The organism is Serratia sp. JSRIV006 (assembly GCF_019968685.1).
In the GTDB taxonomy this organism is placed as follows: domain Bacteria; phylum Pseudomonadota; class Gammaproteobacteria; order Enterobacterales; family Enterobacteriaceae; genus Chania; species Chania fonticola_B.
The window spans coordinates 4,021,168-4,078,432 of sequence record NZ_CP074137.1 but is presented as its reverse complement, the minus strand read 5'-3'; the positions used below and the strand labels follow the sequence as shown (position 1 = coordinate 4,078,432).

51 protein-coding genes, 6 tRNA genes and 2 pseudogenes (1 of these 59 cut by a window edge) are annotated in these 57,265 nt (G+C 55.6%); 32 read left to right on the top strand and 27 right to left on the bottom strand.

All coding sequences use genetic code 11. The annotated features are described in order from the left end of the window. Window positions 1-68: 68 nt before the first annotated feature. From KGP16_RS18935 to amiA, 3 genes are all read right to left on the bottom strand, one after another. Window positions 69-530 (bottom strand): YaiI/YqxD family protein, encoded by a 462-nt coding sequence (locus KGP16_RS18935; RefSeq protein WP_021807075.1) that lies wholly within the window; start codon window positions 528-530, stop codon window positions 69-71. Further along, the gene (gene hemF / locus KGP16_RS18930) at window positions 530-1,450 is read right to left on the bottom strand and encodes an oxygen-dependent coproporphyrinogen oxidase (protein ID WP_223500193.1); all 921 of its coding nucleotides are present in this window, start codon (window positions 1,448-1,450) and stop codon (window positions 530-532) included. Before hemF ends, KGP16_RS18935 begins: the two co-directional genes overlap by 1 nt. Before the next feature lie 68 nt (window positions 1,451-1,518). Next, on the bottom strand, window positions 1,519-2,400 hold the full coding sequence (gene amiA, locus KGP16_RS18925) for an N-acetylmuramoyl-L-alanine amidase AmiA (protein ID WP_021807073.1): 882 nt from the start codon (window positions 2,398-2,400) through the stop codon (window positions 1,519-1,521). A gap of 183 nt (window positions 2,401-2,583) precedes the next feature. Between amiA and KGP16_RS18920 the strand changes: the two genes are divergently transcribed. Next, a complete protein-coding gene (locus KGP16_RS18920; RefSeq protein WP_021807072.1) occupies window positions 2,584-3,009 on the top strand; it encodes a GNAT family acetyltransferase in 426 nt (141 codons plus the stop codon). 38 nt (window positions 3,010-3,047) lie between these two features. Here the strand turns inward: KGP16_RS18920 and KGP16_RS18915 are convergent, their stop codons facing one another. Beyond that, a complete protein-coding gene (locus KGP16_RS18915) occupies window positions 3,048-3,446 on the bottom strand; it encodes a YgiW/YdeI family stress tolerance OB fold protein (RefSeq protein WP_021178705.1) in 399 nt (132 codons plus the stop codon). Window positions 3,447-3,604: 158 nt separating this feature from the next. On the opposite strand from KGP16_RS18915, the gene KGP16_RS18910 reads away from it, so the two are divergent. From KGP16_RS18910 to KGP16_RS18865, 11 genes and pseudogenes are all read left to right on the top strand, one after another. After that, a complete protein-coding gene (locus KGP16_RS18910; RefSeq protein ID WP_021807071.1) occupies window positions 3,605-4,069 on the top strand; it encodes a DUF2919 domain-containing protein in 465 nt (154 codons plus the stop codon). Window positions 4,070-4,189: 120 nt separating this feature from the next. Further along, the gene (locus KGP16_RS18905; protein ID WP_223500192.1) at window positions 4,190-4,774 is read left to right on the top strand and encodes an RpoE-regulated lipoprotein; all 585 of its coding nucleotides are present in this window, start codon (window positions 4,190-4,192) and stop codon (window positions 4,772-4,774) included. Window positions 4,775-4,934: 160 nt separating this feature from the next. Then, window positions 4,935-5,834, top strand: a complete 900-nt coding sequence (locus tag KGP16_RS18900; RefSeq protein ID WP_021807069.1) for a Dyp-type peroxidase — start codon at window positions 4,935-4,937, stop codon at window positions 5,832-5,834. Between the two features lie 201 nt (window positions 5,835-6,035). Further along, complete coding sequence (locus KGP16_RS18895) at window positions 6,036-7,058, top strand: sulfate ABC transporter substrate-binding protein (protein ID WP_021807068.1); 1,023 nt, start codon at window positions 6,036-6,038, stop codon at window positions 7,056-7,058. After that, window positions 7,058-7,891 carry a sulfate/thiosulfate ABC transporter permease CysT gene (gene cysT, locus KGP16_RS18890; protein ID WP_223500191.1) on the top strand — a complete coding sequence of 278 codons (834 nt, stop codon included), beginning with the start codon at window positions 7,058-7,060 and terminating at the stop codon, window positions 7,889-7,891. The genes KGP16_RS18895 and cysT overlap by 1 nt, the downstream gene beginning before the upstream one ends. Beyond that, window positions 7,891-8,766, top strand: coding sequence for a sulfate/thiosulfate ABC transporter permease CysW (gene cysW, locus KGP16_RS18885; protein ID WP_021807067.1), 876 nt, complete (start codon window positions 7,891-7,893; stop codon window positions 8,764-8,766). Before cysT ends, cysW begins: the two co-directional genes overlap by 1 nt. Beyond that, on the top strand, window positions 8,756-9,844 hold the full coding sequence (gene cysA, locus KGP16_RS18880) for a sulfate/thiosulfate ABC transporter ATP-binding protein CysA (protein ID WP_021178698.1): 1,089 nt from the start codon (window positions 8,756-8,758) through the stop codon (window positions 9,842-9,844). The genes cysW and cysA overlap by 11 nt, the downstream gene beginning before the upstream one ends. A 68-nt stretch (window positions 9,845-9,912) precedes the next feature. Beyond that, window positions 9,913-10,794, top strand: coding sequence for a cysteine synthase CysM (cysM, locus tag KGP16_RS18875; protein ID WP_039995377.1), 882 nt, complete (start codon window positions 9,913-9,915; stop codon window positions 10,792-10,794). Between the two features lie 209 nt (window positions 10,795-11,003). Continuing rightward, the gene (locus KGP16_RS18870; protein WP_021807065.1) at window positions 11,004-11,684 is read left to right on the top strand and encodes a response regulator transcription factor; all 681 of its coding nucleotides are present in this window, start codon (window positions 11,004-11,006) and stop codon (window positions 11,682-11,684) included. Between the two features lie 5 nt (window positions 11,685-11,689). Further along, window positions 11,690-11,918 (top strand): annotated as a pseudogene (locus KGP16_RS27705) (sensor histidine kinase); the annotation flags it as partial. Between the two features lie 92 nt (window positions 11,919-12,010). Next, window positions 12,011-13,012: pseudogene (locus tag KGP16_RS18865) on the top strand (ATP-binding protein); the annotation flags it as partial. A gap of 118 nt (window positions 13,013-13,130) precedes the next feature. Here KGP16_RS18865 and KGP16_RS18860 read toward each other — a convergent pair. From KGP16_RS18860 to KGP16_RS18840, 5 genes are all read right to left on the bottom strand, one after another. Further along, complete coding sequence (locus KGP16_RS18860; RefSeq protein ID WP_059201450.1) at window positions 13,131-13,532, bottom strand: type II toxin-antitoxin system VapC family toxin; 402 nt, start codon at window positions 13,530-13,532, stop codon at window positions 13,131-13,133. Beyond that, window positions 13,532-13,777, bottom strand: a complete 246-nt coding sequence (locus KGP16_RS18855; RefSeq protein ID WP_021807062.1) for a type II toxin-antitoxin system Phd/YefM family antitoxin — start codon at window positions 13,775-13,777, stop codon at window positions 13,532-13,534. The genes KGP16_RS18860 and KGP16_RS18855 overlap by 1 nt, the downstream gene beginning before the upstream one ends. 155 nt (window positions 13,778-13,932) lie before the next feature. Continuing rightward, window positions 13,933-15,177 carry a sigma-54 dependent transcriptional regulator gene (locus tag KGP16_RS18850; RefSeq protein WP_223500190.1) on the bottom strand — a complete coding sequence of 415 codons (1,245 nt, stop codon included), beginning with the start codon at window positions 15,175-15,177 and terminating at the stop codon, window positions 13,933-13,935. Further along, the gene (locus KGP16_RS18845; protein ID WP_223500189.1) at window positions 15,171-17,174 is read right to left on the bottom strand and encodes an ATP-binding protein; all 2,004 of its coding nucleotides are present in this window, start codon (window positions 17,172-17,174) and stop codon (window positions 15,171-15,173) included. Before KGP16_RS18845 ends, KGP16_RS18850 begins: the two co-directional genes overlap by 7 nt. Next, window positions 17,171-18,406 (bottom strand): ABC transporter substrate-binding protein, encoded by a 1,236-nt coding sequence (locus tag KGP16_RS18840; RefSeq protein ID WP_280922719.1) that lies wholly within the window; start codon window positions 18,404-18,406, stop codon window positions 17,171-17,173. The genes KGP16_RS18845 and KGP16_RS18840 overlap by 4 nt, the downstream gene beginning before the upstream one ends. A 458-nt stretch (window positions 18,407-18,864) precedes the next feature. Between KGP16_RS18840 and pgtP the strand changes: the two genes are divergently transcribed. Then, the gene (gene pgtP / locus KGP16_RS18835) at window positions 18,865-20,247 is read left to right on the top strand and encodes a phosphoglycerate transporter PgtP (protein WP_021807058.1); all 1,383 of its coding nucleotides are present in this window, start codon (window positions 18,865-18,867) and stop codon (window positions 20,245-20,247) included. 65 nt (window positions 20,248-20,312) lie between these two features. Here the strand turns inward: pgtP and crr are convergent, their stop codons facing one another. The 5 genes from crr to cysZ form a co-directional block, all read right to left on the bottom strand. Beyond that, on the bottom strand, window positions 20,313-20,822 hold the full coding sequence (gene crr / locus KGP16_RS18830) for a PTS glucose transporter subunit IIA (protein WP_021807057.1): 510 nt from the start codon (window positions 20,820-20,822) through the stop codon (window positions 20,313-20,315). Window positions 20,823-20,871: 49 nt separating this feature from the next. Next, window positions 20,872-22,599, bottom strand: coding sequence for a phosphoenolpyruvate-protein phosphotransferase PtsI (gene ptsI, locus KGP16_RS18825; protein ID WP_021807056.1), 1,728 nt, complete (start codon window positions 22,597-22,599; stop codon window positions 20,872-20,874). Window positions 22,600-22,645: 46 nt separating this feature from the next. Next, window positions 22,646-22,903: a phosphocarrier protein Hpr gene (gene ptsH, locus KGP16_RS18820; RefSeq protein ID WP_021178688.1), complete on the bottom strand. Its 258-nt coding sequence runs from the start codon at window positions 22,901-22,903 to the stop codon at window positions 22,646-22,648. A 402-nt stretch (window positions 22,904-23,305) separates the two neighbouring features. Then, complete coding sequence (gene cysK / locus KGP16_RS18815; RefSeq protein ID WP_021178687.1) at window positions 23,306-24,274, bottom strand: cysteine synthase A; 969 nt, start codon at window positions 24,272-24,274, stop codon at window positions 23,306-23,308. A 156-nt stretch (window positions 24,275-24,430) separates the two neighbouring features. Then, a complete protein-coding gene (gene cysZ, locus KGP16_RS18810) occupies window positions 24,431-25,192 on the bottom strand; it encodes a sulfate transporter CysZ (protein ID WP_021178686.1) in 762 nt (253 codons plus the stop codon). Window positions 25,193-25,414: 222 nt separating this feature from the next. Here cysZ and zipA point away from each other — a divergent pair, with 222 nt between their 5' ends. The 3 genes from zipA to KGP16_RS18795 all read left to right on the top strand — a co-directional run bounded on the left by zipA (window position 25,415) and on the right by KGP16_RS18795 (window position 28,685). Then, window positions 25,415-26,371: a cell division protein ZipA gene (gene zipA, locus KGP16_RS18805; protein ID WP_021807055.1), complete on the top strand. Its 957-nt coding sequence runs from the start codon at window positions 25,415-25,417 to the stop codon at window positions 26,369-26,371. A 77-nt stretch (window positions 26,372-26,448) separates the two neighbouring features. After that, window positions 26,449-28,470, top strand: a complete 2,022-nt coding sequence (gene ligA / locus KGP16_RS18800) for an NAD-dependent DNA ligase LigA (RefSeq protein ID WP_021807054.1) — start codon at window positions 26,449-26,451, stop codon at window positions 28,468-28,470. Next, window positions 28,470-28,685: a DUF3820 family protein gene (locus KGP16_RS18795; RefSeq protein ID WP_021178683.1), complete on the top strand. Its 216-nt coding sequence runs from the start codon at window positions 28,470-28,472 to the stop codon at window positions 28,683-28,685. Before ligA ends, KGP16_RS18795 begins: the two co-directional genes overlap by 1 nt. Before the next feature lie 35 nt (window positions 28,686-28,720). Here KGP16_RS18795 and KGP16_RS18790 read toward each other — a convergent pair whose 3' ends face one another. From KGP16_RS18790 to KGP16_RS18780, 3 genes are all read right to left on the bottom strand, one after another. Next, window positions 28,721-29,170 (bottom strand): FlxA-like family protein, encoded by a 450-nt coding sequence (locus KGP16_RS18790; protein WP_223500188.1) that lies wholly within the window; start codon window positions 29,168-29,170, stop codon window positions 28,721-28,723. A gap of 51 nt (window positions 29,171-29,221) precedes the next feature. Further along, complete coding sequence (locus KGP16_RS18785; protein WP_223501549.1) at window positions 29,222-29,770, bottom strand: nucleotidyltransferase family protein; 549 nt, start codon at window positions 29,768-29,770, stop codon at window positions 29,222-29,224. 127 nt (window positions 29,771-29,897) lie between these two features. After that, window positions 29,898-32,195: a TonB-dependent siderophore receptor gene (locus KGP16_RS18780; RefSeq protein WP_037376376.1), complete on the bottom strand. Its 2,298-nt coding sequence runs from the start codon at window positions 32,193-32,195 to the stop codon at window positions 29,898-29,900. 307 nt (window positions 32,196-32,502) lie between these two features. Between KGP16_RS18780 and fes the strand changes: the two genes are divergently transcribed. From fes to KGP16_RS18755, 5 genes are all read left to right on the top strand, one after another. Beyond that, entirely contained in the window at window positions 32,503-33,855 is a 1,353-nt protein-coding gene (fes, locus tag KGP16_RS18775; RefSeq protein ID WP_094982038.1) for an enterochelin esterase, read from the top strand. Between the two features lie 10 nt (window positions 33,856-33,865). Continuing rightward, entirely contained in the window at window positions 33,866-34,072 is a 207-nt protein-coding gene (locus KGP16_RS18770) for an MbtH family NRPS accessory protein (protein ID WP_021807049.1), read from the top strand. 38 nt (window positions 34,073-34,110) lie between these two features. Beyond that, a complete protein-coding gene (locus KGP16_RS18765) occupies window positions 34,111-38,058 on the top strand; it encodes an enterobactin synthase subunit F (protein WP_223500187.1) in 3,948 nt (1,315 codons plus the stop codon). A 251-nt stretch (window positions 38,059-38,309) separates the two neighbouring features. Further along, on the top strand, window positions 38,310-38,741 hold the full coding sequence (locus KGP16_RS18760) for a hypothetical protein (protein ID WP_218519067.1): 432 nt from the start codon (window positions 38,310-38,312) through the stop codon (window positions 38,739-38,741). After that, window positions 38,738-40,159: an FKBP-type peptidyl-prolyl cis-trans isomerase N-terminal domain-containing protein gene (locus KGP16_RS18755; RefSeq protein WP_021807046.1), complete on the top strand. Its 1,422-nt coding sequence runs from the start codon at window positions 38,738-38,740 to the stop codon at window positions 40,157-40,159. The genes KGP16_RS18760 and KGP16_RS18755 overlap by 4 nt, the downstream gene beginning before the upstream one ends. A gap of 143 nt (window positions 40,160-40,302) precedes the next feature. Here the strand turns inward: KGP16_RS18755 and KGP16_RS18750 are convergent, their stop codons facing one another. From KGP16_RS18750 to fepD, 3 genes are read right to left on the bottom strand one after another with little or no spacing between them, the layout of a single operon-like run. Further along, window positions 40,303-41,103 carry an ATP-binding cassette domain-containing protein gene (locus KGP16_RS18750; RefSeq protein WP_021807045.1) on the bottom strand — a complete coding sequence of 267 codons (801 nt, stop codon included), beginning with the start codon at window positions 41,101-41,103 and terminating at the stop codon, window positions 40,303-40,305. Beyond that, a complete protein-coding gene (gene fepG, locus KGP16_RS18745) occupies window positions 41,100-42,125 on the bottom strand; it encodes an iron-enterobactin ABC transporter permease (RefSeq protein ID WP_223500186.1) in 1,026 nt (341 codons plus the stop codon). The genes KGP16_RS18750 and fepG overlap by 4 nt, the downstream gene beginning before the upstream one ends. A gap of 1 nt (window position 42,126) precedes the next feature. After that, window positions 42,127-43,200, bottom strand: coding sequence for a Fe(3+)-siderophore ABC transporter permease (gene fepD, locus KGP16_RS18740; protein WP_037376375.1), 1,074 nt, complete (start codon window positions 43,198-43,200; stop codon window positions 42,127-42,129). 160 nt (window positions 43,201-43,360) lie between these two features. Between fepD and entS the strand changes: the two genes are divergently transcribed. Continuing rightward, the gene (gene entS, locus KGP16_RS18735; protein WP_094982034.1) at window positions 43,361-44,629 is read left to right on the top strand and encodes an enterobactin transporter EntS; all 1,269 of its coding nucleotides are present in this window, start codon (window positions 43,361-43,363) and stop codon (window positions 44,627-44,629) included. Here entS and fepB read toward each other — a convergent pair. Next, a complete protein-coding gene (fepB, locus tag KGP16_RS18730) occupies window positions 44,616-45,575 on the bottom strand; it encodes a Fe2+-enterobactin ABC transporter substrate-binding protein (protein WP_223500184.1) in 960 nt (319 codons plus the stop codon). The genes entS and fepB overlap by 14 nt on opposite strands. 194 nt (window positions 45,576-45,769) lie before the next feature. Here fepB and KGP16_RS18725 point away from each other — a divergent pair, with 194 nt between their 5' ends. From KGP16_RS18725 to dhbA, 4 genes are read left to right on the top strand one after another with little or no spacing between them, the layout of a single operon-like run. Next, a complete protein-coding gene (locus tag KGP16_RS18725; protein ID WP_179247703.1) occupies window positions 45,770-46,978 on the top strand; it encodes an isochorismate synthase in 1,209 nt (402 codons plus the stop codon). A 10-nt stretch (window positions 46,979-46,988) separates the two neighbouring features. Next, window positions 46,989-48,617, top strand: a complete 1,629-nt coding sequence (locus KGP16_RS18720) for a (2,3-dihydroxybenzoyl)adenylate synthase (RefSeq protein ID WP_223500182.1) — start codon at window positions 46,989-46,991, stop codon at window positions 48,615-48,617. Window positions 48,618-48,620: 3 nt separating this feature from the next. Next, window positions 48,621-49,475, top strand: coding sequence for an isochorismatase (locus KGP16_RS18715; RefSeq protein ID WP_021807039.1), 855 nt, complete (start codon window positions 48,621-48,623; stop codon window positions 49,473-49,475). Next, the gene (gene dhbA, locus KGP16_RS18710; RefSeq protein ID WP_021807038.1) at window positions 49,475-50,233 is read left to right on the top strand and encodes a 2,3-dihydro-2,3-dihydroxybenzoate dehydrogenase; all 759 of its coding nucleotides are present in this window, start codon (window positions 49,475-49,477) and stop codon (window positions 50,231-50,233) included. Before KGP16_RS18715 ends, dhbA begins: the two co-directional genes overlap by 1 nt. A gap of 436 nt (window positions 50,234-50,669) precedes the next feature. Here dhbA and KGP16_RS18705 read toward each other — a convergent pair. From KGP16_RS18705 to KGP16_RS18690, 4 genes are all read right to left on the bottom strand, one after another. Further along, window positions 50,670-50,745 (bottom strand) — tRNA-Lys (locus KGP16_RS18705). Window positions 50,746-50,778: 33 nt separating this feature from the next. After that, window positions 50,779-50,854 (bottom strand) — tRNA-Val (locus tag KGP16_RS18700). A gap of 38 nt (window positions 50,855-50,892) precedes the next feature. Further along, window positions 50,893-50,968: transfer RNA gene (locus KGP16_RS18695), tRNA-Val, on the bottom strand. 33 nt (window positions 50,969-51,001) lie between these two features. Continuing rightward, window positions 51,002-51,077: transfer RNA gene (locus KGP16_RS18690), tRNA-Val, on the bottom strand. Between the two features lie 283 nt (window positions 51,078-51,360). Here KGP16_RS18690 and gltX point away from each other — a divergent pair. From gltX to KGP16_RS18665, 5 genes are all read left to right on the top strand, one after another. After that, window positions 51,361-52,776, top strand: a complete 1,416-nt coding sequence (gene gltX / locus KGP16_RS18685) for a glutamate--tRNA ligase (RefSeq protein WP_059201432.1) — start codon at window positions 51,361-51,363, stop codon at window positions 52,774-52,776. 220 nt (window positions 52,777-52,996) lie between these two features. Then, a tRNA-Ala gene (locus tag KGP16_RS18680) sits at window positions 52,997-53,072 on the top strand. A 62-nt stretch (window positions 53,073-53,134) separates the two neighbouring features. Further along, window positions 53,135-53,210: transfer RNA gene (locus KGP16_RS18675), tRNA-Ala, on the top strand. Between the two features lie 133 nt (window positions 53,211-53,343). Beyond that, window positions 53,344-53,571: a type II toxin-antitoxin system Phd/YefM family antitoxin gene (locus tag KGP16_RS18670; RefSeq protein ID WP_021178663.1), complete on the top strand. Its 228-nt coding sequence runs from the start codon at window positions 53,344-53,346 to the stop codon at window positions 53,569-53,571. Window positions 53,572-53,615: 44 nt separating this feature from the next. After that, on the top strand, window positions 53,616-53,921 hold the full coding sequence (locus KGP16_RS18665; protein ID WP_223500180.1) for a type II toxin-antitoxin system RelE/ParE family toxin: 306 nt from the start codon (window positions 53,616-53,618) through the stop codon (window positions 53,919-53,921). Between the two features lie 138 nt (window positions 53,922-54,059). Here KGP16_RS18665 and KGP16_RS18660 read toward each other — a convergent pair whose 3' ends face one another. Further along, on the bottom strand, window positions 54,060-55,247 hold the full coding sequence (locus tag KGP16_RS18660) for a NupC/NupG family nucleoside CNT transporter (protein WP_021178662.1): 1,188 nt from the start codon (window positions 55,245-55,247) through the stop codon (window positions 54,060-54,062). 378 nt (window positions 55,248-55,625) lie between these two features. Between KGP16_RS18660 and KGP16_RS18655 the strand changes: the two genes are divergently transcribed. After that, window positions 55,626-56,864 (top strand): Nramp family divalent metal transporter, encoded by a 1,239-nt coding sequence (locus KGP16_RS18655; protein ID WP_021807035.1) that lies wholly within the window; start codon window positions 55,626-55,628, stop codon window positions 56,862-56,864. A gap of 243 nt (window positions 56,865-57,107) precedes the next feature. On the opposite strand, the gene KGP16_RS18650 is transcribed toward KGP16_RS18655, so the two are convergent. Further along, window positions 57,108-57,265: the end of a DUF2502 domain-containing protein gene (locus KGP16_RS18650; protein WP_021807034.1), read on the bottom strand. 238 nt of this gene lie beyond the right edge of the window; the window shows 158 of its 396 coding nt (coding positions 239-396); its start codon lies beyond the right edge, outside the window — the gene reads right to left on this strand; the stop codon is at window positions 57,108-57,110.

Sequence of the window (57,265 nt, the reverse complement as noted above, 5' to 3'; positions counted from 1 at the left end):
CACGAGCGGCAGGTTGAATGGCATGGTAGTACCGTTCCTACTTAACCTGTCCGCCCGCCCGCTTGTGGTTAATTACCTTCAGCCCGTTTCGCTTGCTGCAGCCACTTGTCCAGCTCATTGGCAAACTGCTGTCTATCGCGCTGGTTGAGGGTGTTCGGCCCCCCGGTCTGGATCCCGCTGGAGCGCAGGGTATCCATAAAATCACGCATGTTCAGGCGTTCACGTATGGTGTCTGGCGTATAACGCTCACCGCGAGGATTCAGGGCGATAGCGCCTTTTTCTATCACTTCGGCGGCCAGCGGGATATCCGCGGTGATCACCAGATCGCCTTTTTCACAGCGGCGCACAATTTCGTTATCCGCCACGTCAAATCCTGCAGCAACCTGCAAGGTGCGGATAAATTTCGAAGGGGGCGTGCGCAAAGGCTGATTAGCCACCAGGGTGACAGGCATTGCCGCACGGTCTGCGGCACGGAACAGCACTTCTTTGATCACGTTTGGACAGGCGTCGGCATCGACCCAAATCTGCATTATTGTTGCTCCTGTAGCCAGTCGCGCACCGGCAGAAAGTCACGGTATAGCGCGGCTTCCGGGCTGTCGGTTGCGGGCTGGAAGTTATATTCCCAACGCACCAAAGGCGGCATCGACATCAGGATCGATTCGGTGCGGCCACCGGTTTGCAGGCCGAACAGCGTACCGCGATCCCACACCAGATTAAACTCGACATAGCGGCCACGGCGATAGAGCTGAAACTGGCGTTGGTGGTCGCCCCAAGGCAGTGCTTTACGTCTTTCCACAATCGGCAGATAGGCCTCCAGGAAGCCTTCACCTACCGCCTGGGTAAACGCGAAGCAGCTTTCGAAATCCGGGGCATTCAGATCGTCAAAGAATAAGCCGCCGATACCGCGGGCTTCGTTACGGTGTTTGATAAAGAAATAGTCATCGCACCACTTTTTGTATTTTGGGTACACATCGTCGCCGAAGGGGGCGCAGAGTTGTTGCGCGGTGCGGTGCCAGTGAACAGCGTCCTCGGTAAAACCATAGAAGGGCGTTAGGTCAAAGCCGCCGCCAAACCACCAAACCGGCTCTTCGCAGGGTTTTTCCGCGATAAAGAAGCGCACGTTGGCATGGCTGGTCGGTATATAGGGGCTGAGCGGATGGATCACCAGCGAAACGCCCATCGCCTGAAAGCTGCGCCCGGCCAGCTCGGGGCGATGCGCAGTAGCAGAGGCGGGCAGTGTGGCACCGGAAACGTGGGAAAAGTTTACTCCGGCCTGTTCGAATACCGCACCGTTAGTCAGCACCCGGCTACGGCCACCGCCGCCTTCTTCACGCGTCCAGCGATCTTCCTTAAAACCGGCGCCGCCATCGGCCTGGGCCAACTGCTCACAAATCTGGTCTTGCAACGCCAGCAGGAAGGATTTTACTGCGGCAATGGTGGGTAAACTCATACGGGATATTCGCAATGGGTAACTGAACAGGGCGGCAAGTATACCTTCTCGCCCCGTATTTTGCAGGTCTAGCGCGGCTTGCGTTGGTGAACGTCGTAATATTGGAAGAAATTGATCACGCCGTCGGCGATGGCGCGGGCAATTTTTTCGCGAAAGGCGGTGGTACCTAACAGGCGCTCCTCACCGGGATTGGTGATAAACGAGGTTTCTACCAGCACCGAAGGAATAGAAGGGGACTTTAATACGGCAAACGCCGCCTGTTCGGTGCTTTCGCTATGCAGGCGGTGAACCGGGCGGATCTGGCCCAGCACGTGGCGGCCCAGGGTCAGGCTGTTGTTGATGGTGTCGGTTTGCACCAGATCGAACAACACCTGCTGTAGATAGTTGTCCTGATTTTTGTATTTGCCCCCCGCAACGTCATCGGCGGCGTTTTCCTTATTGGAGAGATAGCGCGCCATCGCGCTGCTGGCTCCGCGATTGGAAAGGGCAAACACCGAAGCACCGGCGGCATCCGGGCTGGTAAATCCATCGGCATGGATCGAGATAAACAGATCGGCCTGGTGCTGGTGGGCGATCTCCACGCGCTGGAACAGCGGGATAAACTCATCCTCCTCACGTGTCAGGCGGGCTTCAACGTGCTCGTGCTCATGCAAAAAACGCCGCACATGGTTGGCAATTTCCAGCACCACGTGTTTTTCCTGTGAGCCTTCATGCCCTACTGCACCGGAGTCAATACCGCCGTGGCCGGGATCGATCATCACTACTCTTTTGCTCCCAGTGGCTTTGGGTAGCGGTTTGCTGTGCGGTTTTGGTTGCAGCATATTGGCCTGGGTGGCTGAGGTTTTGCCCCCGAGCAGGGCCAGAGCCAGGCCGGAGAGCAGCAGTTGGCGGCGGGTTGATGAAGCGGTGAGGGGGCTGAAATTGAGGTAGGTTTTGCTCTGTTTCTTCATCACGCGCGGCTCCAACTCGATCAATCTATTTCGCGACGTTATAGCGTATTGAACCTCATTAATCGACTTGATAACTATTGCCATTTATTACCTGGCAAAACGCTGCAGCTTGAAAGACTGTGGGTATCAGTTAATAATTACGCAATAATCAGAAAAAAGTGCAATTAACAGTAGCGAGCAACGATGGAAATTCGCGTATTTCGGCAAGACGACTTTGAAGAAGTCATCACCCTGTGGGAGCGTTGCGACCTGTTACGGCCATGGAACGATCCCGAGATGGATATTGAACGCAAACTGAACCACGATCCGGATCTGTTTTTAGTGGCGGAAGTGGGCGGTGAGGTGGTTGGCTCGGTGATGGGCGGTTACGACGGCCACCGTGGTTCGGCGTATTACCTGGGCGTTCACCCAGACTATCGCGGGCGCGGCATTGCCAATGCGTTGATTAGTCGGCTGGAGAAAAAGCTGATTGCGCGCGGCTGCCCGAAAATTCAGCTGATGGTGCGTGAAGACAACGACACCGTGATCGAAATGTATGAAAAGCTCGGCTACGAAATTCAGGCGATCACCAGTCTGGGGAAACGCCTGATCGAAGATCAAGAATATTGATCGTCAGGGCGGTGGTTGCCACCGCCCCAAGCCCTGGTTTAAGGCAGTTTTTTGATGTTTTTCACATCGACTTCCACGTTGTTCCAGTCCTTATCCACTTTCCCTTCCAACTGTACCTTGTCTTTTGGGGTGATGGTCTGGCCGTTCCAGCGCTTTCTGTCGATCTCTACCGTCAGCGTACCGGTGGCGTCGCGGAAGGTGTAGGTGTCATCACCCACGCGCTGTTCGATATTGCCCTGCAACATCACCCAGGTATCATCGCTCAACGATTTGACCTTATCTACCGTGGTCAGCGTGGCGCTAGGGCCGGAGAAACCACCTTGCGGGCTGGTTTGCGTTTGAGCCGGTGTCGCGTTGGGGTCGATGAACCCGCCCTGTTGAGCTAGAACCGGTGCGCTGCATAATGCGATGAGTGTAAGTAAAGCGATCTTTTTCATCTGGATTTTCCTTATCAGTGGTCTGAATGATTTCCCGTTAGCGGGACATGACCTGATTAAACCATAAGGATCTTAAGAGGTTCTTAAGCTGCAGATTGAAAATGGTGGCCAGCGTCGCCATTTGCAAGGGTAATCATAACATCGGCAAGGAAAAGTCTTTGAAGGCGTCAACACACCGGTTTTCACCGGACGATTACGATCAGCACGGTATGTTACGGTTGCCGCTGTGGTTTTGGGGCGTACTGATCATACAGGCCCGTACCTGGCTACTGTTTGTGATGGCGGGTACCTCACGCGATCAGGGCGCTGGCTTGTTACAACTGTTCTATCCAGATACTCAGCGCTTTTGGTACGGTATTGCGCTTGGGCTGCCTGCGGCGCTGGCCTTTTTGATTGCTGGCCGCCGCCAGCATTGGCCCCGTCTATGGCGTTGTTGGCGTTGGGTACTGGTAGTGTCGCTGGCGGCAGCGCTGCTCGGATCGCTTTATAGCCTATGGCAGCAAGACAGCAATGAACCTCCGCTGGATCTCCTACTGGTGCTGTTGGATGTGCTGGCGATGGGGTATCTGTTAATGAATCGGCGCTTGAAAGCCTGTTTTATCCCGCAGGATGAGGCGGGTTAATTGTTAAAAGTTGCGGCACTTTTCCCAATTTACGTACTCCAAGCTGGCAATTGATGGCGCAGCCCCAGCGGTTATGAGAGGCTGCATATCGCCGATGTCTTTGATGTTAAGGAGCTATGAATGAATATTCGCCCACTGTTGTTAGGGCTACCGCTGTTGTTGACCGGCTGTTCGGCCATGTCAAACTTCTCCTGGTCCAGCCTGTCGCCGTTCAACTGGTTTGGCGGCAGCGTAGAGGTTAGCGCCAAAGGCGTCGGTGATGTGGGTGCGGGTACTCCCATGACGGAGGCGGAGATTGGCAAGGGCCTGAATAACAACTACCGCATGCGTGGTGGGATGGCGACCAACCAAGGGCAGATCGTTTCCTACTTCCAGGCATTGGACGGCGATGACGTTAAGCTGGTGATCACCGGAGAACCTAAAGGCCACGTGCAGCGCGTTGACGTAATGGACGCCAAGATCGCCACCGAATGGGGCAGCAAGCTGGGTACGCCGTTTAGCGAACTGTTCAGCAAGGCCTATGGTGCCTGTAAACCGGCCGACGGCGAGGATATTGGCAAGGTCGAGTGCGTGGCGCAGCAAAGCCGCAATGTCAGCTATATCTTCAGTGGCAAATGGGCTGGCCCACAGGATCTGATCCCACCGGACGATACTCTGCAAAACTGGACGGTGAGTAAGATCGTCTGGCATGCCAAAGCACAATAATTCTTATTGCGGGCGCACCTTGCGGTGTGCCTGCCTCGCTTGGCGTTAAATCCCTATTTTCTTTGCGTTCGGGCAAGGCAATCAGCCTGCTGTGCGTTATGATATTGCGCGTTTATAACAGGGTAACCTGTTACCCGATTCAGGTCTTGAGGAAATCAACATGACACAGGTTCAGAGCGGCATCCTGCTGGAACACTGCCGTTTTGGTATTTTTATGGAAGCTATGGTGCAGGGCGAATTCGTCGATCTGCGCCAGGGTTGCAAACAGTTCTGTCAGGCGCTCGGTGAGTTGCAGCAACAGTTTCCAGATGCCCACTTGGGTGCGGTTATCGCTTTTGGCTCCGACGTTTGGCATGACCTTTCCAATGGCCAGGGAGCCAAAGAACTGAAGCCTTTCGCACCGCTGGGCAAGGGGCTGGCACCGGCCACCCAACGCGATATGCTGATCCATATTCAATCGCTGCGTCATGACGTTAACTTTACCCTGGCGCAGGCCGCACTGGCCGCGTTTGGTAACACCATTCGTATTGAAGAAGAAACGCACGGTTTCCGCTGGGTAGAAGAGCGCGATCTGAGCGGCTTTATCGACGGTACCGAAAATCCACAGGGTGAACAACGCCCGGAAGTCGCGGTGATTGGTGCTGGCGAAGAAGACGAAGGTGGCAGCTACGTGCTGGTTCAGCGTTACGAGCACAACCTGCGCCAGTGGCAGCGTTTCACCACCGAACAGCAGGAACAGATCATTGGCCGTACCAAACAAGACAGTGAAGAACTGCCGCCGGATCAACGGCCAGATACCTCGCACGTCAGCCGTGTCGATCTGAAAGAGGACGGCAAAGGGCTGAAAATTTTGCGCCAGAGCCTGCCTTATGGCACCGCCAGCGGCAAACATGGCCTGTATTTCATCGCCTATTGTGCGCGCCTGCACAACATCGAACAGCAGCTGTTAAGCATGTTCGGCGAGCTGGACGGCAAACACGACGCGATGCTGCGTTTCAGCCGTGCGGTGACCGGCAGCTACTACTTCGCACCTTCGTTGACGCGTCTGTTGTCACTTTGAGGCGTCTCCTGGGGCCAGTTCCTCTGGCTCCGGGCTTTCCTTCCCTCTGCGGTGAACCGCTCCCCTCCTGCCTTATAGCGTTTGATGCTTGAAAATCACTAAACGGTATATAAAAGCGTTACAGGTCTGCATCAAGTTATAAATACACTGGTCAATATCAGGGCATCAGCCCGGCGGTAAGACTCAGTGATAAGGTGCAGAATGAAACATTCCCGGGTTAAAAATACGCTGTTGAAAGGTTGGCTGGTGGCGGCATTGTTAGCCAGCGGTACGGCTTCGGCGGCAGAATTGCTCAACAGCTCTTATGACGTCTCCCGCGAACTGTTTGCCGCGCTGAACCCAGGCTTTGAAAAGCAGTGGGATCAGCAGCATCCGAACGACAAACTGACCATCAAACAGTCCCATGCCGGTTCTTCCAAACAGGCGTTGGCGATCTTGCAGGGGCTGCGTGCCGATGTGGTCACCTATAACCAGGTCAGTGACGTGCAAATCCTGCACGATCGCGGCCAACTGATCCCGGCAGATTGGCAGCAACGCCTGCCGAACAACAGCTCCCCGTTCTATTCCACCATGGCGTTCCTGGTGCGCAAGGACAACCCGAAAGGCATCCACACCTGGAGCGATCTGGTGCGTGATGACGTGAAGCTGGTCTTCCCGAACCCGAAAACCTCCGGCAATGGCCGCTACACCTATCTGGCCGCCTGGGGCGCTGCCAGCCAGGCTGATGGCAACGATCAGGCCAAGACCCGTGAGTTCATGACCCGTTTACTGAAAAACGTGGTGGTGTTTGATACCGGTGGCCGTGGCGCAACGACGACCTTTGTCGAGCGTGGCCTGGGTGACGTGCTTATCAGCTTTGAATCCGAGGTGAACAATATCCGCAAGCAGTACGGTGCAGACAAGTATGAAGTGATCGTGCCGCCGGTCGATATTCTGGCGGAGTTCCCGGTGGCCTGGGTGGACAAAAACGTCGAGAAAAACGGCACCGAACAGGTGGCCAAAGAGTACCTGAACTATCTCTATAGCCCGGCGGCCCAGAAGCTGATCACCAGCTTCTATTATCGCGTCAATGATCCGCAGGTGATGGCGGCGGCCAAGAGCCAATTCCCTGAGACCAAGCTGTTCAGCGTAGAAGATCAGTTCGGCGGCTGGCCGCAGGTGATGAGTGCCCACTTTGCAACGGGCGGAGAATTGGACCAACTGTTAGCGGCAGGGCATAAGTAATGTTTTCGATGGCCAGCAAGCGGGTTCTGCCTGGGTTTACTCTCAGTCTGGGAAGCAGCCTGCTTTTTACCTGCCTGATTTTGCTGTTGCCGCTCAGCGCGCTGGTGATGCAGCTGGCGCAGATGAGCCTGGCACAGTATTGGGAAGTGATCACCAATCCGCAGGTCGTGGCCGCTTATAAGGTGACGCTGCTGGCGGCCGGAGTCGCCAGCGTTTTCAACGCGGTGTTTGGCATGCTGATGGCCTGGATCCTCACCCGTTACCAGTTTCCTGGCCGCTCCTTACTGGATGGCCTGATGGATTTGCCGTTTGCATTACCTACGGCGGTGGCCGGCCTGACCCTGGCGGGGCTGTTTTCTACCACCGGTTGGTACGGCCAATGGCTGGCTCATTTTGATATCAAGGTTTCCTTCACCTGGTTGGGGATTGCGGTGGCGATGGCCTTTACCAGCATCCCGTTCGTGGTGCGCACGGTGCAACCGGTGCTGGAAGAGTTGGGGCCGGAATATGAAGAGGCCGCCGAAACGCTCGGGGCTACCCGCTGGCAAAGTTTCTGCCGCGTGGTGTTGCCAGAGGTTGCGCCAGCGCTGCTCGCCGGTACGGCGCTGTCGTTTACCCGTAGCCTGGGGGAGTTTGGGGCGGTGATATTTATCGCAGGCAACATTGCCTGGAAAACCGAAGTGACCTCATTGATGATTTTTGTGCGCTTACAGGAGTTCGATTACCCGGCCGCTAGTGCGATTGCCTCGGTGATCCTGGCAGCATCACTGCTGTTGCTGTTTGCCATTAACACCTTGCAGAGCCGCTTTGGCCGCCGTATTGGAGGGCACTGATGGCTGATGTTACCGCCCTGAACGGCGCAGAGCGCCCACGCGTGAATTGGGGAAAATGGACGCTGATTGCCATCGGCGCGCTGTTCTCCATCCTGCTGTTGGTCGTGCCGATGGTGATGATCTTTATCGAGGCATTCTCCTCCGGCGTAGGTGCAGTGTGGCATAACCTGTCGGACCCGGACATGCTGCACGCCATTTGGCTGACGGTGCTGGTGGCGCTGATCACCGTGCCGGTCAACCTGGTGTTCGGTACTTTGCTGGCCTGGCTGGTTACGCGCTTTACGTTCCCTGGCCGCCAACTGCTGCTCACGCTGTTCGATATGCCGTTTGCGGTGTCGCCGGTGGTGGCGGGGCTGCTGTATCTGCTGTTTTACGGCACCAACGGCCCGATCGGCGGCTGGCTGGATGCCCATGACATTCAACTGATGTTCGCCTGGCCGGGCATGGTGCTGGTGACGATATTCGTGACCTGCCCGTTTGTGGTCCGTGAATTGGTGCCGTTGATGATGAGCCAGGGCAGCCAGGAAGACGAGGCCGCGGTGCTGTTGGGCGCTTCCGGGTGGCAGATGTTCCGCCGCGTCACCTTACCGAACATCCGCTGGGCATTGCTGTATGGCGTGGTACTGACCAACGCCCGCGCGATTGGCGAGTTTGGTGCGGTATCGGTGGTGTCCGGCTCTATCCGTGGCGAAACCTATACCCTGCCACTGCAAGTGGAATTACTGCATCAGGATTACAACACCGCCGGGGCGTTTACCGCCGCGGCACTGTTGACCCTGATGGCGATAGTCACCCTATTTCTGAAAAGCGGACTGCAATGGCGCCTGGCGCGTCAGGATGCGCGTCTCGAGCGGGAGGAAAATCATGAGCATTGAGATTAACGGTATCAACAAGTCTTTTGGCCGTACCAAGGTATTGAACGATATCTCGCTCGATATTCCTTCCGGTGAGATGGTGGCGTTATTAGGCCCATCCGGTTCGGGCAAGACCACCTTGCTGCGGATTATCGCCGGGCTGGAAAGCCAGAGCAGCGGTAAGCTGGGCTTTCACGGCACCGACGTCAGCCGCGTGCATGCGCGCGATCGTCGCGTCGGCTTCGTGTTCCAACACTATGCGCTGTTCCGCCATATGACGGTTTTCGACAATATCGCCTTTGGCCTGAGCGTGCTGCCACGTCGCGAACGTCCGAATGCGGCGGCGATCAAACAGAAAGTGGAGCAGTTGCTGGAGATGGTGCAGTTGGGTCATCTGGCTAATCGCTACCCTTCACAGCTTTCCGGCGGCCAGAAGCAACGTGTCGCCTTGGCGCGCGCGCTGGCGGTGGAGCCTCAGATCCTGCTGCTGGACGAGCCGTTTGGTGCGCTGGACGCGCAAGTGCGTAAAGAACTGCGCCGCTGGCTGCGTCAACTACATGAAGAACTGAAGTTTACCAGCGTGTTCGTCACTCACGATCAGGAAGAAGCGATGGAAGTTGCCGATCGCATCGTGGTGATGAGCCAGGGGAATATCGAGCAGGTAGGTTCACCGACCGAGATCATGCGTGAACCCGCCACCCGCTTCGTGCTGGAGTTTATGGGCGAAGTTAACCGCCTGAACGGTGAAATCCGCGGTTCACAGCTGTTTGTGGGCGCTCACCAATGGCCGCTGTCGTTCCAGCCAATGCACCAAGGCAGCGTCGATCTGTTCCTGCGCCCGTGGGAAATGGAGATTGGCACCGATTGCAGTGCCCGTTGCCCATTACCGGTACAGGTGTTGGAAGTCAGCCCGCGTGGCCACTTCTGGCAGTTGACCGTGCAGCCGATTGGCTGGCATCAGGAGCCTATCAGCGTGATTATGTCGGAAGGCCATGCCGCACCGGCGCGCGGGGACCGTTACTACGTTGGCAGCCTGAATGCCCGTCTCTACGCCGGTGAACAACTGTTACAACCGGTTGCGTTAGCTAAAAGCGCCTGATAATTTCTAACCATTCCCATTTAAGGCAACCCTGGGTTGCCTTTTTACATTATACGCAGGCAATGATTGTGACCACGCTGGAACAATGCATCGGTAATACACCGTTAGTAAAACTACAACGACTGGCCGAAGGGCTGGACAGTGAAATCTGGCTCAAGCTGGAGGGCAACAATCCGGCGGGGTCGGTCAAGGATCGGGCCGCGCTGGGGATGATCCAGCAGGCGGAGCTGCGCGGTGAAATCCAGCCGGGCGATACGCTGATCGAGGCCACCAGTGGCAATACCGGCATCGCGCTGGCGATGATTTGTGCGATGAAGGGCTACACGCTGAAGCTGCTGATGCCGGAAAACATGAGCATGGAACGCCAGGCGGCAATGCGTGCCTATGGTGCAGAACTGATCCTGGTCAGCCGTGAACAGGGGATGGAAGGGGCGCGTGACCTGGCGCTGGAGATGCAGCAGCAGGGTCAGGGCAAGGTGTTGGATCAGTTCAACAATCTGGATAACCCCTACGCGCATTTCACCACCACCGGCCCGGAAATCTGGCAGCAGACCGCTGGCCGTATCACCCATTTCGTTTCCAGCATGGGCACCACCGGCACCATTACCGGCGTTGGTGGCTACCTGAAAAGCCAAAATCCGCAGGTGAATATCATCGGTTTACAGCCTGCTGAAGGCAGCAGCATTCCGGGCATCCGCCGTTGGGCACCGGCCTATTTGCCGGGTATTTTCCGCCCTGAGCTGGTGGATCAGGTGTTGGATATGGCACAAAGCGAAGCCGAACAGACCATGCGCCAACTGGCTCAGCGGGAAGGTATTTTCTGCGGCGTCAGCTCCGGAGGTGCCGTAGCCGGAGCACTGCGCGTTGCTGCGGCCAATCCTGGCAGCGTCATTGTCGCCATTATCTGCGATCGCGGTGACCGTTACCTGTCTACCGGCGTATTTTCCTAGCTGAGTAATAATCGGTAGGGAGGAGCGTGACTCTCTACCTATTCCCTAACCTCTGCCATTTATCCCCTCAAGATCGATTATCCCCTGAGCCTTAAAGCCCCATCTTTCATTTGTGTCGGGAGAATGTCAATGTGTAAGGATTAGGTAAAACCGGCTGCGTACAGCGACAATAGACGCGAAAATGGCGGCAAATCAGCGGAGGAGTGGGCATGAAAATTTTATTGGTCGATGACGATCTGGAACTTGGCACCATGCTGAGCGAATACCTGACGGCTGAAGGATTCAACGCGTCCCTGGTGCTGACCGGCAAGGCTGGAGTAGATGGTGCACTTTCTGGCGAGTATATCGCGATGATCCTCGACATCATGCTGCCGGACATGAGCGGTATCGACGTGCTGCGCGAGGTACGTAAAAAGAGCCGCTTGCCGATCATCATGCTGACGGCCAAAGGGGACAACATCGACCGGGTAATCGGGCTGGAGATGGGCGCCGACGACTATGTCCCCAAACCTTGTTACCCACGCGAACTGGTGGCACGCCTGCGTGCGGTGCTGCGCCGGTTTGAAGAGCAGCCGGAAGCGGTGGATAAGGTTTCTGTCCTGAGCTTTAACGAATTGACGCTCAACCCGTCCACCCGCAGCAGTGCCTGGCAGGGTAAGACGTTCGACCTCACCGCCTCAGAGTTCAACTTGTTGGAGTTACTGCTGCGTTCGCCAGAACGAGTGGTGTCGAAGGATGAACTGTCAGAGAAAGGTCTGGGGCGGCCACGTGAGGCTTACGATCGCAGCGTGGACGTGCATATCAGCAATATCCGCCAGAAGCTGGGCGCGCTAACCGATAACCGACTGAGCATTGAAACCGTGCGCAGTATCGGTTACCGCATCAGGTAATGCCGATGCGCGGAAGACTGTTCTGGAAAATCCTGCTCGGTTTCTGGCTGACGTTTATCATCATGACCCAGGCGCTGTGGGTGACGTTTACCTTTTATGGTAATCGCCATGAGGTCCCGGAAAACAGCATGACCTGGCGTATCGCTAATCTGCAACTGACCTCTGCGGCCTCGGTGTTGCGCAGCAGTGGGATGCCTGCGTTGAACGCAATGGTTGCCAAATGGCCTGAAACCGAACGCCGCTTCTTAAGCGTAACGCCAGCCATTAAGCCATCGGCTGATGAGTCAGGCCAAAACCCACAGACCAACCAGCCAGCGAAAATGATGGTGGAATGGGTAACCGGTGCAGATAACCAGAGCTACCGGTTGAGCTACGATCTGGCAGGACTGCGTGCCGAATATCGGCCACCCAAGCGCTGGCGTCTGCTGAACATCCCGGAGCCAATGGTGTGGGTCGGTGGGCTGGGGGGCTTGCTGTTCAGCGCCATGTTGGCCTGGAACCTGACGCGCCCGATGCGCCAACTGCGCGCCGGTTTTGAGCGGGTAGCGCAGGGCGATCTGGCGGTGCGGCTGTTCCCGGCGATGCGGAGGCGCCATGACGAGCTTTCTGAGGTGGCTCGTGACTTTGACAGCATGGCGGAGCGGCTGGAGGTACTGGTCAGCGCCCGTGAGCAATTGCTGCATGATGTCTCCCATGAGTTGCGTTCGCCATTGGCCCGCTTGCAGCTAGCCATCGGCCTGGGGCGGCAAAATCCGGAGAACGTGGAGAACTCGTTGCAGCGTATCGAGCACGAAGCCGGGCGGTTGGACAAGATGATTGGCGAACTGCTGGCGCTGTCGCGCACCGAGAACAACGGCCTGTCCAATGATGAAGAGTATTTCGATCTCTATGGACTGGTGGAGGCGGTGGTTAACGATGCGCGCTATGAGGCGCAGATCCCTGGCGTAGAAATCGTGTTGCAGGCCAGTTCCGACGAGGAATACACCGTAAAAGGTAATGCCGAACTGATGCGCCGGGCGGTAGAGAATATTGTGCGTAATGCCCTGCGCTTTTCCAGCCACGGCCAACGGGTGACCGTGGTGCTGACGCGTATCGACCAGCTGTTCCAGATCCAGGTCAGCGATCAGGGGCCGGGCGTGGAGGAGTCGAAGCTGTCCAGCATCTTTGATCCTTTCGTCCGGGTAAAGTCGGCGATGTCTGGCAAAGGTTATGGCCTGGGTTTGGCGATCACGCGCAAAGTGGTGCTGGCCCATGGTGGGCAGGTTGAGGCACACAATGGCGAACAGGGTGGCCTGGTGATCACGCTTCGGGTACCGCGCTGGAGCTAAAGGTTACAGACAAAATAAAGACTGCTGACAAACTCTCTCTGGGCTCACAATGGGGCGCTGCATGCCGCGCCCGTATGGGTTAGCTTGGTACTCAGAGCCACAACCCACAGCATGCTGGCTATTTATTCGGGATCACTGTTATGTAATCACTGACAAAGTCTATCAGCTTGTTATCACTTGTGATCAGAGCAAGTTTGTTGTTTTTCGCCTGAGCGACAATGAGCCGATCAAACGGGTCTTTATGTAGCTTTTCAGGTAAATCACTGACAGCTAGCGCATGTTCGCTTTTAATGGGAATTTCAATCAAACCTGCATCAAACAGTCCTTCCCTGAACTGTTTGGGATCGATAGAAAAATCGGGTTTGTTCAAATTGCTTTTAATGACCACTTCCCATATTGACGCTGCACTAAAACAAAGCGTTTTATCGGTATCTTCCAGGACTTCCACAACATCAGCTGTCAGTTTTTCCGGTTCATAAGCCATGAACAGCAATATATTGGTATCTAACAGGAAATCCATTACGAGTATTTTCCTTCGAATAAATCAACAAGTTCGGTGCTGTTCATATCGTCGAAATTGACAGGAACGCTCCCCTTACCTTTGAGGAAACCCAGCTTGCGCTTAGGTTTATCTTCTCTGTATGCGATGACCTTAACCAGAGTATGACCATTTTTTGCGATCAGCACGGGCTCACCTGTACGAGCAACTTCCTGGACAATTCTTGACAGGTTGGTTTTCGCGTCGTAGATGTTTACCTTTTCCATAACATGACCTCTTATTGTACTTGCTCAAAGTATAGTCATTTTATTGGTCTGGTCAATAAGGTTAGACCAGGATTTACGTTCGCTGCAAGCTAGACGGGCGCTGCATGCAGCGCACCTACGTGTTAGGTCAGTTGAGGGATGTTTGCAGCTTGATTTCAACGATAATGCTGCTTGTCCAGATCGTACTTTTTCATCCGCAGGTAGAGCTTTTTACGCGGGATCTGTAAATATTCGGACACCTCGTTAATCCGTCCCTGATGCAGGTTCAACGCCTCGGTAATGATCTGGCGCTCATAGTCTTCGATACGCTGATCCAGCGGAGCGGGATCGGAGCCGTGCAACAGCGGGTTGGCGGTCTCTGCCAGTGGCATCACCCCTACGGCAAACAGCTCTGCGGCATTGGCCAGCTCGCGCACGTTATTTGGCCATACCCTTTTGACCAAACGCTTAATCAGCTCGGCTGGCAGATCCGGCAACGGATGGTTAAGGCGCAGGCAGGCCTGTTCCAGGTAATGGCGGAATAACGGCTCTATATCGTCAGGGCGCAGAGAAAGCGGCAGGCAGGCGATTTGGGTCATGGCAAAGCAGTAATAGAAATCGGGCAGTAGGGTATGCCCGGCGGCCAGTTCCACCAGCGGTGCAGTCCCAATGCCGATCAGCCGGAAGGGCAGAGGGTCTTGTCCCTGGAGCTGGATCAACCGCGCCTGCTGGGTGATAGACAAGTGCTCGAGGTGGCGTAAAATCAGCGTCCCGCCGCTTGCCTGCTCAATCCATTGTTCTAACGGTGCCTCACCCCCCGGTGTCAACTCACCCACGATCAACGGCTGTTCGCTGCGATGGCTCATGCGGTGTAAATAACGGGCTGCCAACGTCCTGCCGACGCCTAACTCCCCTTGCAGATAAACCGCCAAATCGGTTTCGGCTACCTGCTGCAAACGCACTCGTAGCTGCTTTATCCACTCACTACGGCCAATCAGATTGCTCTGCAGCTGTTCCTGTTGCCAACGACGACGGGCAATGTAAGAACGTCTCTGGGCCAGCGCGGTCGCGACCTGTTCGAGTAGCTGGGCCGGGTTGACCGGCTTTTGCAGAAAGTCCCAGGCCCCTTTTTTCACCGCTTCAACCGCCATCGGCACATCGCCATGGCCAGTGATCAACAACACCGGCAAACAGGCATCGTGAGCGAGCAGTAGCGCCATCAGCTCAATCCCGGAACAGCTAGGCATACAGACATCGCTGATCACGATCCCTGGCCACTCCTCACCGAGCATTTCCTGTGCCTTAAGCGGGTTATTACAGGCCTGAACCTGATAGCCTGCCTGGTTGAGCAGCATGGTATAGGCATCGAGGACGTCGGCATCGTCGTCGATTAACAGAATTTGCGCTTGTTGGCTTAACATGGTTGATCCACCGGTTGAAACTGTAAAACGACGCAGGCGTTCTGCGTCAGCGTAGAGGCCAGATGCAGGCTGCCGCCCATTTGCTGCATCAGCGAAAGCGAGATGGACAGGCCAATCCCCAAGCCCACCGATTTGCTGGTGGTGAAGGGTTTGAGTAACGATTCAGCCCGCGCCAGCGGCCAGCCAGGTCCGTTATCCCACAGCATGATCTGCCAACCGGACGCCTGGCGTTGCCAGCTAATCTGCAATAATGGCCGCTCTTGGCAGGCATCCAGCGCGTTACTCATCAGATTGACCAATACCTGCTGAATGCGTACCTCATCACCTAACACGTTTGGTGAGCCTTCCGGTAGCCGCAGTTCCCCCTGCAGCGGTTGGTGGCGCAGAGCCAGCAACTCCCAGGCGGCGATTAGTGACTGGCGCAAATCAACGGGCTGAGAGGGGCTATCCTGTTCCGTTCGCCGGGTGAATTGCCGCAGCATACGGATGATGGCATCCATGCGGCCAATCAGACCGTCGGCTTTGGTCAGGGCCAGCGTGGCCGCCTCTGGCTGTTGTTTCTCCACCGCATGACGAGCGGTAAACAGATACATCGACAGGGCGTTCAGCGGTTGGTTGATCTCATGGGCCAGCGTGGTCATGGTCTGCCCAACCACGGCCAGTTTGGCGGCCTGCACCAGCTCATCCTGTGTGGATCGCAAATGTTGCTCAATGCCCTTGCGCTCGGTGATTTCCTGCTCCAGTCGGGATTTTTGCTGGTTCAACTGGCCTAGGGTGCGCCGCAACAGACGGGCGATGCGGCCCAGTTCATCGCCACCGTAAACCGGGATCGCCGCGTTGGTTTCCCCAAGGCCGATACGCACCACCACCTGGTTTAGCAGGGTAAAGCGCTTGACCAGGCGGGAACGGATAAAATAGTGATTGAGCAAATACACCAATAACATCGCCAGCAGGGTGGCGATCACAATTAGCCTGCCGCTGACGCGGATGATCTGCTCCAGACGGTGGTTAAAGGTTTGCATCTGCCGGTGGCTGTTACTCAGTTGCGATTCCAGCTGTGTGCGAAAGCGGGCAAGCGTCGCCTCCTTGGCCTGAGTAGCCAGCGTAAGTGCTCGTTGTGCCTGATGATAGTCTTTCATCGCCGCAGGCATACTGTTTTCGGCAATGCCGGTCTCCAGCAGTTCGTCGATGGTTTGCCGCAGCGTGATGGTGCTGGGGTGAGCCTGCAACCCCTGCATATTTTCGTTCGCCGTTTTTTTCAGGTAGGCGAGGTAACGTACGTGCTCGGCAACCGAAGTAGGCTCTTCAGCGCCGGATTGCAGCTCATTGAGGCGATCGCGCAGGGCATCGGCGATCTGGTTCTCGATGCGTGCCAGGGCATAAACCTGCTGCTGTTCACTTTGCACCTCGCGCAAACTGGCCTGCAAGCGGGGGAGTGCCTGGCCAGAACCTGTCTCCATCTGATCGAGCAAAGCTCCCTGTTGCCAGCTGAAATCCTGCACCAGCGAATTCAGCTCGGTGGTGAAGTCATCATGTAACCAACTGATGCGTGCGGCGATCTCATTGACCTTTTCCCTGGCGATAAACATGTTGTAGAGCGCATTGTCCAATCGTCCCAACAGTTGGCGGCTTTCTGCCAGCGTCGCCTGAATTTGCTGACGTTCAGGGTTATCCAACTGCATACTGGCCTGCTCGATTTGCTCCAAATGACCGACGATCTGATTTCTTAACTGCAGGCGGGCATTGGTATTGGCGGCCTGCAAAAACTCATTGAGCTGATCGACCAGCGTGTTCAGATTACTTTCGATCACGAACGAGGATTGGATGCGCGGAAAGTAATCATCCAGCGCATAGCGGACCTGCGAGCTTTGCTCATGCCAGGAGTACAGGCTGACCCCGCTGACGGTAAGCGTCAGCAGCGCGCCGGTGAGAAAGGCACCCCGCAGGCAGGCGCTGATGGTCAGGCGTTTGAAGAAGCGCGGCAATAAACGGCTCATTTTAACTCTTCCAGCGCCTTGATGGCCTTTCTCTGCTGTTGCTGAAAGAACAGTTGCCATTCCATGACCTGCTGCTCGCTCTCGCTACGTGCAGCAAACTGTTTAAGGTACTGCGGATCTTCGCTTTGGGCCTGGGTGACGGGAATGGCGGTCAACAGCGCACGGATCTCCGGCAAGGGCCGTTTGAGGCGGCTTTCAGCACCATGCAACGCTTTCCACGCGTCCTTGAGTTGAGACAGGCGGAAGCTGATGGCCGTATCAAACAGCTTTTGGACCAGGCGCTGGCGTTGCAATATTAGGGAGTCATTCAGCGGTGGCCGCTGTAACAGCTTTTGCTGCTGCGCGAAGCGTGGGCTGTCTGCCGGCAGTGGAACCACCGGGTATTTTCCCGTGCTGGTATCGGCCAGGACCCGCTGCCCCTGTGGGCTGAGGAGGAACTGAATAAAGCGCCGGGCCTCGGCGGGGTAATGGCTATTGCTTGTCACGGCAATATAGGTGGGGGAGGCCGCGGCCTGAGGGAAATAATGGAAGGCCAGGTGTGGATCGTCAAGCAGCAGATTGGCATAGTTATCGATAATCGGCCCGACCGAACCCAGGCCGCTTTTGACTTTATCCGCCACGCCAAAGCTGCGCGAAGAGATGGTGATCAGGTTACCGGCCGCCGATAGCATCGTTTGCCAGCCGGATTGCCACCCCCGCTGTTGCAATAGCGATTCCACCATCAGGTGGCTGGTATCCGAGCGGGAAGGGCTGCTCATCAGCAGGGCCCCCTGGTAGCGGGCATCGGTCAGATCGTCCCAATCGTCTGGTAGCGGCAGCCGTTTCTCTGCCAGATTGGTGCGGTTGATCAGCAGGCCAAAACCCGAAATGGCCACCGCCACGGCGGTATTGCGGATAGGTTCAGGCACCAGCCGCTGTGATTGTTCCGGAGCACCCTCATAGTTTGCCAGGCGCTGATGCTGTTGCAGGTGCTGGAGCAGCATGGGGGAGGAGGTCAGCACCAGATCGACGTTGTCACTGCCGGTGCTGTCGAGCAGTTGTTCCAGGGAGGTGCTGGTGCGGTTCAGCGTGCGGATGACTACAGACTGGGGCTGGCCTTGCCAACGGCTAATGAGGTAGGCGGTTGCCTCTGGTGAAAAGGTGGTGGCCATCACCAGTTCATTTCTTTTGGCGCAGGCAGCAGTGGATAACAGCCAGCAGGCCATTGCCGCAAAAACGAGCGTTGCACGCATAATAAAACTCTCCCTAGACCTCATCGATTGTGATCTTATTCATAAAATCGCAATAACGATAAAAATAACCCGCAAAGCATTTGGGACAAAAATATTTTTCGTCAACCAACAGAATTTAGCCGGGGTTATAACGTTGATGAAGTCAGAATATTACCATCGATAGCCCATCAATACTGTTAACGCCTTCAAAAACATCACCACTTGTGGGCTGGCTTTGTGCGCAACCTTAGTGCTGTGGCGCTCTGACGCGGGGAAGTGAGCGAGCTGGTTTTTGGTTAATAACGGTAATGTTAATTGATGGGTCAAAACTGGGCTTATTTGTTCTGGGTTTGAGTCAATTTTGACACATATTACAGGGCTTGTCTTATTAATGAATTAATTACACCATCCGCTGCGAGCGTTATTAATAAATAGCAGGCGCATCGAGCCAGTACAGATAAACCTCACAGGGGAATAACATGTTTTCATTATTAAAACCTAGCGCGGCGGCGAAGCGTGTTCCGCCAGAACAGGTGCAGGCAACCTACCAGCGTTATCGCATGCAAGCGTTACTGAGCGTCTTTTTGGGCTACCTGGCCTATTACATCGTGCGTAACAACTTCACCCTTTCGACGCCCTACCTGAAAGAGCATCTGGATCTGAGTGCGACGCAGATCGGCATGTTGAGCAGTTGCATGCTGATTGCCTACGGCATCAGCAAAGGGGTGATGAGCAGCCTGGCCGATAAGGCCAACCCTAAAGTGTTTATGGCTTGTGGCCTGGTGCTGTGTGCCATCGTCAACGTCGGTTTGGGGTTCAGCACTGCCTTCTGGGTCTTTGCCGCATTGGTGGTGTTTAACGGCCTGTTTCAGGGGATGGGAGTAGGGCCTTCGTTCATTACCATTGCCAACTGGTTCCCACGCCGTGAGCGTGGCCGCGTTGGCGCATTTTGGAATATATCCCACAATATCGGCGGTGGGGTAGTTGCCCCCATCGTCGGCGTGGCTTTTGCGGTATTGGGTAGTGAACACTGGCAGAGCGCCAGCTACATCGTCCCAGCAGGTGTAGCAGTGTTGTTTGCGTTGGTGGTGCTATGGCTGGGTAAAGGTTCCCCGCGCAGCGAAGGTCTGCCTGCCTTGGAACAAATGATGCCGGAAGAAACCGTCAGGGTGAAAACCGGTGTACAGGAACAGGCGCCGGAAAATATGAGCGCCTTCCAGATCTTCTGTACCTATGTTCTGCGTAATAAAAATGCCTGGTATGTCTCGCTGGTGGACGTATTTGTCTACATGGTGCGCTTTGGCATGATCAGCTGGCTGCCTATTTACCTGCTCACCGAAAAGCATTTCTCCAAAGAGCAGATGAGTATAGCGTTTCTGTTCTTCGAATGGGCGGCGATCCCGTCCACACTGTTGGCTGGGTGGCTGTCGGATAAGCTGTTCAAGGGACGCCGTATGCCGCTGGCGATGATCTGCATGGTGATGATTTTCATCTGCCTGATTGGTTACTGGAAGAGTGACTCGCTGTTGATGGTCACCATCTTTGCTGCGATCGTCGGTTGCCTGATCTATGTGCCACAGTTCCTGGCTTCGGTACAGACGATGGAGATCGTTCCCAGCTTTGCTGTCGGCTCCGCCGTTGGCCTGCGCGGCTTTATGAGCTATATCTTTGGGGCTACGCTGGGCACCAGCCTGTTTGGCGTGATGGTCGATAACATGGGGTGGCATGGCGGCTTTTATCTGCTGATGGGCGGCGTGGTGTGCTGCATCTTGTTCTGCTATCTGTCACATCGTGGCGTATTGGCCTTGGAGCGTGAAAGACAGCAACAGGAGCTACAAGCGGAACCGCTGGTAGCGCAGTAGGGCTTAGAAGTCTTGGATAAAAAAATGGCGCCGATAAAGGCGCCATTTTTACGATCGAACCGCGATTACTTCTTGATGCGGATGATCGGGGTCTCGCCAACGGTGACGCTGCCGGACAGTTTGATCAGCTCTTTGATCTCGTCCATGTTGGAGATAACCACCGGAGTCAGGGTAGACTTGGCTTTCTCTTCCAGCAGGGCCAGATTGAACTCGATAATCACATCGCCTTTCTTGACGCGTTGGCCTTCTTCCGCGATGCGTTTGAAGCCTTCGCCTTTCAGTTCAACGGTGTCGATACCAAAGTGCACGAACAGCTCAATGCCGCTATCAGATTCGATAGAGAACGCATGGTTGGTTTCGAAAATTTTACCGATAGTGCCGTCAACCGGAGCAACCATTTTGTTGCCTGCAGGTTTGATAGCAATGCCGTCGCCAACGATCTTCTCGGCGAATACGACGTCCGGTACATCTTCGATATTGACGATTTCGCCAGAAAGTGGAGCGACGATCTCGATAGTGCCCATGTCTTTCTTGTCATCAGAAACCAGAGACTTCAGTTTATCGAACAAACCCATGATCTTCTCCTAAGCATTAAATTGGGCGGCGTTCCAGTGTCGTGGAATTTTAGCAGAGCGTTTTTTCTTCGATGAACTTATTGACGCAGTTCATCAAATCCTGTGCCGTTGGTTGTTCCAAGGCCTGCGCTGCCAATGCCTTCACATCTTCGAAATTGGTATTACGAATAATTTTCTTGATGCGCGGGATTGCAATCGCACTCATGCTGAACTCATCCAGCCCCATGCCCAAAAGCAACAGTGTAGCACGCTCATCGCCAGCCAGCTCGCCGCACATACCGGTCCACTTGCCTTCTGCGTGAGATGCATCAATAACCTGTTTGATCAGGCCAAGCACTGATGGGGACATCGGGTTATAGAGATGAGAAATCAGCTCGTTGCCGCGATCTACTGCCAGAGTATACTGGGTTAAATCGTTTGTCCCAATACTAAAGAAGTCGACTTCTTTCGCCAGGTGGCGAGCAATCACTGCCGCGGCCGGTGTTTCCACCATTACGCCTACTTCAATGCTCTCGTCAAAGGCTTTGCCTTCTTCACGCAGCTGCGCTTTCAGCGTTTCCAGCTCGCCCTTCAGATCGCGCACTTCTTCCACCGAGATGATCATCGGGAACATGATGCGCAGTTTACCGAAAGCAGAGGCACGCAGGATGGCGCGCAGCTGAGCGTGCAGGATTTCCCGGCGGTCCATCGCGATACGGATCGCGCGCCAGCCCAGGAACGGGTTCTCTTCTTTTGGCAGGTTCATGTACGGCAGGTCTTTATCGCCACCGATGTCCATGGTACGGACGATGACTGCCTGTGACCCCATGGCTTCCGCAACGGCCTTGTAAGCCGAGAACTGCTCGTCTTCGGTTGGCAGTGAGTCGCGGTCCATGAACAGGAATTCGGTACGATACAGGCCGACACCTTCGGCGCCATTACGCTCTGCACCGGCGACGTCGCGCACGGTACCGATGTTGGCGCAGACTTCAACCTGATGCCCGTCCAGCGTGATCGCCGGCAGGTCTTTCAGCTTGGCCAGATCGTTTTTCTCGGTGACGTATTGGGTATGAACCGCTTTCAGCTGTTCAATCACCTCGGCCGTCGGGTTGACGTAAATCTTGTTGTTAACCGCATCCAGGATCAGGTAATCGCCGTTTTTTACCTGGGTGGTCACGTCGCTGGTGCCAACGATAGCAGGCAGTTCCAGGGAGCGAGCCATGATCGAGGTGTGGGAAGTACGGCCACCCAGATCGGTGATGAAGCCCAGCACTTTGTCCAGGTTCAACTGTGCGGTTTCTGACGGTGTCAGGTCCTTCGCGACCAGGATCACCTCATCCTGAATGGCGGTCAGATCGACAATTGCCATGCCCAGGATGTTTTGCAACAGACGCTTACCGATATCACGCACGTCAGCCGCGCGCTCTTTCAGGTATTCGTCGTCTAATTCTTCCAGCGCTTTCGCCTGGCCTTCGATCACGGTGTAGGCTGCCGCATCGGCAGACGCCAGATCGTCTTTGATGAGGGCTATGATTTCCTGCTCAAGCTCTTCGTCTTCCAACAGCATGATGTGGCCTTCGAAGATCGCTTCTTTTTCTTCGCCGAAGGTCTCGCCTGCCTTGGTTTTGATTACTTCCAGCTGTTCAGACGCTTTGGCGCGGCCTGCCAGAAAACGTGAGATTTCCTGCTCTACATGGTCTGCAGAGATTTTTTTCCGGTTGATGACAATTTCATCTTCCTTCAGCAAGAGAGCCTTACCAAAAGCGATACCCGGTGATACTAAAATGCCTGAAATCATAACCCTACCTTACTCTTGACTGGTGTTAACTAAAAAGACGGGCCGATTACTCAAGCTCTGCCATCAGTTTTACCAAGTGCTCAACGGCTTTCTGCTCGTCTTCACCAACGGCTTCGATGGTGACTACTGTTCCTTGGGTCAGGCCCAGAGTTTGCAGCTTAAACAGGCTTTTGGCGCTAGCGCTCTTGCCGTTGGAAGTCACGGTGATGTCAGACGCGAAGCCTTTGGCTTCTTTTACGAACTGAGCGGCAGGGCGAGTGTGCAGACCATTCGGAGCGGTGATAGTCACTTCTTGCTGGAACATTGATGTTTCCCCAACTTATCGGATTTAAGGTTGTGGAGCTAAAGTTTAGCCTAACGGCGTGATTTTAGCTTGTCTGGTTAGCGCCTGACTATGGTACAGGGGCGAGCATGGATGCAACATAAAACGACGCTTTAAGCATTTCAGATCAAAAAATCCGAGCATCTGGCGTTGTTTCAATCAGCTCCCCATTATGCCGTGTTTTTCGCTGGAGCAACAAATGAGTAAATCGATTCAGCTCAAACAATGGCAGGAAGGTGATTAATTTTGCGCATCGAAATAATTGACCGGTTAAATACTAAAGCCAGCGGTGAAAATCAATCGTTGAGTGGTGTAAACTTTGATCCAGTCCACAAAAAAAGCACCTGAATAGGTGCTTTTTTAGCTATTTGTGCACTGTTTGCGCTATTGCTGCAGTTCCTGTTCGGTGAACAGATCGGCAAACAAAGCGGTGCTCAAGTAGCGCTCACCTGATGAAGGCAGAATAACCACAATTGTCTTGTCGGTAAAGTCGGCTTCTTCGGAAAGTTTGACGGCGGCCGCCACGGCGGCACCGGAAGAAATCCCGGCCAGGATGCCTTCTTCTTCCATCAGGCGTCGTGCCATGCTGATGGCCTCGTCGTTGGTGATCTGCGCGACGCGGTCAACCAGGCTCAGATCCAGGTTGCCCGGAATGAAACCGGCACCAATGCCCTGGATTTTGTGCGGGCCGGGTTTGATTTCCTGGCCTGCCAATGCCTGGCTGATGACCGGTGAGTCGGTTGGTTCAACCGCCACTGTGGTGATAGCCTTGCCCTTGGTGTTCTTGATAAAGCGGCTGACGCCGGTCAGTGTACCGCCAGTGCCGACGCCCGCGATAAAGACATCGACCTCGCCATCGGTATCTTCCCAGATTTCCGGGCCGGTGGTTTGTTCGTGGATTTCCGGGTTGGCCGGGTTGCTGAACTGTTGCAGCAGGATGTAGCGGTTCGGATCGGTGGCCACAATCTCTTCGGCCTTGGCGATCGCCCCTTTCATGCCTTTGGCACCTTCGGTCAGCACCAGATTGGCACCCAGCGCCTTGAGCAGTTTACGACGTTCGATGCTCATGGTTTCCGGCATGGTCAGCGTGAGCTTGTAACCCCGCGCCGCGGCGACAAACGCCAGAGCGATACCGGTGTTGCCGCTGGTTGGCTCCACCAGCTCTTTGCCTGCGCTCAGAATGCCACGCTTTTCGGCATCCCAAATCATATTGGCACCGATGCGGCATTTGACGCTGAAGCTCGGGTTGCGAGATTCAACCTTGGCGAGAATGCGTCCGTTGCCGATACGGTTCAGACGAACCAGCGGCGTATGGCCGATTGTTAATGAGTTGTCTTGGTAAATCTTGCTCATGGCCCGTCCTTATAACTCTATGAAATGTAGGGAACATCGAAAGCATACGCTAACGGTCTCGGCAGGGAAGTAAAGAATTGGTATATCGATATGTTATTAGAGAATAAGTTTTAATCACAATAGCAAGGGCGCACGAAGCGCCCCCAAATAAAGCCGTTAGTGACGAACAAATTGTGCACGATAACGGTCGACCCACATCGCCGTGGCACCGCAGACCGCCACTGGCAGGATCACCAGATTGAGGATGGGGATCATGGTGAACAGGCTGACCAACGCACCAAACTGTAGGTTGTCGGTTTTGTGCTGCCGCAACGCCTGGCGCATCTCGGCGAAGCTGACCTTGTGGTTATCAAACGGATAATCGCAGTATTGAATGGCCAGCATCCAGGCGCTGAACAGGAACCACAGCACCGGAGCCAGCGTTTGGCCGATGCCCGGTATAAAATAGAGCAACAGCAGGCCCAGCGCGCGTGGCAGGTAATACATCAGCTTGCGCCATTCACGGGACATGATGCGCGGCAGATCTTTGACCACGCCGAGCATACCGGTATCCGGCAACGGTTTGCCGGTCAGGCTGCCTTCGAGCTGTTCCGCCAGCAGCCCGCAAAACGGGGCGGCGATCAGGTTGGTGATGGTACTGAACAGGTAACTGAACACCAACAGCACGGAGATGACCGCCATCGGCCAGAGTAAATAACTTAGCCACTGTAGCCAGCTTGGCACATGGCTCATCATGCTCGGGATCCAGTCGCCCAGTTGGCTGAACAGCCACCAGAAGGCAGAGCCCATCAGCAGCACGTTCACCAGCAACGGCAGGACGACATAGCGTTTAATACCCGGGCGCGAAATCAGGCGCCATCCTTGGGCAAAATAATGGAAGCCGTTGGTGGATCCGACAGGGGGAGGCACATAGGACATATCTTAAGATTTTCTCTTTGGCTAAACAGGCCAAGCTATCATATAGGGTTGATTTTCCACTGGCTAGAGCCACATTGGCTGAAAAAACAGCAAAAAAATGCCGAATAATCATCTTTATTGGCATAAAGTTCAGCACGGACTTGCACTTGTGCCTGTGGGCAAATAGAGTTAAAGAGTGAATGTTTGCCGCGGTGGCAATGTCTTGGAACAACAGAGATAGCAATGATGCAGGATTTGCGTCTGATATTAATCGTTGTTGGCGCGATCGCCATAATAGCGTTGTTATTACATGGTCTTTGGACCAGCCGTAAGGAACGCTCGTCCCTTTTTCGCGATCGCCCAGCCAAACGCTCGAAAAATGAGCGTGAACCTACACCACTTGATGATCCTGCCGAAAGCGTGGGAGAGGTACGTATCCGTGCCACTCGCGCAGAAGTTGAGGATGAGCCATCAATGGGTCATATCGATGTCGCACGCGAAGAGCCGGTGATTGCACCAAGGCCAGCTCCAGCAGCTCAACCTGCGCCTCGGCCAGCCCAGCCCGCGCCGCTCTCCCAGCGGCCGGATTACGATGACATCCTGCTGGATAACTATGCCCAGGACGAGGACGAAGAGCCGCAGCAACCTGTTGTGCGTCGTGAGCCGCGCGTTGACGATATGCCCCCGGCTACCGCTCCTGCACCAGAGCCAGCCTTCCAGCATGCAGAGCCTGTGCGTGAACCGCAGCCAGCGCCGGAACCGTTGAAACCGGCAAAACTGCAGGAGACCGTATTGGTGCTGCACGTTGCAGCTCATCAAGGCGGTGTGATCGGGGGGGAGGTGTTACTGCAGAGCGTACTGCAGGCGGGCTTCCAATTTGGTGAAATGGGGATCTTCCATCGCCATATCAGCCCGGCAGGCAGTGGCCCCGTGCTGTTCAGCCTGGCCAATATGGTCAAGCCTGGCTCATTCGATCCGGAAATGATGTCCGATTTCTCCACGCCGGGCGTATCGATGTTTATGATGGTGCCGTCTTACGGCGACGCCAATCAGAACTTCAAGCTGATGCTGCAATCGGCACAACGTATTGCCGACGATGTGGGCGGCGTGGTGCTTGACGACGAGCGCCGCATGATGACCCCGCAAAAGCTGGAAACCTATAAAGCACGCATCCGCGAAGTGTTGGAAAACAACGCCTGACCGGTTGCCTGTGCACTGCATAATCCGTAATCCAGAACCCCCGCCAGCCGGGGGTTTTTTATCTTTGATGGTGAGCCATGGCATCGATTAACGAAACAATCAATCAACTACGCACCTCATTGCGCCATCACGAATATCAGTATCACGTACTCGATGCGCCGGAGATCCCGGATGTGGAATACGATCGCCTGATGCGTGAGCTGCGTGAGCTGGAAGAAGCCCATCCTGAGCTGATCACCGCCGATTCGCCGACGCAGCGCGTCGGGGCCGCCCCCTTGGCGGCGTTTGATCAGGTGCGTCATGAAGTGCCGATGCTGTCGTTGGACAACGTCTTTGATGAAGAGAGCTATCTGGCGTTTTACAAGCGCGTGCAGGATCGCCTGAAAAGCAACGAGCCACTGACCTTCTGCTGTGAGCTGAAGCTGGACGGGTTGGCCGTCAGCCTGCTGTATGAAGATGGCGAGCTGGTGCGTGCCTCCACGCGTGGTGACGGTACCACCGGGGAAAATATCACCTCTAATGTGCGCACTATCCGCGCCATCCCGCTGCGCCTGACCGGCGACAATATCCCGCGCCGGGTGGAAGTGCGTGGTGAAGTCTTTATGCCGCATGCCGGCTTTGAGCAGATGAACGAAGAGGCGCGCCGCAAAGACGGCAAAATCTTCGCCAACCCGCGTAACGCCGCAGCAGGCTCCCTGCGTCAGCTTGATCCGCGTATCACGGCCAAGCGTCCGCTGACCTTCTTCTGCTATGGCGTTGGCCTGCTGGAAGGGGGCGAATTGCCGCGCAGCCATTGGCAACGCCTGATGCAGTTCAAAGCCTGGGGCTTGCCGGTGAGCGATCGCGTCAAGCTTTGCACCGGTAGCGATGAGGTGCTGGCGTTTTATCGTCAGGTAGAGCAGGACCGCATCAACCTTGGCTTTGATATCGACGGCGTGGTGGTGAAGATCGACGATATCGATCTGCAAGAATCTCTGGGCTTTGTTGCTCGCGCACCGCGTTGGGCTACGGCGTTCAAATTCCCGGCACAAGAGCAGATCACCGTGGTGCGGGAAGTGGAGTTCCAGGTCGGGCGTACCGGTGCGATTACGCCGGTCGCGCGCCTTGAGCCAGTTTTGGTCGCCGGGGTGATAGTCAGTAACGCCACGCTGCATAATGCTGATGAAATCGAACGCCTTGGCCTGCGCATCGGCGACACGGTGATCGTACGCCGTGCCGGGGATGTGATCCCGAAAGTGGTCGGGGTGATCGAAGATCGCCGCCCGCAGGACGCGCGTGAAGTGGTATTCCCACTGCATTGCCCGGTGTGCGGTTCCGATGTGGAACGGGTGGAAGGCGAAGCCATTGCGCGTTGTACCGGCGGGCTGATCTGCGGTGCCCAGCGTAAAGAGGCGCTGAAGCACTTCGTTTCCCGCCGGGCGATGGACGTTGACGGCATGGGCGATAAAATTATCGAACAGCTGGTCGATAAAGAATATGTCAAAACGCCAGCCGATCTGTTCCGTCTTTCCGCCGGTATTCTCACCGGGCTGGATCGCATGGGGCCCAAATCGGCACAGAATCTGGTCAATGCCTTGACCAACGCCAAACAGACTACCTTTGCCCGATTCCTGTATGCGTTGGGTATTCGTGAGGTAGGAGAGGCCACGGCAGCCGGACTGGCGGCGCATTTTGGCTCGTTGGAGAAGCTGCGAGAGGCCGATCTGGACGCGTTAAAACAGGTGCCGGACGTGGGCGAGGTGGTGGCCAGTCACGTGGTGAACTTCTTTGCTGAAGCACATAACCAGCAGGTGATAGCAGAGCTGACCAGCCCGGAAATCGGCATTAACTGGCCTGCGCCGGTGGTGGTAGTTGCCGAAGAGATCGACAGCCCATTTGCCGGTAAAACCGTGGTGCTGACCGGATCTCTCAGCCAGCTCTCCCGCGATGAAGCCAAAGATCGGCTGACGGCGCTGGGGGCCAAGGTCAGCGGCAGCGTATCCAAGAAAACCGATCTGGTGATTGCCGGTGAGGCTGCCGGCTCCAAGCTGGTCAAGGCACAGGAACTGGGGATCGAGGTGATCGACGAGGCGGAGATGATCCGCCTGCTGGGGGCCTGATGGAAAAAGAGAACCTGATCGAAATCGCCAACACCGTGATGCCCTTTGGCAAATACCAGGGCAGGGTGCTGATCGACCTGCCGGAAGAGTATCTGCTATGGTTCGCCCGTAAGGGCGAATTCCCCAACGGCAGGTTGGGAATGCTGATGGAAATGACGTTGGCGATTAAAATTGAAGGGCTGGATCACCTGATCAAACCCCTGAAGAAAAGCTGAGTCGATGGGCGTAACGCCCTGTTGCGCCCTTCATCTCAGATATAAACGTCCACGGTGTTGGCGGCGGTTGGGCGGTTCACGCCATCACCGCTCATGGCCTTGGCCATCTGCTCTTGCTGCTGTTTTTCCATTTCTTGTTTCTGAATGCGCGCGATCTCAGCCTGGAGCATTTCGATCTGGCTCATGATCAGCTGTTTTTGTTGTTCGATCTCTTGAGTGTCGCCACCCGAGTCTTTCAGTTCGATCAGCTTTTGCTGCAGGTTCTGGATCTGCTTATACAGCGCTGCAATACGTGACGCCGCGCTGCTATCTTTTGGGGTCACTGGCGCATCATTATCGGTTTTCTTGGATTTCTCCCCTTCAGGGGCATTGTTAACCGGTGCCGACATCAGTGCAGCCCCGCCTTTACCCGTGGCGGTAAACACCTCACGGACTCCGGCAATCGGGTTCTTGATGGGCACCATCATGGTAATGTTGGTCGACATGCGATCCTCCCAGGTAGCTTGTCAGAGGTATCGGCAAATCGCGGCAAAACTTTACCTTGGCGTCAGCTTTAGCTGTGGCCAGAGTTCGAGCCACTGTTTCTCCACCACGCGCTGTTCGAAAGCGGCCAGGTTGTTGCTCTTGGGGTTGAAGGTGATGCTGTGGTTGAACAGCGCCTGTAGGCCAAAAGGGGCGACGAGCTGGATGCTGCCATCGGCCTGCAATCTGGCACCCACGGCGGTTTCGATTTCCGTCCAATAACTGATGGCGTCTTCGCTGTCGCGATAGGGGGCGCGGTGACTACGCAGGTGCATACGCGCCTGATTCTTAACCGACCAGGGTTGTGCTGACCACTCCAACAGGCGGGACTCCAGCATCTGGTCGCGCTCGGCATCGCTATGGCGCGCATCGAAATGGATCACATCGATATCGTTGAGCGGCGTGCTGGTTGTAAAACCATGCAGCCGGTCCCACACCAGATTACGCACAAAGCCTGCGCCAAGGCACCAATCGTTCAGCCCGAGCCGCCGGGCGGTGGCTAATATCTGCATACGTTCGCTGTCTTGGCGTAACCAATCAATAATTTGTTGCTGTGGATCCATCATTTCTCCTTTGTCAGCGTTACTCTAACCCGAAATGGGCAGCAGCGGGATCGGGATGAGTGTGGAAAACGGCAAAAAAAAAAGCGCGGCATAAGCGCCGCGCTGAGATTGGCTCGGTAGCATACATTTAGAACTGGGTATTCAGGCTCATAAAGTAAGTCCGGCCCGGTTCGTTATAGGTTGCCGCCCCGGCTCCATAGATATTGACGGCCCCGGTGACTGGGTTACCCACGTTTTGCGAGTTACCGGAACGGAACTGGCGTTTGTCGAACAGGTTCTCGATCCCCGTTGTTACGCTGATATTTTTAGTCAACGCATAGGTGCCGCTCAGGCCAAAGATTGCGTAAGGGCTGACCTCACGAGTTTCCGGCCCGGTGGTTGGCTCCCCACGGTAGTTGTATTTCTTCGGCTTTTGACGGCCATACCAGGTCGCGGTGGTCTGCAAAGACAGATCCTGCGTGGCCTGCCAGCTCAGGGTAGAGTTGATGGTGAACTTGGGAATAATCGACAGGTAATCACCGGTGGTTTTATTCTCGTTCTCAATCATATAGGTGGCGTTATTATTCCAGGCTACCGTTTCGCTCACCGGCACGTTCAACGTACCTTCCAGACCCTGGATCACCGCTTTCGGCACGTTCTCCCAGCGATAGATATCGGTTTTACTGGTGTTAGAGGCCGTTGGCGAATAGCCCGCTTCGATCTTGTTGCGGTAATCGTTACGGAAGTAGGTGATACCTGCCAGCCAGCCTTCATGGTGGAATTCCAGCCCGATCTCTTTGTTGATGCTGTTCTCGGCCTTAAGATCGTCATTACCCATCAGATAGCAGCCGGTTCCCGTTGCGCTGGCAGCACAGCCCTGGCCTTTGCTGTAGAGAATGTAATCGCCGTTGCTCTGGAACAGGTTAGGTGCTTTGTAGGCGCGAGCGATACCCATTTTCAGGGTAAACAGATCGCCCAATTCCTGTGACAGGTTAAGCGACGGGCTCCAGTTGTTACCGGCCATGGAGTGATGATCGTAACGTAGGCCTGGAGTCAGCATTGTGGTATCGGTCAGCTCGATATTATCTTCGGCAAATAGCGAGAAGATATCCGCGGAGGAATACGGGCTGCGGTTGCTACTATCGGTACCTGGGATCGCTCCCCCGGTATTAGTGCCGGTTAGCGATTGGGTGGTCGAAGAAGGATCTTTCATCTTCTGCTGGTTCCACTCGGTACCCAGCGTGGCGGTTTGTGGCACCCACATATCGAACGGAATGCTGATTTCACTGTGGGCCAGGAAATCGTCCAGACGGGTGGTGTTGTAACTGTCGTTGGCGAAGATCCCTTCCAGGCCACCGGCCAACCCTTCGGCTAAACGAGTATTGCGCGTGCGCTCAAACTGGACGTAGTTGTTGGTGCTAACGCCACTATCCCATGCGCCACGATAATTGACCGCATAGGTTTCACGATACATACGGTTGGTTTCTTTACCGTAGTTGCTCTGCACCAGCGCATTGGTGTTGGTGTTCTGGGTATCCCCGGCGTACAGGTTACCCTGGCGGCCATAGGCATATTGGAAATCCAAGGTCTGCAGGTGGGCGAATTCCCAGCTCAGCAAGGCATCGATATTTTTGTCGATCACCCCTTCGCGACCGGCAGGTAAAGTATTGGCATAGGTGCCGGTACGCTCGGACTGATGCCCCTGGTTGATATCCCAGGCGTCGGCCTGCGTTTTGCTGTAGCCACCGAACAGACGGAAGCTCAACTGATCGCTTAACGGACCGGAAAGGCTGAAATCGGTACGCTTGGTGGCGCCTTCTTCCTTATGTTGCGGTACGTTGAAATAACCGTTCAGTGTACCGTGCAGGTCCTGGCCAGCTTTTTTGGTGATGATGTTGACCACGCCACCTGCCGCGCCGTTACCATAGCGGGCAGCCGCTGGGCCACGCAGCACCTCGATACGCTCGATCATCTCCGGCGGTACCCAGGCAGTATCGCCACGGGTATCACGCTCGCCGCGCCAGCCTTGGCGCACCGAGTTACGGCTGCTGGCCGGTTTGCCGTCGATCAGGATCAGGGTATTTTCTGGCCCCATGCCACGAATATCGAGTTGGCGGTTGTTGCCCCGCTGGCCGCTGGTGGAGTTACCGGTCAGGTTGACCCCTGGCATGGTACGGATCAGCTCATTGATATCACGGGCGGGAGGGCGTCTTTGGATTTCTTCGGCAGTGATGGTGGAAACGCCGGGAGCTTGAAGGTTTTGTTTGGCGGCGGTGACGACGATGACATCTTCAGAGGCGGATTCTTTTTTGCTTTTCTCAGCCAGCGCGGCGCTGTCTGAGGTGGTGGCCGTTTGCTCGGCATTGACCGTAACGGAAAATGCAGATGTGCCCAATCCTAACCCGATGAGTGTGGCTAAAGAATAACGAGATAACTTCCGATTCATTTTGAGGTTCCTACCTAACAACCCTTCCTGATGCGGCGCTGTGTGACAACCGGTAACGGAACGGTTTGTTGTAGTTTTATTGTGTAGTCGAAAATAGTAACGAAACCCAGAGGCCAGGCTGACTGGCAGCAAGATCCCGCTCAATAATTCGGCATCCATCCCTGTTGAAGAATGCCCGCTCTATTTCGAGCCTGTATACACTATTGCAAATGCAAATAATTATCAATAGTATTCCTTGTGCCGTTTGGCATTTGGGAACCGGTGAGTCGCACGGCGTGCCTTGCCAACAACACAATGAGTGGGCGTTTTGAAAACTGAACAACAACCAGCAAGCAGTACGTTATTGGCGAGCAAGCATGCAGGGAGCCACGGTTGGTGGCTGGATATCGCCCGGCGTGGTACCCCCTTGGTGGAACCGCAGGATAATGGGCGATGGAAGGTGACGTTCTTGTGGCGCGACCCTCAGGGTGGCGAACTGACCTCGGCTTATCAACGAGTCTGGATCCATATCAACTGCCTCACCGATCATCACCAAGCGTCGCCCCCGCAGAGCCTGCAACGGCTTGCGGGTTCGGACGTCTGGTATTGGCAAACCGAGCTGCAAGGCGACTGGCGCGGCAGCTACTGCTTTATCCCCTGCATGGAGGATCGTCCCTTCGAACCGCAGGGGGACAATTCTCACGCCAACATGCTTTCTATTCGCCACTGGTGGCACCAGGTGTTTGCCCACGCAACTCACGATCTGCTTAATCCTTACCGCGCCTGGCCTGGAGTCGGGGGGCACACGCTTTCCGGCTTGCATATGCCACAGGCTCCCCAACAACCGGCCTGGCGGGACTTTGACAACTATGCCGTGACCAGCGGCCGCTGTACGCCAGCACCGCCTGCCAAACTGCAACGGCATACCTGGCATAGCCAGCGATTGGGAACCTCCCGCCACGTCTGGATCTACTCCACCGGTGAAAGTAACCCGGCGGCGCGGCCATTGGCTATTTTGCTGGACGGCCAATTCTGGGCCAATCAGATGCCGGTCTGGGATCCGCTGATGCAACTGACGCGTACTGGCCAACTGCCGGAGGCGGTCTATCTGCTGATCGACGTGATTGACCAGCAACACCGCGCACGGGAACTGACCTGCAACGATGAGTTTTGGTTGGCCCTACAGGAAGAGTTATTACCGCAATTGGCCGACTGGGCTCCGCACAGCCGTGAGGCTGCCAACACCGTAGTTGCAGGGCAAAGCTTTGGTGGCTTGGGTTCGCTCTATGCTGGCCTGCGCTGGCCGGAATATTTTGGTGCCACCATCAGCCAATCGGGCTCGTTCTGGTGGCCACGCCGCGATATGTTGCAACTGCCCACCGTGCCCGAGGATGCCTGCTGGTTGATCCGCCAGGTAGAAGACGGGCAGTTGGGTGCGCGCGGCAAGCTGAAGGTATTTTTAGAGGCCGGGGCGCATGAAAAGCTGGTCCACCGGGTGAATGACCGTATGGCGGCCCTGTTAAGTGAAACCGGGCATCAGGTGCAGTATCGGCTGGTGGAGGGCGGGCACGATGCGTTGTGCTGGCGCGGCGGTTTACTCGATGGTCTGCAAGCGCATTGGTCGGAGCTGGTCAACCGCCGTGCCGAATGGAAGCCGTCCGCCAACCCTCTTCATGCTTAAGGAGCAAGTAATGGAAACCTTAAACCCGTTCGATGACGAGCAGCAAATTTGCTACGTCCTGCGTAATGAAGAACTGCTTTACAGCCTGTGGCCGGATTTCAGCGCCATACCGGCCGGTTGGGTCAGCGTTTTTGGCCCGGCTTCCCGGGAGCACTGCGTCAACTGGCTAGAACAGAATTGGCAGGATATGCGGCCCGCATCACTGCGTAAGGCGTGATGGAGACGCAGCAAGAACCGACAACAGGAGCGAACGTCGTGTCAGAAACCTCTATTTTACCCACCGGGCAACAGGTTACCGTTGAGTTGCCATTGGTGGCGGCGCAGCCCGGTATTTGGGTTGCCGATCAAATTTCACCGTACGGCAATGCCTATGCGGTCGCCCATTATATCGAACTGAACGGCCCGCTGGATAAAGAGCACCTGTTACAGGCGATCTCACTGGGACTGGCCGAAGTGGACACCTTAAGGCTGCGTTTCGTCGAGCGTGACGGTGTGCCGATGCAGTATTACGACGCCACGATGCCGTTGGCTGCGCCGGAATGGGTTGATTTAAGCGACTCGGCGGATGCAGAGGCGGCGGCCCACGCGCTGATGCAGATCGACCTTGGTGCCGAATTACGGGTGAGCAGCGGCAAACCGCTGTATCGCCATATCCTGATGCGTCTGGCCGACGATCGCTGGTTCTGGTATCAGCGTTACCATCATCTGGTGGTCGATGGCTTCAGCTTTACCGCTATCGCTCGCCGTATCGCCAATATTTATACCCGCCTATATCAGCACGAGCAGCCGGAGCCGACGCCGTTCACGCCTTTTAGCGATGTGGTGGCGGAATATCAGCAATACCAGCAATCCCCAGGTTATCAGCGCGATGCCGATTTTTGGTTGAACAAGGCACGGCAGTTGCCCCCGCCAGCTACCCTATGCCCGCAACCGTTGGCCGGGCAGGCACCTTCGACGCGTATTCACCGCTTGGCACAGCGCTGTGCCGCGCAGGATCTTGCGCCACTGGTCAGTCTGGGCCAGCAACAGCAGCTCAGCGCAGCCGATATGGCGATGGCGCTGGTGGCCGTGTGGGTGGCTCGTCTGACAGGTCAAACCCGCTACAGCGCCGGGTTTATTTTTATGCGCCGCATGGGCTCGGCTGCGCTTTGTGCCACCGGGCCGGTGATTAACGTATTGCCGGTGGAGATGCACGTCGCGCCGCAGGCAACGCTGGCCGATATCGCAGCACAAATCAGCCGTGAACTGAAGTTTGCCCGCCGCCATCAGCGCTATGATGCTGAACAGGTACAGCGCGATCTGGGGCGTATTGGCGACAGCCAGCCGCTGTATGGCACCGTCTTCAACTTCAAGATGTTCGACTACCAGCTCGATTTTGCCGGTATCAAAGGGATCACCCACGACCTGGCCTCTGGCCCGGTGCGAGATCTGGAAATCGCCTTGTTTATCGATGAGGCGGGCACGCTGAAGATTGAGCTATTAGCCAATGCCGAGCGTTATCAGTTGGCCGAATTGACGGAGCACTTACAGCGCTTGCCGCTGCTGCTGCGGCAGTTTGCGGCACAACCGACATTGCCGGTGAGCGAAGCCGATTTGCTGAGTGAAAAAGATCATGCGCTGCTGGCCAAGGTGAACGACACCGCTTATCCGGTGGCAGCCCAGACCCTCAGCGGTCTGCTGGCCGAGCAGGCGAAAAAGACCCCGAATGCCCCGGCGCTGGCAGATGAGCACCACCGGTTCAACTACCGCGAAACTCGCGAACAGGTGATCGCCTTGGCCCAGCGTTTGGTGGCTCAGGGTGTGCAGCCGGGCGACATCGTGGCGGTGGCATTGCCGCGTTCGGTCTTCCTGTCGCTGGCGTTAATGGCGATAGTGGAGGCGGGAGCGGCCTATTTACCACTGGATACCGGCTATCCAGATGAGCGCCTCAGCATGATGCTGGAAGACGCGGCCCCACGCCTGATTATCACCGATGCTTCCCAACAGGCGCGTTTTGTGGGGCAGGGGGAAGTGCTGTTATACGATGCGCCACTGGTAGCCAACGCTGCTGCACCGAGCGTGATCCAAGGCCCGACGCCGCATCATTCGGCTTATATCATCTTTACATCCGGCTCAACCGGGCGGCCAAAGGGCGTGCTGGTTGGGCATCAGGCCATCGTTAACCGTTTATTGTGGATGCAGCACCAGTACCCGCTGGCAGCAGATGATGTGGTGCTGCAAAAAACGCCGTGCAGCTTTGACGTCTCGGTGTGGGAATTCTTCTGGCCATTGATGGTGGGCGCGCAGCTAGTGATGGCTCCGCCGGAGGCGCACCGCGACCCTCAGCAACTGCAAACGCTAATCGATCGGCATAAAGTCACTACCCTGCACTTTGTTCCTTCGATGCTGGCGGCATTCGTTGGTGCCTTGGACAGCACAACCGCCATCGCCCATTGCCAGCCACTGCGTCAGGTGTTCTGCAGCGGAGAAGCGTTACCTGCAGAACTGTGCCGCCTGTGGCAGAGCCGCACTCAGGTGCCGTTGCATAACCTCTACGGCCCTACCGAGGCGGCGGTGGATGTGACCTGGCATCCGGCCTATGGTGACGCCCTTGCTGCTGTCACCGGTGCTAATGTCCCTATCGGGCTGCCGGTGTGGAATACCGGTTTACGTATTCTCGACGCTCGCTTACGCCCAGTGCCACCGGGTGTAGCTGGCGATCTATATCTGACCGGCGTGCAGCTGGCTCATGGTTATCTGGCCAGGCCGGATCTGACCGCCAGCCGCTTCGTCGCCGATCCGCAGGGCAACGGTGGCCGGATGTATCGCACCGGTGACGTCGCCCGCTGGCTGCCAGACGGCGCGGTAGAATATCTGGGCCGCAGCGACGATCAGCTGAAAATTCGCGGCCAGCGGATTGAACTCAGTGAGATCGACCACGCCCTGCTGTCATTGCCGGGCGTGAGTCAGGCGGTGGCTCATGCCTTGGTATTGGAGGGCACGGTCGTTGATGCGATGGGAGGCGATGCCCGGCAACTGGTGGGCTACCTGGTCCCGCAACCCGGCGTGCATCTGGATAGCGAAGCCCTACGTGCCGCGCTAGCCGATCGCTTGCCGCCGCATATGGTGCCGATCGCCCTGGTCGAAATGGCCGAGTTGCCGCTTAGTGCCAACGGCAAGCTCGATCGCAAAGCCTTGCCACAGCCGCAAACAGGGGCTGGAAAGGCCGGGCGCGAGCCGGAACCCGGGTTGGAAAGCGAGATTGCTGCCGTTTTCGCTCGTTTGCTTCAGCGCGAGCAGGTATTTGCGGATGATGATTTCTTTGCCTTGGGCGGGCATTCATTGCTGGCCATGCGCCTGGCCGCCGAGTTGCGGCGCGATCTGGGTAAAGCGGTGTCGGTTGGTCAGGTGATGGTCGCTTCGAAAGTAGAGCAACTGGCTCAGCTATTGGCAGAAGAACGTACGCAGGAAGAGGCCGATCAATGCGGTTTTGACAGCGTGTTGCCGCTGCGCGTTACCGAAGGCCCAACGCTATTCTGCCTGCACCCGGCTTCCGGTTTCTCCTGGCAGTTCAGCGTGCTACCGCGTTATATCGATCAGCATTGGTCGCTGGTAGGCATTCAGTCTCCACGCCCGGATGGCCCATTGGCGCTGGGTGAGGATATGGATCAGGTCTGCGATGCGCATCTGGCCACGGTATTACAGGTACAGCCACACGGCCCGTATCACTTTATCGGTTACTCCTTGGGGGGAACGTTGGCTCAAGGTATCGCAGCGCGTTTGCAGGCGCGTGGGGAGGAGGTGGCTTTCCTTGGCTTGCTGGATACCTATCCGCCAGAAACCCAGAACTGGGACGTGATGCTGGACGACAACGTGCTCAAAGAGGTACAGCGCGAGCGCGAGCAGTTCCTGGCGGTATCAGAAGATACGCTCGATCCTGCGTTGGGAGAGGCGCGGGTCGCGATGTTTGACAATATCGAAGCCAACTATGCGGATTCGGTCAGGCTGTTGTCACACACCCATACGGCGCATTTCCAGGGGCAAGCGACGTTGTTTGTGGCCAAGCGCACCTTGCAACCAGGCATGGATGTGCAGCAGACTTGGGCGGAATATGTCGATGCGTTGCAGGTGTTTGAGCTGGATTGTGCGCATGTGGATATCGTTTCACCGGCTTCGTTCAAGGTGCTAGGTCCCTTGTTGAACCGGGTGTTGCGGGCACTGTAACTGTAAGCGTGGTGCAAACTGCAGGTTAAAAACGACGGTGAGCCGTCCTCGTTGAAAAAACATTTCCTGGTGGGGTGTCTGCGATAAGTGGCAGGAGATCTAACGCGGCACTTGCCCTGTTGCTGTTGCCACCAAGTATGACCTGTCTTATCATCCCAACCGGGCAATAGCAATATTGCCCGTCAATGGAGGCGATCCGCGTGCGCACGGGCAGCGGTGACGGACATTATCCAGTCAGGAAGGAATAAAATTTGAAACAGCTACAGAAAACCCGTGGATACCGGCAGCCACTGCTTGCCTGTCTGATCATCAGCAATGTCCTGCTGATGGCTGGCTGCGCGAATGAACGCCCGGTCACCTCGTCTGTCACACCGACTGCGGAGCCTACGCCTGTTGTCGTTGAAACCCCGCCATCCCCGCAAGAACCGACGCCTATAAGCAGGTGTCAGAGCGATCTTGCCGCGTTGCAAACCGTTAGTCCTCGGACCTATGCCGTCAGGAAGGCTAATTTTGACAGTCTGCTAGCCAACGTCTCGTTTTACAGCGGGGTACGCGGTGATGTGAACGCATTGACCAAAAATACGGTAGACGCACTGTATAAATATAAAACCAATCAGTTGTGCACACAGATCGGGCAGGACTTGCTTAACGGACTGATCCGCAAAATGGAGAGCGTGAAATGAAGTTGGGGTTAAAGTATGGTTTGGCCTTGAGCCTGACGTTGCCGGTGGGCTGCGCATTGGGTGCAGAGCAACTCAAGGATGACAGGGCCAGCACCATCAATGCCTTGGAAGCGATCACCAGCCAAGAGAGCGAGGCTCCGGCGTTGTTGCTGTTGAGCCCTTCTCAACTCAATGAGATCAGCCCTCCCGCAGAAAGGAAAGTGAGTAAACCTTCCACCAATACCAAGACCCGCGAGTCAGCGCCCCTGCAAGCACAAATCAAACAGCTAAATGCTGCCCTTGCCCAACGGGACCAAGAGCTGCAGCAGCTGCGTCAGGCAGCACAGCAGGATGCGGATGCTCGCGCCGAGATTAGCCAGTTGAAAAAGACCCTGCAGGAGAATTTGCAGGCGACGGAGCAGATGCAGCAGGATATGGTGGCTGCGGCGACGGCTAAAGGTGAGAACTCCAACGAAAACGGTAGGCTACAGCAGGCGCTGGACCAAAGCCGCCAACAGAGTTCGGCGTTGCAGAAACAGTTGGCTGCCCTGGCCAAAGCACACACCGATAATAGCGAGGAAAACAAGGCGTTGCAGGCAGAGTTGAACGATAGCCGTCAACAGGCCGAGCAAGCGAAAAAGGCGTTGGCCGAGTTAACGGCGAAGACTGAAGCTAAACCCATCTTGCAGCTTGCGCTGGACGAAAGCCTGCACAACCAACTGACGATGCTGAAAGTAGCCAACGAACAGCAACAGGCGGAAAACAGCCGGCTGCAGCAACAGCTGGCTACGCAGCCACGAGAAATCATCGAGCCGAAGTCAGAGCGTGAGATCCGTGATTATGCCATCGGCAGTTCCCTGGCAGAAGACATGTTGGCCTTGCTCAAACAGCGAGCGGCTCAGGGAGTTGAAGTGGATAGCCGTCTGGCGCTGGCGGGGGTGCAAGATACCTTCGCGGGCAAGCTCAAGCTGCAACCGGAGCAGATCGACAAGGCCTTGGATGCCAGCGAAAAGTTGGTGCAACGTAATGCACAGCAGCAAAAGTTGGACACCGAAAAGGCAGGGGCAGCTTACATTGAGCAGTTCGCCAAACAAAAACAGGTGAAGAAAGAAGCTTTAGGTTACTTTTACCGGATCGATAAGGTCGGTAAAGGAACTATTGGCGCGAACAACATGGTCAGCGTGGCGGTAAAAGAGAGCCTGATTAACGGTAAAGTCGTCAAGGATATGCAGGCGGCAGGCACCTCGGTCACCCAGTTACTGAGCAGCTATCCACCGATATTCAGAACGGCGATCTCGAAGCTGCAAAATCACGGCAGTATCACGATGGTCGTCCCGCCAAGCTTGGCTTACGGCGATAAAGGTCTGCCCCCTGATATCCTGCCGGGATCGACCATGGTCTATAACGTAACGGTATTGGATGTCGCACCTGCCAAGTAAATGGAGCACGGCTGTGGCTACCTGAGTAACGGTTTTTCAACCTTGCACGGCCATAGTTAGTAACAGCTCACGGTGATGAAGTCTCAGTAGAGCCATCGGCTATCAGCCGGTGGCCTGATTTTTCATTGTGGGTTTGCTGGCCGCTATTTCCCCAATGGCACCACCAGCGGCGTATGCGAAACCGGATCGTCGATGATCACGCACTTCAGCCCGTAAACTTCCTCGATCAATTCCGGCGTCACAATGTCTTTTGGTGCCCCCTCGGCCACCACTTTGCCGTCGCGCATGGCGATCAGATGGGTGGCATAGCGGCAGGCATGATTGAGATCGTGCAGCACCACCACCAGCGTGTAATGATTCACCCGATTCAACTGGCGCAGCAGTTCCAGCAGATCGATTTGGTGAGTGATGTCCAGCCAGGTGGTCGGTTCATCCAGCAGCAGCAGCGGCGTTTGCTGGGCCAACACCATGGCGATCCACACCCGCTGGCGTTGGCCACCGGAAAGGGTGTCGACGGGTTGATCGGCCAACTGCGCCACGCCGGTTGAGCGCATGGCCTGTTCCACTGCCTGCTGATCTTCGTCGCGCCAGCGGCTGAACAGGCTCTGATGAGGGTAGCGGCCACGGGCAACCAGATCGAACACCGTGATATCGCCTGGGGCAATTGAGCTTTGCGGTAACAGGCCCAGTTGGCGTGCGACTTCTTTGGTGGGATATTCGCGGATTTGTCGGCCATTTAGCCATACTGAGCCCGCCTGGGGTTGCATCAGGCGGCTGAGGGTGCGCAGCAGCGTGGATTTACCGCAGGCGTTTGGCCCGATAATGACCGTCAGTTCGCCGTGAGGAATAGACACTGAAAGATCGCGTGCGACGATTTTCTTGTCGTAGCTCAGCGTCAGGTTTTCGGCACGCAATGGTGCGGTTAACGGGGTTTCAGCATTCATTTTTTTCGTGACTCACGGATTAGTAACCAAATCAGATAGATGCCACCGATGCTGACGGTCAACACGCCGACCGGCAACTGATAAGGCATAAACAGGCGCTGCGCTGCCACATCGGCCGCCAGCAATAATAGGGCACCGGTCAGCGCGGTGAGCAGCAAGACATGCTGGTTGGCGCACAGGCGGCGGGCAATTTGCGGGGCGACCAGAGCAATAAAGGAAATCGGCCCGGCCACGGCGGTGGCGGCAGCGGTTAGTATCACGCCGACCAGCAACAATAACAGCCTGGAGCGTTCAACCCCAACGCCGAGCGCGCAGGCGGTGTCATCTCCCATTTCCAGCAGCCGCATACGTCTTGTCAACGTCATCAATACCAGTAACGCCAGCAGCAGTACCGCCAGCACCGGCAGGCTTTTCGCCCAGGTGATGCCGTTGAGGGATCCGGCATACCATAGCCCGGCGGTCATAGACGCTTCCAACGAGGCGCTGATGATCATCCAGGTATTGGCGGCCAGCAGCAGGGCGCGAACGGCAATCCCGACAATAATCAGGCGGAAGGTTTCTACCCCGTTGCTCCAGGCCAACAGATAAACCACCCCGGCGGTAAGCAGGCCACCGGCCAACGCCCCAGAGGTAATGCCGATAACGCTGCTGTTAAACAGCACGATGGCGACCAGCACGCCGCTATAGGCTCCCGTATTGAAACCAATCACGTCAGGGCTGCCGAGCGGGTTACGCAATAGTGACTGGAAAATCGCACCGCTGAGGCCGAGCGCTGCCCCCAACAGTAAAGCCATGGCCACACGTGGCAAACGCCACTGGGTGACGATCACCGCAAGATTGGTCGGACCTTCGCCACGTAGCGCGTCGATCACCTGCGCCGCGCTGAGTTGCAAGGTACCAGAACCGAGGGCATAAACCGCCAGCGCAAGGCAGGCGAATAACAACAGCAGGGCAGTTGCCAAAGGACGCGCCAGCCGAAACGGTTTTTTGGCGAGGATCTGGCGGGAAACCAACAGGCTCATCTTATCCTCCCCGCCGGAACATACGGCGCTGGCGCACCAACATAATCAACATCGGCGCGCCGATCAGGGAAAGTACGATGGAGACCCGCAGTTCCCCCGCGACCAGAAAGCGGCCCAGTAAATCAGCGCTCAGTAGCAGGATCGGCGTTAAAACCAGCGTCCAGGGCAGCATCCAGTTGAGTTCTGACCCTGCCAGCCGCCGGGCAATGTGGGGCATCATCAGCCCGACAAAGGCGATAGGACCAACGGCGGCGGTAGCTCCGCCACACAGCAGCGTAATAGCTAACAGGCCAAGCAGTTGGGTGCGAATAATTCCGGTGCCGAGCGCCGCTGCAAGCTCACTCCCCATACTTAAGCTGTTCAACGCCTTGCTAAGCCACAGAGTGATCAACGTGCCCAGCAGGATTGGCAATGCGACGCTGCGCACTACCGCCATATTCTGAATGTCCAGTGTGCCAGCTTGCCAAAAACGCAGCTGATCGAACACCAAAGGATTGAGCAGAGCGATGCCGGTGGTCATCCCTTCCAACACGGCGGCCAGCGCCACCCCGGCTAGCGTCAGGCGTACAGGATTAACGCGGCTGCCGCCCATTGCGCCTACCAGCGCCACCAACAGCGAGGCAAACAGCGCACCGGCAAAGGCGAACCACAGATATTGGCTGACGTCGGTCGCACCAAAGAAGGTAATGCCCAACACCACGGCGAAACCGGCTCCGGAGTTAACCCCCAAGATACCAGGGTCTGCCAGCGGGTTGCGGGTGAGGGTTTGCATCAGCGCGCCAGCCAGCCCAAGTGCGATGCCAGCCAACACGCCGATCAGCGTGCGTGGCAGGCGTGCTTCGGTAATGATGACGCAGTCTGCGCCGCTGCATTGGCCATTCAGCGCGGCAACGACGTTAGTGAAAGGAATGGATTTAGCCCCCAGCGACAGGCTGAGCATCATCACCAGCAACAGCACGACAAAGGCGCACAGCAGGCCAAACAGGCGCAGCCAGAAGGAGCGGGATAACCCCATAAACAGAGTGCCCCTGCGGTCAGGAAGCGGAGGAGAGCAATTAGGTGTAAGCCGGAACATGACAGCCCATTATTAACTGAATATCAATGATATCTATTATCATTATTGATTGTATTTATCTATGGTAGCATGGCAGCCTGACCAGCACTAGCGCTGAGCCTCTCGAATATCGTGTCGTTGTTTGTGGAAGATCAAGGATATAAGTTGTGGTGATAACAAAATGAATAAACCCTCTATTTTGCTCGATTTTAGCCTGCTTAGGACCAACCCCGCTTTTCGTGCCGTATTCTGCGCCCGTTTTATTTCGATCCTGGCATTGGGCCTGATGGCGATCGCCATTCCGGTGCAGATCCAGGCGCTGACTGGGTCAACTCTGTTGGTTGGGCTTGCGGTGACCCTGGCGGGCGGCGGAATGTTTGCCGGTTTGCTGATGGGCGGGGTGCTGGCCGATCGCTATGAACGCCGTCGGTTGATCCTGTTTGCGCGCTCAACCTGCGGTGTGGGCTTTCTGGGGTTGTGCCTCAATGCTGCGCTGCCTGCACCTTCGCTAACGGCGATTTATCTGCTAGCGGTATGGGACGGATTTTTTGGTGCGGTAGGCGTGACGGCGTTGCTGGCGGCGACACCGGCGATCGTTGGCCGTGAGAATATCGTGCAGGCCGGGGCCATCAGCATGCTGACCGTACGCTTTGGGTCGATCCTGTCTCCCGCTATCGGCGGGTTGGTGATCGCTGGGGCAGGTATCAGCTGGAACTATGCGCTGGCGGCCTTGGGGACGCTGATCACTTTGATCCCGCTATTAAAATTGCCTCAGTTGCCACCACCACCGCAGCCGCGTGAACATCCGTTGCGGGCGCTGATCGGCGGCTTCACCTTCCTGTTCCAGAACAAGGTGATTGGCATGGTGGCGCTGATTGGTGCGTTGATGACCATGGCCAGCGCGGTGCGCGTGTTATATCCGGCCATCTCCGGTATGTGGCAGGTCACTACCCAGAGCCTGGGGATCATGTATGCGGCGGTGCCATTAGGGGCGGCGATTGGCGCATTTACCAGTGGCCGGGTGGCTCAGGTGGCGCGGCCGGGCTGGATGATGTTGATAACGGCGATAGCGGCTTTCGTGGCCGTGGGGCTGTTTGGCCTGATGCCTTGGTACGGTATGGCGCTGTTGTGCCTGGTGGTGTTTGGCTACCTCAGCGCGCTGAACTCGCTGCTGCAATATGGCCTGATACAGAACCTGACGCCGGACGCGTTTCTGGGCCGGATTAACGGCCTGTGGACCGCGCAGAACGTTGTAGGGGATGCGCTTGGTGCCTTGCTGCTCGGCGCGATGGGGGCATTTATGCTGCCAGCGATGAGCTCTACCAGCTTCGGTTTTGGTGCGGCGTTGCTGGCCGTGGTGCTGGCGTTTGCCATGCGTGGTTTGCGCAACGTGAGCATGGGCGGGCAGAGCGATAAACTCCAACCCGCCGTTGCGGCTACGGAGAAATAAACAGCTTTTCCAGACGCGTCAGCAAGTTGCTGGCGCTGTAATAATCCAGGCGGAAGGTGTCGTTCCCCAATGGGTAAACCCGCTTATTCTCCACCGCTGGCAGATGAGCCAGGAAACTGTTGCTCATCAGCCGCTGTGCATCACTTTCATCGTTGGCGAATAACAGCAGCGTTTGCCCATTCAAGCCTTCTGCCAGGTTTTCACCGCCAAGTTGGACGATATCTTTACGCGCCCCTTGGCTGGTGCTGGCGTTGAGTTTTGGTGGCAAAGTGGCCAGGGTAAAGCCTAGCTGTTGCAGCAGTTGCCCTTGGGATGAGTCTGCGGTCCACAGGTTGGCATTCTTGCCATCGCTGCGAAATACCAGTGCCGTTATGGGCTGTGGTGGCAATGTCATCTGCTGTTTCAGCGTTTTCTCACGGCGATCAAACTCGCTGACGATCTTCTCCGCTTGTGCTTCATGGCCGGTCGCTACGCCGAGGATGTTGGCCAGTTCCTGCCAGCTTTTATCGTCGTAGTTCACCACCAGCACCGGAGCGATGGCCGACAGCTGATCGTACAGGCGCACCGCAGAATCGGCCCCGGTAGCGGACATCACAATCAGGTCAGGTGCCTCACCGGCGATTGCCTCGGCGTTGGGTTCACCAATATATAACCGCTTCACTCCACGTTTGGCCGCAATCTCTCCCCACTGGTGGAAAAAGCCCTGCCGATCCGATAGCCGGTTGTTTGGGCTGGTGGCTCCGCTGGCGATCACCGGAGCGTCGATCGCCAACAGCGTACCGGTGACCGTCACGCTGGTGGAGACGATGCGCTGTGGAGGTTGTTTAAGGGTGATAATGCCGTGTGAGGTTTCGATACTGCGCGGCCAGGCTTGAGTCTCGGCTTGGGCAACGCTCAACGCCAGCAGGCCAAACAGCGCCAGGCTGAGCCGCAGGGGGATTGACATCGGTGAGATCCTTTTAATCCGAATGATTATCATTCATTGGTCATAAACCACCAAGTTTACCCCTTAATGTGGGTTAGCAGAAGAGGTTACGTTTATTGACATGGTCAGTTCTGGCAGGTACTTTATCGCGGATGCAATACAAATGATAATCATTATTATATTGGTTATTGTTAATGAAACAAGAGGAAGTACCTATGGACGTAGCCGTTAAGGGCGCTGCGCAAAAGGACCTGCAACAGGGTGTAGATCTGGCACAGGCCGCCACAATATCCCCGACTTCAGGTTTCTTTTTTACCTCGCCTTTTCGCAGTCTGAGCACCCAGGGATGCTTTGCCCGCATCACCTTGCCAGCGGTTGATGGCGATGACCTGCAGGGCCAATTCCAGCAGGCGATACAGCAGACATTTGCGCAGGCCCGCAAGGCAGGCATCAAGGATCCGCTGCTGTGCGGCGCAATCCCTTTCGATACTCGTCAACCCTCGTCACTGTTTATCCCGCAACAGACGCAATGGTTCGATCGTGAAACCCTGCTGACCAGCTTGGCGCCTGCTGCTGGACCGATCCCTGAGATTGTCCGCCAAACCGAGTTGCCAGCGCAGCCGCAGTTTATGCAGATGGTTAGCGATGCCGTACAGGCAACTAGCGGTGATCGATTGGATAAGGTTGTGCTCGCCCGCCTGTTGGACATTGAAACCAGCAAGCCGGTAGACCACGCAGCGCTGATGGCGCGCATCATTGCCCAGAATCCGCACGGCTTCCATTTCCACGTGCCGCTGGCAGAGGGGGCATTGGTGGGAGCCAGCCCGGAGCTGCTGCTGCGTAAATTTGGCGACCAGTTCCATTCCAACCCGCTGGCGGGTTCGGCTCGGCGCGAAAGCGATCCGCTGCGGGATCGGGCCGTCAGCGAACAACTGTTGGTTTCGGGTAAAGACCGCTATGAACACCAGATCGTGACCGAAGGCATGCGCCAGGTCTTGGCTGGGCGTTGCAGTCATTTGCATATTCCCGCAACCCCTGAACTGCTCAGTACCACCACGCTGTGGCATCTTTCGACGCCAATCGACGGTGAAGTGGCCGACCGGGCAGAGAATGCCCTGTCGCTGGCCTGCCTGTTGCACCCTACGCCGGCATTATGCGGTACCCCAACGCTGGCAGCTCGCGATCTCATCGAACAGCTTGAGCCGTTTGACCGGCAGCTGTTTGGTGGCATCGTCGGCTGGTGTGACGCCGAGGGCAACGGAGAGTGGGTCGTCACCATCCGTTGCGGCACCGTGAAGGGTAATCAGGTACGCCTGTTTGCCGGTGCGGGCATCGTGCAGGACTCTTCCCCGCAGTCCGAATGGCACGAAACTGGTACCAAACTCAGCACCATTCTGCGTGCGTTTGGCCTTAATCAAGGATAGAGAGTCCCCCATGACTATTGCTTTTACCCCCTGGCCTGAAGAGTTCGCGCGCCGTTACCGCGAACGCGGCTATTGGATCGATCGACCGTTGACCGACATCTTGGCCCGTCAGGCAGATAACGACGCTATTGCCATGATCGACCCGCAACGCAGCTTAAGCTATCGCCAACTGGAACAGCTTTCCGATCGTCTAGCCGCCGCCCTGTTACGGCGCGGGCTACAATCCGGTGATACTGCGTTGGTTCAACTAGGCAACGTGGTTGAATTCTATGTGGTGTTCTTTGCCCTGTTGAAAATCGGCGTGGTGCCGGTGAATGCCCTTTTCAGCCATCAACGTAGCGAACTGAACGCCTATGCCAGTCAAATCAAGCCTGCGCTGCTGATTGCCGATCGCGAACATGCCCTGTTCGCGCAGGAGCAGTTCCTGGATACGTTCAGAGAACAGCATCCTTCGCTACGGGTGGTTGGGCTGCGTAATCAGGCCGAAGGTGAACAGGCGTTGGCTGCTTGGCTGGAAGAGGATCCAGGTGCTTTTGAACCGACGCCAACGGCCGCCGATCGGGTGGCGTTTTTCCAGCTTTCCGGTGGCAGCACCGGTACGCCGAAGCTGATCCCGCGCACCCATAACGATTATTACTACAGCATTCGCCGCAGCGTAGAGATTTGCCGTTTTGACAGTGCTACCCGCTATCTGTGTGCGTTGCCGGTGGCCCACAACTATCCAATGAGTTCTCCGGGCGTGTTGGGGGTGTTTTACGGTGCCGGGCTGGTGGTATTTGCCAGCGATCCTGCGGCTGCCCAATGTTTCAAACTGATCGAACAGCATCAGATCACGGTCACCGCGTTGGTGCCGCCTGCGGTTACCCTGTGGTTGCAGGCGATCGAAGAGTGGGGCAGCAATCAGCCGTTAGCCAGCCTGGCGCTGCTGCAGGTCGGCGGAGCCAAATTGGGGGAAACCCTGGCGGCCCGCATACGCAATGAGATCGGCTGCCAGTTGCAGCAGGTGTTTGGCATGGCTGAAGGGCTGGTGAACTACACATTGCTGGATGACGACGACCAACACATTCTCACCACCCAAGGCACGCCAATGTGTCCGGACGACGAGCTGTGGGTGGCAGATGAACAAGGTAATCCGCTGCCGGTAGGGGAAACGGGTCGTTTGATGACGCGTGGGCCATACACCTTCCGCGGCTATTACCAAAGCCCTGAGCATAATGCCGAAGCCTTTGACGAGAACGGTTTCTACTGTTCCGGCGATCTGATCAGCCTGACGGCGGACGGCTATGTGCAGGTACAAGGGCGGCAGAAAGACCAAATCAACCGCGGTGGTGAAAAGATTGCTGCAGAAGAAATTGAAAACCTGCTGCTGCGCCACCCGGCGGTGATTAACGCCGCGCTGGTGTCGATGCCGGACGAGCTGATGGGTGAAAAAAGCTGCGCCTTTGTCATCGCGCTCGAGGCCGTCAAACCCGTGGTACTGCGCCGCCATCTGCGTGAGCAGGGCGTGGCCGAATTTAAATTGCCCGACCGCTTTATTCAGGTGGAGTCACTACCGTTAACCCCGGTCGGTAAAGTCGATAAAAAACTGCTGCGTGAACGCCTGGAAGCGCAACAACTGGCTCAGGCCAAAGGAGAATAAGTCATGGCGATCCCTAAACTTAACGATTATGCGTTGCCAACGCCGAGCGAACTGCCGGTTAACAAGGTTAACTGGGCCTTCGAGCCACAGCGCGCAGCACTGCTGATCCACGACATGCAGCAATATTTCCTCAATTTCTGGGGTGAAGATAGCCCGCTGATCAAACAGGTGGTCGAGAACATCGCCGCTCTGCGCCGCTACTGCAAGCAGCAGGGTATCCCGGTGTTTTATACCGCGCAGCCTAACCAGCAAAGTGATGAAGACCGTGCTTTGTTGAATGATATGTGGGGGCCGGGGCTGAACAAGCACCCAGAGCAGCAGGCGGTGGTCAGCGAATTGGCGCCGGATGCTGACGACACGGTGTTGGTGAAGTGGCGTTACAGCGCGTTCCACCGCTCGCCGCTGCAAGAGATCCTGCAAGAAAGTGGGCGCGATCAGCTGATTATCTGCGGCGTCTACGCGCATATTGGCTGTATGACCACGGCTATCGACGCCTTTATGCGTAACATCAAGCCGTTTATGGTGGCCGACGGTCTGGCGGACTTCTCCCGTGAGGAACACCTGATGGCCCTGCGTTACACCGCCGGGCGCTGTGGTCGGGTGGTGACTACCGCCGATCTGCTCCCTGGTATTGCCAGCATCGATGCGTTGCGCCAGCAAATTATCCCATTGCTCGATGAAGATAGCGAAGACATCGGCAATGATGAAAACTTGATCGATTACGGTCTGGACTCGGTGCGTATCATGGAGTTGGCAACCCGCTGGCGTAAAATTCGTGAAGATATCGATTTTATCGCGCTGGCCAAATCACCGACGATCGATAGCTGGTGGGCGTTGCTTTCCGAGAGGAAATCCTGATGGGTAGAGAACAGGAATTTAGTGGTAAACGCGTTTGGGTGACCGGTGCCGGGGCGGGGATTGGTTATCAAACCGCATTGGCGTTTGCACAGAGTGGGGCCGAGGTTATCGGCTTCGATCTGCATTTTGGCGATCTGGACTACCCGTTCCGCACCGAGGTACTGGATATCACTGATGCCGATGCGGTAGAGAGCGTTTGTCAGCGTTTATTGGCGGAACATGAGCGGTTGGACGTGTTGGTCAATGGGGCTGGCGTTCTGCGCATGGGGCTGACCGATGAAACCAGCAATGCGGACTGGCTGGCCTGCATGGCGGTGAACGCCGGTGGTGCCTTTAACCTGTTCCGTCATACCTTGCCGGTGTTCCGCCGTCAGAAGCAGGGGGCCATCGTGAGCATTGCCTCTAACGCGGCCCATGTGCCACGTGTTGGCATGGCGGCCTACTGCGCCTCCAAGGCCGCTATGCGCAGCCTGTGCCAAACCGTGGGGTTGGAAATGGCGCCTTATGGTGTACGCAGTAACCTGGTTTCCCCCGGTTCGACCAATACCCCGATGCTGCGCGGGATGTGGCAGGATGAACACGGAGAAAGCAATATGATCAAGGGTTTCCCCGACCAGTTTAAGTTGGGGATCCCGTTGGGCAAGATTGCCCAGCCGCAGGAAATTGCCGATGCGATCCTGTTTCTGGCGTCTGACCGGGCTAGCCATATCACGATGCAGGATATTGTGATCGATGGTGGGGCGACGTTGGCGGCTTGAGTTTGGGTTGTGGGTTGAGCGGTTGATTTGAAGAAGGGGGCTGATTATTCGGCTCCCTTTTTTGTTTTTGGGGAGGTTAGTTTTGCAGGAAGACTGGCTGTTTGCGTTCGCCGATAGTCAGGTTGAAGGCGATATTACTGGTAGCACGGACTGTTCCCTCTCCTTGGGGAGAGGGTTAGGGTGAGGGGACATCACCGTGGGCTAAGGGGGCGGTTGCCAGGTAGGTCAAAAGAGTAGCAGGGGGCGAGCATTTGGCACCTGTACGGTGGGTCGTGCAGGATGACCGGCCGCCGCCGTTGTCTCGCAAGCGAGACTCGAACCTGAACGCAGGTTCTCACCCACACGACCCTTCTTTGCGTATGTGGTGAAGGAGATGGCACTGTTGTGGGGAGCACATATGCGAAAAAGGCGCCTAAAGGCGCCTTTTTCTAAATGGTGGTGGGTCGTGCAGGATTCGAACCTGCGACCAATTGATTAAAAGTCAACTGCTCTACCAACTGAGCTAACGACCCACGAATGTGGTTTTCTGCTTTCTAAAGCTGAAATGGTGGGTGATGACGGGCTCGAACCGCCGACCCCCTCCGTGTAAAGGAGATGCTCTACCAACTGAGCTAATCACCCACTTCAGGACTTCCAGATACTACTCAATGAGAGAATGATGGTGGGTGATGACGGGCTCGAACCGCCGACCCCCTCCGTGTAAAGGAGATGCTCTACCAACTGAGCTAATCACCCTCATTGTTCTCATTTTTTACTGCGTTAACAAGATGGTGGGTGATGACGGGCTCGAACCGCCGACCCCCTCCGTGTAAAGGAGATGCTCTACCAACTGAGCTAATCACCCCGTCTTGTTGGAGTCGCATTATAGGGATAGTTGAAAGTGAGTCAACGGTTTTTAAAATGATTTCAATCGTTCGCCGCAAATTTAGACAGGATGCGATATTTATCGCCGACCAGGACGATTCTTTGCACAGTATCCTGCGTAGTGGGCCGCAAAGCGTAGTGGCCGATAGCGCGTCGGCGTTGAGGAATTAGCATGGAGTGGTAGAATGTCGTCCACTATTTTACATTCCGAGCAATCGTCGGCACTCCGCTGACACGCGTTGCGTAATAAGGCAGTGAACCCAATGAAAATCAAAACCCGTTTCGCCCCAAGCCCGACCGGCTATCTGCACGTCGGCGGCGCCCGTACTGCGCTCTATTCCTGGTTGTTCAGCCGCCATTTCGGCGGTGAGTTTGTATTGCGTATCGAAGATACCGATCTCGAACGTTCAACCCAGGAAGCTATCGACGCAATTATGGATGGCATGAACTGGTTAAACCTGGATTGGGATGAAGGCCCGTACTTCCAGACCAAGCGTTTCGATCGCTACAACGCGGTGATTGATGACATGCTGCAACAGGGAACGGCCTATAAGTGCTATTGCTCGAAAGAACGCCTGGAAGCGCTGCGCGAGAAGCAAATGGAAAACGGCGAGAAGCCACGCTATGACGGCCATTGCCGCGATAGCCAGTGCAGCCACACTGCCGATGAGCCACACGTAGTGCGTTTTCGTAACCCGCAGGAAGGTTCGGTCATCTTCGACGATAAAATCCGTGGTCCGATCGAATTCAGCAACCAGGAGCTGGACGATCTGATCATTCGCCGTACCGACGGTGCGCCAACCTATAACTTCTGCGTAGTGATCGATGACTGGGATATGGAAATCACCCACGTGATCCGTGGTGAAGACCATATCAACAACACGCCGCGCCAGATCAACATCCTGAAAGCGCTGGGGGCACCGGTGCCGGAATATGCTCACGTGTCGATGATCCTGGGTGATGACGGCAAAAAGCTGTCTAAACGCCACGGTGCCGTTGGCGTGATGCAATACCGTGATGACGGCTACCTGCCGCAGGCGTTGTTGAACTATCTGGTGCGTCTGGGCTGGTCCCATGGCGATCAGGAAATCTTCTCTATTGATGAGATGAAAGAGTTCTTCACTCTGGATGCGATCAACAAATCCGCCAGCGCCTTCAACACCGAAAAACTGCAGTGGTTGAACCATCACTACATTAACCATATGCCAGCGGAAGAAGTGGCGGTCTATCTGGCATGGCATGTTGAGCAGCAGGGGATTGAAACCCGCAACGGTCCAGAATTGAAAGATCTGGTCAAACTGCTGGGCGAGCGTTGTAAAACCCTCAAGGAGATGGCGGAGTCTTGCCATTACTTCTACCAGGACTTCAGCGAGTTTGACGCCGATGCGGCGAAGAAACACCTGCGTCCGGTCGCACGCCAACCGCTGGAAGCCGTACGCGCCAAATTGGCCGCTATTACCAACTGGACGCCAGAGAACGTGCACGACGCCATTCAGGGCACTGCAGACGAACTGGGCGTGGGTATGGGCAAAGTAGGGATGCCACTGCGCGTCGCGGTCACTGGCGCTGGCCAGTCACCGGGCATGGACGTTACCGTACATGCTATCGGCCAGGCTCGCTCCCTCAAGCGTATTGATCAGGCGTTGGCTTATATTGCCGAGCGCGAAGCGCAAGCCTGACCGTTAGTTGCCCGCTAAACCGACAAAGCCCTGCGAAGCGATTCGCGGGGCTTTTTTCTTGCCGGTTTATTTTGTACCCAAAGCGGCGGTTTTTTAGCATTAAACGCGCTGATTTGGCGGCTTTTTCAGCGCTTGATCGAGGAATTCAATTTAGCCGTTGACAGGGTTTCTGGGGTTTCATATCATGCGCCCCGTTCACAGGATTTCGTGATTGTGGATTGGGGCTATAGCTCAGCTGGGAGAGCGCTTGCATGGCATGCAAGAGGTCGACGGTTCGATCCCGTCTAGCTCCACCAACCTTTTATCTCAGGAAGGTTGGGGAATACCGTAACGCACGGTTAACGCGTACCACTTTTGTGGGGCTATAGCTCAGCTGGGAGAGCGCTTGCATGGCATGCAAGAGGTCGACGGTTCGATCCCGTCTAGCTCCACCACCATTTGAAAAGCCGACCCAAGGGTCGGCTTTTTGCATTCTAAGGCTTTACCTCTGGACTGAATTGTTGTTATCAGTTTTTATATAGACTATATTTGGTCTTTTACTGGCAATAATTTACTGCTGGAGACATTATGAAAACAGAAACTATCAGCTATCTGAAACAAAATGCCGCCAAGCTCGATCTGTCGGAACCTTTGATTGTGACGCAAAACGGTCTTCCTGCTTATGTTATCGAGTCCTACGGAGATCGTATGCGCAGGGATGAAAGTATTGCTTTGCTCAAGCTTATGACGCTGTCTGAGAAAGATATTGAGCTAGGGCGAACCTTCTCCCGTGAACAAATCTTGGATTCACTCTGATGACTGCGAAAGCGGTAACTTTCATTTATTCAGGGACCGCGAAAATGACGATGCAAACCATCGCGTATTTTTTGCGCTCTCACCAGATTGACCCGAAACCGGCTATAAAAAGAGCATTGGTTGAGTTTGAAGAGAAAACCGGTGTTTTTCCTGAAGGAAGTCCTGTCTGTGATGAATTGCTAGCTCTTGGGTGCGCTAAATACCGGGAATGTAATACAGCTGACGGATACCGAGTTCTCTATAGCACCACGTTTGGCAAAGAGGATACGCGGATTTACGTCCACGCGATGTTGTCCCAAAAGCAAGACATTGCAAGCTTACTTTTCAACCGCATACTTGAATGGCAGTAAGATTTTCTGAGCGTCATGCCAGCAATAACTATGTCCTCCTCAAAAAATAGAATCGCATGCTTTATCGGCATCAAATAAAAAACGCCCGATAAACTTCATCGGGCGTCTTAAGACTAGAACTTGTCGGTGCTAAAGCTGTTAGCCCAGAACCAAGCCTGTGATGGCCGCTGACAGCAGGCTAACCAGGGTAGAGCCGTAAACCAGCTTAAGGCCGAAACGTGAAACCACGTTGCCCTGATGCTCGTTCAACCCTTTAATCGCACCGGCTACGATACCGATAGAAGAGAAGTTGGCGAAGGACACCAGGAACACGGACAGGATACCCATGCTGCGTGGAGACAGCTCAGCACCGATTTTCTGCAGTTCCATCATGGCAACGAATTCGTTGGAAACCAGCTTGGTCGCCATGATGCTGCCAACCTGTAACGCTTCATGCTTAGGCACGCCAAGGACCCAGGCAAATGGATAGAAGAAGTAACCCAGGATTTCCTGGAAGCTCAGGCCGAAGATGGCGCTGAACAGGCCGTTAAGCGCGGCAATCAGGGCGATAAAGCCAATCAGCATCGCGGCAACGATAATCGCCACCTTGAAGCCTGCCAGAATGTATTCACCCAGCATTTCAAAGAAGCTTTGGCCTTCGTGCAGATTGCCGAGGTGCAGCTCTTCTTCTTTACTGGTGTCATAAGGGTTGACCAGTGACAGGACGATAAAGGTGCTGAACATGTTCAGTACCAGTGCCGCCACGACATACTTGGCATCCAGCATGGTCATGTATGCGCCAACGATGGACATGGAAACTGTCGACATCGCGGTAGCGGCCATGGTGTACATGCGTTTTTCTGACATCTTGCCCAGCACATCTTTGTAGGCAATGAAGTTCTCAGACTGGCCCAGGATCAACGAACTGACGGCGTTGAAGGATTCCAGTTTACCCATACCGTTCACTTTAGACAGCACGGTCCCGATGATGCGGATGATAAACGGCAGCACTTTGATGTATTGCAGAATACCGATCAGGGCAGAGATGAACACGATTGGGCACAGCACCTTCAGGAAGAAGAAGGCCAGACCTTTGTCACCCATCCCGCCGAACACAAAATCAGTCCCTTGCCCCGCAAACCCGAGCAACTTGTCGAACATTGCTGCAAAGCCTTTTACAAAGCCTAAACCTGCTTCCGAGTTCAGGAAGAAATAGGCCAGTAACACTTCAATAACCAACAACTGAATAACATAGCGGATGCGGATGTTTTTACGATCGCGGCACACTAACAGGGCCAGGATTGCAACCACCACTAACGCTAACGCAAAGTGCGCAATATGGGACATGTTTGCTCCAAATTTGAGGCAGGCTGAATTTCGGTTGTCATTTTATGTAACGCCAAGTTTAAAAACGAGACATTCATAGCAAATATGGAAAATCATAGTGGAGATAGTCCTAATCTATGACGGCAAAGCACCAAAGATCAAGATGTTAATAAATATGCGTGTTCGTGGCATTTTTGTGCTATTTTTATTATCAAGCGTGATCCGCTCTGAACCTTGTGATCTAGAGTAGATGGAAACGCCAGGATTTCATGCGATCTGTTCGATAAAACCTTCGTTTTTGGCTATCGCAGAGATAACCATTATCGCTGCAAATGCACTTGATAATCATTATCACTTAAGTAAAGATGAAGGTGAGCTAAATTAGTAAGGGTTTTCGCTATGCTGAACAGTCGCGCGGTTAACAATACTTCCTCCAGCCGCCCGTCCAGAAAGATCAAACTTTCTCTGATGGGGCCTGCCTTTATCGCCGCCATCGGCTATATCGACCCCGGTAATTTTGCCACTAATATTCAAGCTGGCGCTTCTTTTGGTTACACGCTGCTGTGGGTGGTGGTATGGGCCAACGTCATGGCGATGCTGATCCAATTGCTGTCTGCCAAACTCGGCATCGCTACCGGTAAAAACCTTGCTGAGCATATCCGCGATCGCTTCCCGCGCCCGGCCGTCTGGGCTTATTGGGTGCAGGCGGAGATTATCGCGATGGCCACCGACTTGGCCGAGTTTATCGGTGCCGCGATCGGTTTCAAACTGCTGCTGGGAGTAACGTTGTTGCAGGGGGCAGTCCTCACCGGCATTGCCACCTTCCTGATCCTGATGCTGCAAAAACGCGGGCAAAAGCCGCTGGAACTGGTGATTGGCGGCCTGCTGCTGTTTGTGGCAATGGCCTATATCGTGGAGCTGGTATTTTCTCAGCCGCAGTTGAGCGGGTTGATTAGAGGGATGGCGATCCCGGATTTGCCGAATGGTGACGCGGTGTTTCTTGCTGCGGGGGTGTTAGGGGCAACCATCATGCCGCATGTGATTTATTTGCACTCCTCGCTGACGCAGACTGCCGGTAAAGACTCTAAAGCCGAACGTTATTCGGCCACCAAGCTGGACGTGGCGATCGCCATGACCATTGCCGGTTTTGTTAACCTGGCGATGATGGCCACCGCCGCTGCCGCATTCCATTTCAACGGCCACAGCGGCATTACCGATCTTGACCAAGCTTACCTGACGTTGCAGCCGTTGCTCGGCAATGCGGCGGCCACCATTTTTGGCCTGAGCCTGGTTGCAGCAGGTCTTTCTTCTACCGTGGTAGGCACCTTGGCGGGGCAGGTGGTGATGCAGGGCTTTGTCCGCTTCTATATCCCTATCTGGGTACGGCGGGTGGTCACCATGATGCCATCGTTTATTGTCATCATGATGGGGATGGATGCGACGCGTATTCTGGTTTTGAGCCAGGTGCTGCTGAGCTTTGGTATCGCCCTGGCGTTGGTGCCGCTGCTGGCGTTTACCGGCAACCGTGAACTGATGGGGGATATGGTCAACGGTCGTCTAATCCAGAATCTCGGTAAACTGATTGTGTTGGTGGTGGTTGGGCTCAACGGTTATCTGCTGATCAGTAACTTGCTTTAGGATCGTTCCTCTCACTTTAGCTTATGTAGAGGGGTTAGACGTGCTACAGACTGACTTCTGCACCTGATTACTATGCCGAACAGCTCCCTCGCCCTGTGGGAGTGTATAGACCGGGGGCATGTTGAACACTTAGCATCCTTTACCCAGCCTTTCTTCTTCTTACATCACTTTCCGAAGCAGTACGAGCTAATCAAAAGCTCCAGACAGCTCCCTCTCCCTTTGGGAGAGGGTTGGGGTGAGGGGTCAATCATCATGATCGTGATGATGGTTTTTGTGATGATGCTTATTCTTATGGTGCTGCTTTTTATACTGTTTGTAATAGTATTTATCAGCCTTGCGGTAGCGGCCATCATGGTAGTAGTAATTTTTGTGCCAATAATCGCGGTCACGCCAGCGATAGC

Coding starts and splice junctions, on each gene's coding strand:
- KGP16_RS18935 (WP_021807075.1), bottom strand. CDS start 530: ATGCAGATTTGGGTCGATGCCGACGCCTGTCCAAACGTGATCAAAGAA.
- hemF (WP_223500193.1), bottom strand. CDS start 1,450: ATGAGTTTACCCACCATTGCCGCAGTAAAATCCTTCCTGCTGGCGTTG.
- amiA (WP_021807073.1), bottom strand. CDS start 2,400: ATGAAGAAACAGAGCAAAACCTACCTCAATTTCAGCCCCCTCACCGCT.
- KGP16_RS18920 (WP_021807072.1), top strand. CDS start 2,584: ATGGAAATTCGCGTATTTCGGCAAGACGACTTTGAAGAAGTCATCACC.
- KGP16_RS18915 (WP_021178705.1), bottom strand. CDS start 3,446: ATGAAAAAGATCGCTTTACTTACACTCATCGCATTATGCAGCGCACCG.
- KGP16_RS18905 (WP_223500192.1), top strand. CDS start 4,190: ATGAATATTCGCCCACTGTTGTTAGGGCTACCGCTGTTGTTGACCGGC.
- KGP16_RS18900 (WP_021807069.1), top strand. CDS start 4,935: ATGACACAGGTTCAGAGCGGCATCCTGCTGGAACACTGCCGTTTTGGT.
- KGP16_RS18895 (WP_021807068.1), top strand. CDS start 6,036: ATGAAACATTCCCGGGTTAAAAATACGCTGTTGAAAGGTTGGCTGGTG.
- cysT (WP_223500191.1), top strand. CDS start 7,058: ATGTTTTCGATGGCCAGCAAGCGGGTTCTGCCTGGGTTTACTCTCAGT.
- cysW (WP_021807067.1), top strand. CDS start 7,891: ATGGCTGATGTTACCGCCCTGAACGGCGCAGAGCGCCCACGCGTGAAT.
- cysA (WP_021178698.1), top strand. CDS start 8,756: ATGAGCATTGAGATTAACGGTATCAACAAGTCTTTTGGCCGTACCAAG.
- KGP16_RS18870 (WP_021807065.1), top strand. CDS start 11,004: ATGAAAATTTTATTGGTCGATGACGATCTGGAACTTGGCACCATGCTG.
- KGP16_RS18860 (WP_059201450.1), bottom strand. CDS start 13,532: ATGGATTTCCTGTTAGATACCAATATATTGCTGTTCATGGCTTATGAA.
- KGP16_RS18855 (WP_021807062.1), bottom strand. CDS start 13,777: ATGGAAAAGGTAAACATCTACGACGCGAAAACCAACCTGTCAAGAATT.
- KGP16_RS18850 (WP_223500190.1), bottom strand. CDS start 15,177: ATGTTAAGCCAACAAGCGCAAATTCTGTTAATCGACGACGATGCCGAC.
- KGP16_RS18845 (WP_223500189.1), bottom strand. CDS start 17,174: ATGAGCCGTTTATTGCCGCGCTTCTTCAAACGCCTGACCATCAGCGCC.
- KGP16_RS18840 (WP_280922719.1), bottom strand. CDS start 18,406: ATGCGTGCAACGCTCGTTTTTGCGGCAATGGCCTGCTGGCTGTTATCC.
- pgtP (WP_021807058.1), top strand. CDS start 18,865: ATGTTTTCATTATTAAAACCTAGCGCGGCGGCGAAGCGTGTTCCGCCA.
- crr (WP_021807057.1), bottom strand. CDS start 20,822: ATGGGTTTGTTCGATAAACTGAAGTCTCTGGTTTCTGATGACAAGAAA.
- ptsI (WP_021807056.1), bottom strand. CDS start 22,599: ATGATTTCAGGCATTTTAGTATCACCGGGTATCGCTTTTGGTAAGGCT.
- ptsH (WP_021178688.1), bottom strand. CDS start 22,903: ATGTTCCAGCAAGAAGTGACTATCACCGCTCCGAATGGTCTGCACACT.
- cysK (WP_021178687.1), bottom strand. CDS start 24,274: ATGAGCAAGATTTACCAAGACAACTCATTAACAATCGGCCATACGCCG.
- cysZ (WP_021178686.1), bottom strand. CDS start 25,192: ATGTCCTATGTGCCTCCCCCTGTCGGATCCACCAACGGCTTCCATTAT.
- zipA (WP_021807055.1), top strand. CDS start 25,415: ATGATGCAGGATTTGCGTCTGATATTAATCGTTGTTGGCGCGATCGCC.
- ligA (WP_021807054.1), top strand. CDS start 26,449: ATGGCATCGATTAACGAAACAATCAATCAACTACGCACCTCATTGCGC.
- KGP16_RS18795 (WP_021178683.1), top strand. CDS start 28,470: ATGGAAAAAGAGAACCTGATCGAAATCGCCAACACCGTGATGCCCTTT.
- KGP16_RS18790 (WP_223500188.1), bottom strand. CDS start 29,170: ATGTCGACCAACATTACCATGATGGTGCCCATCAAGAACCCGATTGCC.
- KGP16_RS18785 (WP_223501549.1), bottom strand. CDS start 29,770: ATGGATCCACAGCAACAAATTATTGATTGGTTACGCCAAGACAGCGAA.
- KGP16_RS18780 (WP_037376376.1), bottom strand. CDS start 32,195: ATGAATCGGAAGTTATCTCGTTATTCTTTAGCCACACTCATCGGGTTA.
- KGP16_RS18770 (WP_021807049.1), top strand. CDS start 33,866: ATGGAAACCTTAAACCCGTTCGATGACGAGCAGCAAATTTGCTACGTC.
- KGP16_RS18755 (WP_021807046.1), top strand. CDS start 38,738: ATGAAGTTGGGGTTAAAGTATGGTTTGGCCTTGAGCCTGACGTTGCCG.
- KGP16_RS18750 (WP_021807045.1), bottom strand. CDS start 41,103: ATGAATGCTGAAACCCCGTTAACCGCACCATTGCGTGCCGAAAACCTG.
- fepG (WP_223500186.1), bottom strand. CDS start 42,125: ATGAGCCTGTTGGTTTCCCGCCAGATCCTCGCCAAAAAACCGTTTCGG.
- fepD (WP_037376375.1), bottom strand. CDS start 43,200: ATGTTCCGGCTTACACCTAATTGCTCTCCTCCGCTTCCTGACCGCAGG.
- entS (WP_094982034.1), top strand. CDS start 43,361: ATGAATAAACCCTCTATTTTGCTCGATTTTAGCCTGCTTAGGACCAAC.
- fepB (WP_223500184.1), bottom strand. CDS start 45,575: ATGTCAATCCCCCTGCGGCTCAGCCTGGCGCTGTTTGGCCTGCTGGCG.
- KGP16_RS18725 (WP_179247703.1), top strand. CDS start 45,770: ATGGACGTAGCCGTTAAGGGCGCTGCGCAAAAGGACCTGCAACAGGGT.
- KGP16_RS18720 (WP_223500182.1), top strand. CDS start 46,989: ATGACTATTGCTTTTACCCCCTGGCCTGAAGAGTTCGCGCGCCGTTAC.
- KGP16_RS18715 (WP_021807039.1), top strand. CDS start 48,621: ATGGCGATCCCTAAACTTAACGATTATGCGTTGCCAACGCCGAGCGAA.
- dhbA (WP_021807038.1), top strand. CDS start 49,475: ATGGGTAGAGAACAGGAATTTAGTGGTAAACGCGTTTGGGTGACCGGT.
- gltX (WP_059201432.1), top strand. CDS start 51,361: ATGAAAATCAAAACCCGTTTCGCCCCAAGCCCGACCGGCTATCTGCAC.
- KGP16_RS18670 (WP_021178663.1), top strand. CDS start 53,344: ATGAAAACAGAAACTATCAGCTATCTGAAACAAAATGCCGCCAAGCTC.
- KGP16_RS18665 (WP_223500180.1), top strand. CDS start 53,616: ATGACGATGCAAACCATCGCGTATTTTTTGCGCTCTCACCAGATTGAC.
- KGP16_RS18660 (WP_021178662.1), bottom strand. CDS start 55,247: ATGTCCCATATTGCGCACTTTGCGTTAGCGTTAGTGGTGGTTGCAATC.
- KGP16_RS18655 (WP_021807035.1), top strand. CDS start 55,626: ATGCTGAACAGTCGCGCGGTTAACAATACTTCCTCCAGCCGCCCGTCC.